At 71.0% G+C, this 56291-nt stretch carries 51 protein-coding genes and 2 pseudogenes (1 of these 53 only partly in view); 32 read left to right on the plus strand and 21 right to left on the minus strand.

The features are described 5' to 3' along the window. Positions 1 to 88: 88 nt before the first annotated feature. From ACZK5D_RS01065 to dhaK, 7 genes and pseudogenes are all read right to left on the minus strand, one after another. Positions 89 to 793 (minus strand): PadR family transcriptional regulator, encoded by a 705-nt coding sequence (locus ACZK5D_RS01065; RefSeq protein WP_458994707.1) that lies wholly within the window; start codon positions 791 to 793, stop codon positions 89 to 91. A 105-nt stretch (positions 794 to 898) separates the two neighbouring features. Then, positions 899 to 2761 carry a translational GTPase TypA gene (typA, locus tag ACZK5D_RS01070; RefSeq protein ID WP_458994706.1) on the minus strand — a complete coding sequence of 621 codons (1863 nt, stop codon included), beginning with the start codon at positions 2759 to 2761 and terminating at the stop codon, positions 899 to 901. Positions 2762 to 2846: 85 nt separating this feature from the next. Then, positions 2847 to 3290: a DUF3151 domain-containing protein gene (locus ACZK5D_RS01075; protein WP_458994705.1), complete on the minus strand. Its 444-nt coding sequence runs from the start codon at positions 3288 to 3290 to the stop codon at positions 2847 to 2849. A 64-nt stretch (positions 3291 to 3354) separates the two neighbouring features. Next, positions 3355 to 3609 carry an HPr family phosphocarrier protein gene (locus ACZK5D_RS01080; protein WP_458996572.1) on the minus strand — a complete coding sequence of 85 codons (255 nt, stop codon included), beginning with the start codon at positions 3607 to 3609 and terminating at the stop codon, positions 3355 to 3357. Between the two features lie 75 nt (positions 3610 to 3684). Then, positions 3685 to 4077 (minus strand): annotated as a pseudogene (gene dhaM, locus ACZK5D_RS01085) (dihydroxyacetone kinase phosphoryl donor subunit DhaM); the annotation flags it as partial. Continuing rightward, entirely contained in the window at positions 4077 to 4712 is a 636-nt protein-coding gene (gene dhaL, locus ACZK5D_RS01090) for a dihydroxyacetone kinase subunit DhaL (protein ID WP_458994704.1), read from the minus strand. The pseudogene dhaM and the gene dhaL, both read right to left, overlap by 1 nt. Beyond that, positions 4709 to 5704, minus strand: a complete 996-nt coding sequence (gene dhaK / locus ACZK5D_RS01095) for a dihydroxyacetone kinase subunit DhaK (protein ID WP_458994703.1) — start codon at positions 5702 to 5704, stop codon at positions 4709 to 4711. The genes dhaL and dhaK overlap by 4 nt, the downstream gene beginning before the upstream one ends. Before the next feature lie 173 nt (positions 5705 to 5877). Here dhaK and trxA point away from each other — a divergent pair, with 173 nt between their 5' ends. The 5 genes from trxA to ACZK5D_RS01120 all read left to right on the plus strand — a co-directional run bounded on the left by trxA (position 5878) and on the right by ACZK5D_RS01120 (position 10791). Beyond that, on the plus strand, positions 5878 to 6294 hold the full coding sequence (gene trxA, locus ACZK5D_RS01100; RefSeq protein WP_458994702.1) for a thioredoxin: 417 nt from the start codon (positions 5878 to 5880) through the stop codon (positions 6292 to 6294). Positions 6295 to 6395: 101 nt separating this feature from the next. Further along, on the plus strand, positions 6396 to 7679 hold the full coding sequence (locus ACZK5D_RS01105) for an adenylosuccinate synthase (RefSeq protein ID WP_458994701.1): 1284 nt from the start codon (positions 6396 to 6398) through the stop codon (positions 7677 to 7679). Beyond that, positions 7679 to 7909, plus strand: a complete 231-nt coding sequence (locus tag ACZK5D_RS01110; protein WP_458994700.1) for a hypothetical protein — start codon at positions 7679 to 7681, stop codon at positions 7907 to 7909. Before ACZK5D_RS01105 ends, ACZK5D_RS01110 begins: the two co-directional genes overlap by 1 nt. A gap of 9 nt (positions 7910 to 7918) precedes the next feature. Beyond that, on the plus strand, positions 7919 to 9145 hold the full coding sequence (gene purD, locus ACZK5D_RS01115; protein ID WP_458994699.1) for a phosphoribosylamine--glycine ligase: 1227 nt from the start codon (positions 7919 to 7921) through the stop codon (positions 9143 to 9145). Between the two features lie 53 nt (positions 9146 to 9198). Further along, positions 9199 to 10791 carry a hypothetical protein gene (locus tag ACZK5D_RS01120; RefSeq protein ID WP_463663958.1) on the plus strand — a complete coding sequence of 531 codons (1593 nt, stop codon included), beginning with the start codon at positions 9199 to 9201 and terminating at the stop codon, positions 10789 to 10791. A 1-nt stretch (position 10792) separates the two neighbouring features. Here the strand turns inward: ACZK5D_RS01120 and ACZK5D_RS01125 are convergent, their stop codons facing one another. Then, entirely contained in the window at positions 10793 to 12778 is a 1986-nt protein-coding gene (locus tag ACZK5D_RS01125; protein WP_458994697.1) for an acyl-CoA dehydrogenase family protein, read from the minus strand. Beyond that, on the minus strand, positions 12775 to 13437 hold the full coding sequence (locus ACZK5D_RS01130; RefSeq protein WP_463663959.1) for a TetR/AcrR family transcriptional regulator: 663 nt from the start codon (positions 13435 to 13437) through the stop codon (positions 12775 to 12777). The genes ACZK5D_RS01125 and ACZK5D_RS01130 overlap by 4 nt, the downstream gene beginning before the upstream one ends. 75 nt (positions 13438 to 13512) lie before the next feature. On the opposite strand from ACZK5D_RS01130, the gene ACZK5D_RS01135 reads away from it, so the two are divergent. The 13 genes from ACZK5D_RS01135 to cysN all read left to right on the plus strand — a co-directional run bounded on the left by ACZK5D_RS01135 (position 13513) and on the right by cysN (position 26888). Beyond that, positions 13513 to 14754, plus strand: coding sequence for an acetyl-CoA C-acetyltransferase (locus tag ACZK5D_RS01135; protein ID WP_463663960.1), 1242 nt, complete (start codon positions 13513 to 13515; stop codon positions 14752 to 14754). A gap of 7 nt (positions 14755 to 14761) precedes the next feature. Next, positions 14762 to 16144, plus strand: a complete 1383-nt coding sequence (locus tag ACZK5D_RS01140) for a 3-oxoacyl-ACP reductase (RefSeq protein ID WP_463663961.1) — start codon at positions 14762 to 14764, stop codon at positions 16142 to 16144. Next, positions 16144 to 16998, plus strand: coding sequence for a MaoC family dehydratase (locus tag ACZK5D_RS01145; RefSeq protein ID WP_458994693.1), 855 nt, complete (start codon positions 16144 to 16146; stop codon positions 16996 to 16998). Before ACZK5D_RS01140 ends, ACZK5D_RS01145 begins: the two co-directional genes overlap by 1 nt. Then, a complete protein-coding gene (locus tag ACZK5D_RS01150) occupies positions 16995 to 17369 on the plus strand; it encodes a YchJ family protein (protein WP_463663962.1) in 375 nt (124 codons plus the stop codon). The genes ACZK5D_RS01145 and ACZK5D_RS01150 overlap by 4 nt, the downstream gene beginning before the upstream one ends. A gap of 1146 nt (positions 17370 to 18515) precedes the next feature. Then, on the plus strand, positions 18516 to 19946 hold the full coding sequence (gene purB, locus ACZK5D_RS01155) for an adenylosuccinate lyase (RefSeq protein ID WP_463663963.1): 1431 nt from the start codon (positions 18516 to 18518) through the stop codon (positions 19944 to 19946). Between the two features lie 89 nt (positions 19947 to 20035). Then, on the plus strand, positions 20036 to 20635 hold the full coding sequence (locus ACZK5D_RS01160) for a hypothetical protein (RefSeq protein ID WP_463663964.1): 600 nt from the start codon (positions 20036 to 20038) through the stop codon (positions 20633 to 20635). Between the two features lie 275 nt (positions 20636 to 20910). Continuing rightward, positions 20911 to 21549, plus strand: coding sequence for a hypothetical protein (locus ACZK5D_RS01165; protein WP_463663965.1), 639 nt, complete (start codon positions 20911 to 20913; stop codon positions 21547 to 21549). A 104-nt stretch (positions 21550 to 21653) separates the two neighbouring features. Continuing rightward, positions 21654 to 22028 (plus strand): hypothetical protein, encoded by a 375-nt coding sequence (locus ACZK5D_RS01170; RefSeq protein ID WP_463663966.1) that lies wholly within the window; start codon positions 21654 to 21656, stop codon positions 22026 to 22028. Between the two features lie 101 nt (positions 22029 to 22129). Next, entirely contained in the window at positions 22130 to 23797 is a 1668-nt protein-coding gene (locus ACZK5D_RS01175) for a nitrite/sulfite reductase (protein WP_463663967.1), read from the plus strand. Then, on the plus strand, positions 23794 to 23976 hold the full coding sequence (locus ACZK5D_RS01180; protein WP_458994686.1) for a hypothetical protein: 183 nt from the start codon (positions 23794 to 23796) through the stop codon (positions 23974 to 23976). Before ACZK5D_RS01175 ends, ACZK5D_RS01180 begins: the two co-directional genes overlap by 4 nt. After that, a complete protein-coding gene (locus tag ACZK5D_RS01185) occupies positions 23969 to 24688 on the plus strand; it encodes a phosphoadenylyl-sulfate reductase (protein WP_463663968.1) in 720 nt (239 codons plus the stop codon). The genes ACZK5D_RS01180 and ACZK5D_RS01185 overlap by 8 nt, the downstream gene beginning before the upstream one ends. After that, a complete protein-coding gene (cysD, locus tag ACZK5D_RS01190; RefSeq protein WP_458994684.1) occupies positions 24685 to 25596 on the plus strand; it encodes a sulfate adenylyltransferase subunit CysD in 912 nt (303 codons plus the stop codon). The genes ACZK5D_RS01185 and cysD overlap by 4 nt, the downstream gene beginning before the upstream one ends. Next, positions 25596 to 26888, plus strand: a complete 1293-nt coding sequence (gene cysN / locus ACZK5D_RS01195) for a sulfate adenylyltransferase subunit CysN (protein ID WP_463663969.1) — start codon at positions 25596 to 25598, stop codon at positions 26886 to 26888. The genes cysD and cysN overlap by 1 nt, the downstream gene beginning before the upstream one ends. A 668-nt stretch (positions 26889 to 27556) precedes the next feature. Here cysN and arfA read toward each other — a convergent pair. The 4 genes from arfA to ACZK5D_RS01215 all read right to left on the minus strand — a co-directional run bounded on the left by arfA (position 27557) and on the right by ACZK5D_RS01215 (position 32467). Beyond that, complete coding sequence (gene arfA, locus ACZK5D_RS01200) at positions 27557 to 29068, minus strand: arabinosylfuranosidase ArfA (protein WP_463663970.1); 1512 nt, start codon at positions 29066 to 29068, stop codon at positions 27557 to 27559. Between the two features lie 129 nt (positions 29069 to 29197). After that, on the minus strand, positions 29198 to 30550 hold the full coding sequence (locus tag ACZK5D_RS01205) for an ABC transporter substrate-binding protein (protein WP_463663971.1): 1353 nt from the start codon (positions 30548 to 30550) through the stop codon (positions 29198 to 29200). A gap of 88 nt (positions 30551 to 30638) precedes the next feature. Continuing rightward, positions 30639 to 31583 carry a carbohydrate ABC transporter permease gene (locus tag ACZK5D_RS01210; protein ID WP_463663972.1) on the minus strand — a complete coding sequence of 315 codons (945 nt, stop codon included), beginning with the start codon at positions 31581 to 31583 and terminating at the stop codon, positions 30639 to 30641. Beyond that, a complete protein-coding gene (locus ACZK5D_RS01215) occupies positions 31580 to 32467 on the minus strand; it encodes a carbohydrate ABC transporter permease (RefSeq protein ID WP_458996571.1) in 888 nt (295 codons plus the stop codon). The genes ACZK5D_RS01210 and ACZK5D_RS01215 overlap by 4 nt, the downstream gene beginning before the upstream one ends. Before the next feature lie 378 nt (positions 32468 to 32845). Here ACZK5D_RS01215 and ACZK5D_RS01220 point away from each other — a divergent pair. From ACZK5D_RS01220 to ACZK5D_RS01230, 3 genes and pseudogenes are all read left to right on the plus strand, one after another. Then, positions 32846 to 33709 (plus strand): annotated as a pseudogene (locus ACZK5D_RS01220) (phosphoribosylaminoimidazolesuccinocarboxamide synthase); the annotation flags it as partial. Positions 33710 to 33805: 96 nt separating this feature from the next. Continuing rightward, positions 33806 to 34654: an aminotransferase class IV gene (locus tag ACZK5D_RS01225; RefSeq protein WP_458994679.1), complete on the plus strand. Its 849-nt coding sequence runs from the start codon at positions 33806 to 33808 to the stop codon at positions 34652 to 34654. Further along, positions 34654 to 35271 (plus strand): DNA-3-methyladenine glycosylase, encoded by a 618-nt coding sequence (locus ACZK5D_RS01230; RefSeq protein WP_463664183.1) that lies wholly within the window; start codon positions 34654 to 34656, stop codon positions 35269 to 35271. The genes ACZK5D_RS01225 and ACZK5D_RS01230 overlap by 1 nt, the downstream gene beginning before the upstream one ends. A gap of 18 nt (positions 35272 to 35289) precedes the next feature. On the opposite strand, the gene ACZK5D_RS01235 is transcribed toward ACZK5D_RS01230, so the two are convergent. After that, positions 35290 to 36462, minus strand: coding sequence for a pyridoxal phosphate-dependent aminotransferase (locus tag ACZK5D_RS01235; protein WP_463663973.1), 1173 nt, complete (start codon positions 36460 to 36462; stop codon positions 35290 to 35292). Between the two features lie 86 nt (positions 36463 to 36548). On the opposite strand from ACZK5D_RS01235, the gene purS reads away from it, so the two are divergent. From purS to purL, 4 genes are all read left to right on the plus strand, one after another. Beyond that, a complete protein-coding gene (gene purS, locus ACZK5D_RS01240) occupies positions 36549 to 36788 on the plus strand; it encodes a phosphoribosylformylglycinamidine synthase subunit PurS (RefSeq protein ID WP_458994676.1) in 240 nt (79 codons plus the stop codon). Further along, positions 36788 to 37462, plus strand: coding sequence for a phosphoribosylformylglycinamidine synthase subunit PurQ (gene purQ, locus ACZK5D_RS01245; RefSeq protein WP_458994675.1), 675 nt, complete (start codon positions 36788 to 36790; stop codon positions 37460 to 37462). Before purS ends, purQ begins: the two co-directional genes overlap by 1 nt. 77 nt (positions 37463 to 37539) lie before the next feature. Further along, positions 37540 to 40059 carry an aminopeptidase N gene (gene pepN, locus ACZK5D_RS01250; protein ID WP_463663974.1) on the plus strand — a complete coding sequence of 840 codons (2520 nt, stop codon included), beginning with the start codon at positions 37540 to 37542 and terminating at the stop codon, positions 40057 to 40059. Positions 40060 to 40068: 9 nt separating this feature from the next. Next, positions 40069 to 42324, plus strand: a complete 2256-nt coding sequence (gene purL / locus ACZK5D_RS01255; protein ID WP_463663975.1) for a phosphoribosylformylglycinamidine synthase subunit PurL — start codon at positions 40069 to 40071, stop codon at positions 42322 to 42324. On the opposite strand, the gene ACZK5D_RS01260 is transcribed toward purL, so the two are convergent. Then, entirely contained in the window at positions 42260 to 42742 is a 483-nt protein-coding gene (locus ACZK5D_RS01260; protein ID WP_463663976.1) for a hypothetical protein, read from the minus strand. The two genes, purL and ACZK5D_RS01260, sit on opposite strands and share 65 nt — an antisense overlap. A gap of 179 nt (positions 42743 to 42921) precedes the next feature. Here ACZK5D_RS01260 and ACZK5D_RS01265 point away from each other — a divergent pair, with 179 nt between their 5' ends. From ACZK5D_RS01265 to ACZK5D_RS01275, 3 genes are all read left to right on the plus strand, one after another. Further along, on the plus strand, positions 42922 to 43773 hold the full coding sequence (locus tag ACZK5D_RS01265) for a DUF559 domain-containing protein (protein WP_458994670.1): 852 nt from the start codon (positions 42922 to 42924) through the stop codon (positions 43771 to 43773). Between the two features lie 86 nt (positions 43774 to 43859). Continuing rightward, on the plus strand, positions 43860 to 45182 hold the full coding sequence (locus ACZK5D_RS01270; RefSeq protein ID WP_458994669.1) for a dipeptidase: 1323 nt from the start codon (positions 43860 to 43862) through the stop codon (positions 45180 to 45182). After that, on the plus strand, positions 45179 to 46243 hold the full coding sequence (locus tag ACZK5D_RS01275) for a glycoside hydrolase family 76 protein (RefSeq protein WP_463663977.1): 1065 nt from the start codon (positions 45179 to 45181) through the stop codon (positions 46241 to 46243). Before ACZK5D_RS01270 ends, ACZK5D_RS01275 begins: the two co-directional genes overlap by 4 nt. On the opposite strand, the gene ACZK5D_RS01280 is transcribed toward ACZK5D_RS01275, so the two are convergent. Beyond that, positions 46240 to 46674: an NUDIX domain-containing protein gene (locus ACZK5D_RS01280; RefSeq protein ID WP_463663978.1), complete on the minus strand. Its 435-nt coding sequence runs from the start codon at positions 46672 to 46674 to the stop codon at positions 46240 to 46242. The two genes, ACZK5D_RS01275 and ACZK5D_RS01280, sit on opposite strands and share 4 nt — an antisense overlap. 56 nt (positions 46675 to 46730) lie before the next feature. Between ACZK5D_RS01280 and ACZK5D_RS01285 the strand changes: the two genes are divergently transcribed. After that, complete coding sequence (locus ACZK5D_RS01285; RefSeq protein ID WP_463663979.1) at positions 46731 to 48209, plus strand: aspartate ammonia-lyase; 1479 nt, start codon at positions 46731 to 46733, stop codon at positions 48207 to 48209. 4 nt (positions 48210 to 48213) lie between these two features. On the opposite strand, the gene ACZK5D_RS01290 is transcribed toward ACZK5D_RS01285, so the two are convergent. Further along, positions 48214 to 49086, minus strand: a complete 873-nt coding sequence (locus tag ACZK5D_RS01290; RefSeq protein ID WP_463663980.1) for an enoyl-CoA hydratase-related protein — start codon at positions 49084 to 49086, stop codon at positions 48214 to 48216. After that, positions 49083 to 49997: an NAD(P)H-dependent flavin oxidoreductase gene (locus tag ACZK5D_RS01295; RefSeq protein ID WP_463663981.1), complete on the minus strand. Its 915-nt coding sequence runs from the start codon at positions 49995 to 49997 to the stop codon at positions 49083 to 49085. Before ACZK5D_RS01295 ends, ACZK5D_RS01290 begins: the two co-directional genes overlap by 4 nt. A gap of 66 nt (positions 49998 to 50063) precedes the next feature. Here ACZK5D_RS01295 and ACZK5D_RS01300 point away from each other — a divergent pair, with 66 nt between their 5' ends. Beyond that, positions 50064 to 51041 (plus strand): DUF418 domain-containing protein, encoded by a 978-nt coding sequence (locus ACZK5D_RS01300; RefSeq protein ID WP_463663982.1) that lies wholly within the window; start codon positions 50064 to 50066, stop codon positions 51039 to 51041. Between the two features lie 9 nt (positions 51042 to 51050). Here ACZK5D_RS01300 and ACZK5D_RS01305 read toward each other — a convergent pair whose 3' ends face one another. The 3 genes from ACZK5D_RS01305 to ACZK5D_RS01315 all read right to left on the minus strand — a co-directional run bounded on the left by ACZK5D_RS01305 (position 51051) and on the right by ACZK5D_RS01315 (position 54061). Continuing rightward, positions 51051 to 51305: an HPr family phosphocarrier protein gene (locus ACZK5D_RS01305; RefSeq protein ID WP_463663983.1), complete on the minus strand. Its 255-nt coding sequence runs from the start codon at positions 51303 to 51305 to the stop codon at positions 51051 to 51053. A gap of 148 nt (positions 51306 to 51453) precedes the next feature. Next, positions 51454 to 53073: a glycoside hydrolase family 13 protein gene (locus ACZK5D_RS01310; RefSeq protein WP_463663984.1), complete on the minus strand. Its 1620-nt coding sequence runs from the start codon at positions 53071 to 53073 to the stop codon at positions 51454 to 51456. Beyond that, complete coding sequence (locus tag ACZK5D_RS01315) at positions 53063 to 54061, minus strand: LacI family DNA-binding transcriptional regulator (RefSeq protein WP_463663985.1); 999 nt, start codon at positions 54059 to 54061, stop codon at positions 53063 to 53065. The genes ACZK5D_RS01310 and ACZK5D_RS01315 overlap by 11 nt, the downstream gene beginning before the upstream one ends. A 289-nt stretch (positions 54062 to 54350) precedes the next feature. Here ACZK5D_RS01315 and ACZK5D_RS01320 point away from each other — a divergent pair, with 289 nt between their 5' ends. Both ACZK5D_RS01320 and ACZK5D_RS01325 read left to right on the plus strand, forming a co-directional pair. Further along, entirely contained in the window at positions 54351 to 55601 is a 1251-nt protein-coding gene (locus ACZK5D_RS01320) for a sugar ABC transporter substrate-binding protein (RefSeq protein ID WP_458994659.1), read from the plus strand. 92 nt (positions 55602 to 55693) lie between these two features. Beyond that, positions 55694 to 56291: the start of an ABC transporter permease subunit gene (locus ACZK5D_RS01325; RefSeq protein WP_463663986.1), read on the plus strand. Its footprint extends 977 nt past the window's final position; the window shows 598 of its 1575 coding nt (coding positions 1-598); its start codon is at positions 55694 to 55696; its stop codon lies off the right edge, out of view.

Here is a 56291-nt window from a genome sequence, read left to right on the forward strand (position 1 = left end):
TGGTAGATCTCTCCCTGTTCTCCCACACTCACTTGTTCCTTTCGCTTTGAAACCCCCAGGCCCGTGAGAACCTGCAGCGTGAGGCGGGTCAGCTCTCGGCGAGCAGCTGGTAGAGCTTCCGCCTGAGCTCCTCCACCTCCGCCGTCGCCTTGGCGATCAGCTCCTCGTCGCCGCTCTGGGCGATCGTGCCGACGGCGGACCAGGCCTGACCGTAGGCCGCCGCAAGGGCGGCCGCCGGGTGGCCCGCCGCATCGTCCTCCTGCTCCCAGGGCGCGGGGCGCTGGGTTGACTCGGCTTCGGCGCGGCCGGCGTCGGTGATCTCGTACGCCTTGCCCGCCTCGGAGGCGACGAGGCGGATGAGCCCCTCGTCCTCGAGCTGGCTGAGCGCCGGGTAGATCGCGCCGGGGCTGGGCTTCCAGCGCCCGCCGCTGCGGCTCTCAAGCTCCTGGATGATCTGGTAGCCGTTGCGCGGCTGCTCGGCGATCAGGAGCAGGGCCGCGTTGCGGACGTCGCCGCGGCGCGCGCGGCCCCCTCGGCGCCCGCCGAACGGGCCGGGACCGCCAGGGCCGAAGGGCCCGGGGCCGAAACCGCCGGGGCCGAACGGGCCGAAGCCGCCGGGGCCGTGGCCTCCCCTGGGGTGGCCGGGACCGCCGTGGCGGTGGCCGCGACCTCGTCGCTGCCCGCGGGCGTCGTCGCCGCTCTCGTCGGCCGGACGGGCCTCGTTGAACACGGCTCCGAAGAACTGGTGGAGGGCGGCGCGGCCGCCCCATGGGTGTTGCATCGCGTAATCCATCGCGAACTCCTTCTGGATAGTGGGGCCTGCGTGGCCCGTACGTCATCCAGAGTGCACGATAGTTCGCGACATGTCAAAGATATATCGCGAACTATCGAGAAGAAGTCAGGACTTCTTGACGCCCTTGCGTTCCTTGGCGCGCTCGTTGGCGTTGAGGGTGACCTTGCGGATGCGCACCATCGCGGGCGTGACCTCGAGGCACTCGTCGCCGGCGCAGAACTCGAGCGCCTGCTCCATGGACATGTTCTTGGCGGGGATGAGCCGCTCCAGCTCGTCGCCCGTGGAGGAGCGCACGTTGGTGAGCTTCTTCTCCTTGGTGGGGTTGACGTCCATGTCCTCGGCGCGGGGATTCTCGCCCACGATCATGCCCTCGTACACCTCGGCGCCCGGCGGGACGAACATGGTGCCGCGCTCCTGCAGGTTGAACAGGGCGTAGGACGTGGTCAGGCCCATCCGATCCGCCACCAGTGAGCCGGTGGGGCGGGTGCGGAAGTCTCCGGCCCAGGGCTCGTACCCCTCCGCCACGTGGTGCATGATGCCGGTGCCGCGGGTCTCGGTGAGGAACTCCGTGCGGAAGCCGATCAGGCCGCGCGCGGGGATGATGAACTCCATCCGCACCCAGCCCGTGCCGTGGTTGACCATCATCTCCATGCGGCCGCGACGCAGCCCCATCAGCTGGGTGACCACGCCCACGAAGTCCTCGGGGATGTCGACGGTGAGCCGCTCGATGGGCTCGTGCACCTTGCCGTCGACCAGCTTGGTGACCACCTGCGGCTTGCCGACGGTGAGCTCGAAGCTCTCGCGGCGCATCATCTCCACCAGGATGGCCAGCTGCAGCTCGCCTCGGCCCTGGACCTCCCACGTGTCGGGACGCTCGGTGGGGTTCACCCTGATCGACACGTTGCCGACGAGCTCCTGGTCCAGCCGCCCCTTCACCAGGCGGGCGGTGAGGTTCTTGCCGGACTGGCCGGCGAGCGGGGAGGTGTTGATGCCGATGGTCATGGAGATCGACGGCTCGTCGACGTGGATCAGCGGCAGCGGCTTCGGGTTCTCGGGGTCCGAGAGGGTCTCGCCGATCATGATCTGGGGGATGCCCGCGATGGCGACGATGTCGCCGGGGCCGGCCTTCTCCGCGGGCACGCGGTCAAGGGCCTGCGTCATGAGCATCTCGGTGAGCTTGACGGTGGTGATGGTGCCGTCCGACCTGCACCACGAGACCAGCTGCCCGCGCTTCATCTCGCCGGCGATGATGCGGCAGAGGGCGAGCCGGCCAAGGTAGGGCGAGGCGTCGAGGTTGGTGACGTGCGCCTGCAGCACGGCCCCCTCCTCGTACTCGGGGGCGGGGATGTGCTCCATCAGCGCGTCGAACAGCGGCTCGAGGTTGGGGCTGTCCGGCATGCCGCCGTCCTCGGGCTGCGTCATGGACGCGCGGCCCGCCTTGGCCGAGGCGTAGACGATGGGGAAGTCGAGCACGTGGGCGGCGTCGTCGTCGATCAGGTCCATGAAGAGGTCGTAGGTCTCCTCCACGACGGCGGAGATCCGCGCGTCCGGACGGTCCACCTTGTTGACCACCACGATGATCGGGAGGTTCTTGGCCAGCGCCTTGCGCAGCACGAACCGGGTCTGGGGGAGGGGGCCCTCGGAGGCGTCGATGAGCAGGACCACGCCGTCGACCATCTCGAGCCCACGCTCCACCTCGCCGCCGAAGTCGGCGTGGCCGGGGGTGTCGATGATGTTGATCGTGACGCCGGTGCCGTCGGGGCGGATGTGCCGCACGCCGGTGTTCTTCGCGAGGATGGTGATGCCCTTCTCGCGCTCGAGGTCCATCGAGTCCATCACCCGGTTGTTGACGTCAGAGCCTTCGCGGAAGGCACCGGACTGCCACAGCATGGCGTCGACGAGCGTCGTCTTTCCGTGGTCGACGTGGGCGACGATGGCGACGTTGCGCAGGTCTTCGCGTGTGGGCATGAGGCATCTCCGGGGGATCGACGGTGGGGGCCGCGGAGAAGTCTACGGGTCGCGGGGCGCGACCCACGATTCCATGATCCAGCCGTCAGCCCTCGTCGGGCTGCGCGAGCACCTGGTAGGCGGTCTCGGAGGAGTCGCGGAGGAACTGCGCGCAGCGCTCCTGCTCCTCGGTCTCCCCGATCCGCCCCGCCGCGACACTCAAGGCCCACAGCGCCCGCAGGAATCCGCGGTTGGGCTCGTGTTCCCACGGCACCTGGCCGGAGCCCTTCCACCCGTTGCGGCGGAGCGTGTCCAGCCCGCGGTGGTACCCGGTGCGCGCGTAGGCGTAGGCGGCCACCGCGCTGCCGAGGTCCTCCTCGGCCAGGCAGGTCTCGGCGAGCAGCGCCCACACCAGCGACGACGACGGGTGGGCCGCGACCACGTCGAGGAAGCGGTCCCTGCCGTGCTCGGCGATCGCTGCCAGAGCGGGGTCCTCCGGCAGGTGCACGACGACGGTGGAAGCCATCAGGTTGGGGTGCGTCTCGCTCATGCGCCTCAGCCTAGTGGGCACCGTCGGTTCACCGGGGGTGCGAGGGGTCGACGATGACCCAGGGTCACTCCTCGCCGAAGCCCGCCGAGACGAGGGCCACCAGCGCGTCGACGGCCTCGCGGGCCTGCGGTCCGGTGGCGGAGAGCCTGAGAAGGTCGCCCTTGCGGGCGTTGAGCATGGCCAGCCCGACGCTGCTGGCGGCCTTCACCGGCCCGGCGTCGCCGTTGCGGACGCGCACGTCTGCGTCGAACCGCCGCGCCTCGGCCACGAACAGGGCCCCGGGCCTGGCGTGCAGGCCGGTCTCGTTGATGAGGACCACCTCGCCGGTGGCCTCACCGTCGGCCGGGACCGCGGGGGGAGCCGCGACGGGCTCGGAAGCCGTGGGCGGCGGGCCCAGGGCGGACAGCTTGGGCGCCAGGGCGGACTCGGCCTCCTCCGCGACCTCCTCGAGCGACGCGCCGCCGACCGCGCGCACCACCCCGGCCGTCAGCCCCTCGACGAACGGCGCGGAGAGCACGCGCGCGTTGTCCACTCCGGCGAACTCGACGCCCATCTCGGCGCTCATGACCGCCGATCCCATGTCCACGAAGACGACCACGCCGTCGCCCCGGTCCACCTCCGCGATGGCGGCCGCGACGGCCGTGGCGTCGGTGCCGAGCCCGCCGTCGGGCATGCCAGCGGCGATGGCCACGGGGGAGGGCCCCCCGTGGACCATCTGCATGGCCAGCTCGACCGCGGCCTCGGCCAGCGCGCGGCTGTGCGAGACCACGACGATGCCGACCGCCATCAGGCGCCGATCACGTCCACAAGGGCGTCGAACAGGTAGGTCGACGACGTGGCGCCGGGATCCTGGTGACCGGCGGACCGCTCACCCAGGTAGCTCGCGCGACCCTTCTTGGCCACCAGCGGCGTGGCGGCGTCGCGGCCCGCGGCGGCCGACTGGGCCGCCGCCGCCGCGGCGTCGTGCAGCCCAGCCCCGTCCGCCACGGCGGCGTCGAACGCGTCGATGGCCGGCGACAGCGCGTCGACCATCGTCTTGTCGCCCAGCTCGGTCTTGCCTCGTGCCACGAGCCCCTCGAGCCCCGCCCGGAACGCCTTCCCGAACTCGGCCGGGGTGAGTTCCATGACGGACCCGCTGGCCATCCCCATCTTCATCAACAGGGTGCCGTACAGCGGGCCGGCGGTGCCGCCGACCGTGCTGACCAGCGTCATGCCAGCCTTCTTGAACAGGCCGTCGATGGTGGTGGCCTGGTCCAGGTGCTGCACGACGGCCGCGGTGCCGCGGGCCATGTTGGCGCCGTGATCGGCGTCACCGATGGCCGAGTCGAGGTCCGTCAGGAAGACCTTGTTCTCGTCGATGATCGTGGCGTAGCGCCGCAGCCAGTCGGCGAGGAGGTCGAGGGTGAGGTGTTGTTCGGTCACAGACCCCACCGTAGCCCCGCGGTCTTCACGGGGGAGTCCCACAGGCGAATCATGTCGTCGTCGGCCTTGAGCAGGGTCAGCGAGCAGCCGGCCATGTCCAGGCTGGTGATGTAGTTGCCCACCAGGTTCCTGGTCACCTCGACGCCGGCCTCCTTGAGCAGCGCCACGACCTCGCCGTACATGAGGTACAGCTCGATGAGCGGGGTGCCGCCCATGCCGTTGAGCATGGCGATGACGGGGGCGCCGGTGAAGTCGAGGTCGTGCAGGATGGGGTCCACCAGTTGCTTGGCCACCGACTTGGCGTCCGCGATGGGCTCGCGATGGCGGCCGGGCTCGCCGTGGATGCCGATGCCGATCTCGATCTGGTCCTCGGGGAGGTCGAAGGTGGGTTTGCCGGCGGAGGGGACGGTGCACGAGGTGAGCGCCATGCCCATCGAGCGCCCGTTGTCGGCCACCTTCTGCGCCAGCGCGGTGACGGCGGCCAGGTCCTGGCCCTCCTCGGCGGCGGCGCCGACGATCTTCTCCAGCAGCACCGTGGTGCCCACGCCGCGTCGGCCGGCGGTGTACAGCGAGTCCTGCACCGCGACGTCGTCGGCCACGATGACGGTGGACACGGTGATCCCGGCGTCGGTGGCCATCTCTGCGGCCATCTCGAAGTTCATGATGTCGCCGGTGTAGTTCTTGACGATGTGCAGCACGCCCGCGCCGTTGTCGACGACGGTGGTGGCCTCGATCATCTGGTCCGGGGTGGGGGAGGTGAACACCTGGCCCGCGCACGCGGCGTCGAGCATGCCGACCCCGACGAACCCGCCGTGCATGGGCTCGTGGCCGGAGCCGCCTCCGGAGATGATGGCGACCTTGCCCGCCTCCTTGGGGGTGGCGCGGTAGATCACGCGGTTGTCGTGGTCCACCCGGACGTTGGCGTCTGACGCCTCCACGCCCTTGAGGGCGTCGGCGATCACGTCGTCGGGGGAATTGATGAGCTTCTTCACGGGTCCCAACCTCCTGCGTCGTTGCGGGGATTCTCGATCGATACTTTCCCCACCCTTGATGCTAGGCAAGAGCAATGGTCTTTTGTGCAGGATCTGGCGGGCTCGTGCCACTGATGTGCGAAGTCGGGCGCGGATTCGGGGCCGCGACGGCCGCCGTCGGCGATCATGGATGCATGAGCATCGTCACATGCGTCTCCTGCGCCGCCCGCAACCGGGTGCCCGCCGCGGCCACCGGGCTGCCCAGGTGCGGCACGTGCAAGGCTGACCTGCCCTGGCTGGTGGAGGCGACGGACGCCGACTTCGACGCCGTCGTCTCGACGAAGGTTCCGGTCGTGGTGGACCTCTGGGCCCCGTGGTGCGGCCCGTGCCGCATGGTGGCGCCCGTCCTGGAGAAGCTCGCGGTGTCGCGGGCCGGCCGCCTCAAGGTGGTCAAGGTCAACGTGGACCACAACCCGGTGGTGCAGTCCCGGTTCGAGGCCATGAGCATCCCCACCCTGCTGCTCATGCGCGGGGGGCGAGAGGTGTCGCGGCAGGTGGGCGCGCTGCCCCCTGCGCAACTCGAACGGTGGGTAGACCAGCACGCGGGCTGAGTGGTCCCGCAGACCCGTGGTGCGCGGGGAGGTCCGATAGACTCCACCGGTAAGGCCCCCGCTGAGCGCGAGGGGCTTCATCCATGTGTGGAGGAGGCGACATGCCGAGCGTTGTCGTGGTCGGGGCTCAATGGGGAGACGAGGGCAAGGGGAAGGCGACGGACCAGCTGGGTGACCGCGTCGACGTCTGCGTCCGCTACTCCGGCGGCAACAACGCGGGCCACACGCTCGTCGTCGGCGGCGAGAAGTTCGTGCTCCACCTGCTGCCGTCGGGCATCCTCAACCCCAACACCACCACCGTGATCGGCAACGGCGTCGTCGTCGATCTCGACGTGCTGGCCGAGGAGCTCGAGGTGCTGGCCTCGCGCGGCGTGGACGTGCCGCATCCCCTGATCTCGGCCAACGCCCACATCATCACCGAGTACCACAAGGTGCTGGACAAGGTCACCGAGCGCTTCCTCGGCAAGCGCAGGATCGGCACCACGGGTCGCGGCGTCGGGCCCTGCTACTCGGACAAGGTCAACCGCCTCGGCATCCGGATCCAGGATATCCTCGACGAGTCCATCCTCCGTCAGAAGGTGGACGCGGCCCTGGACCAGAAGAACCAGCTGCTGGTGAAGGTCTACAACCGTCGCCCGATCATCGCCGAGGAGATCGTGCAGGCGCTGCTCAAGCACGCCGACACCATCCGTCCCCACATCGTCGACTCCGGCCGCTACGTCAACGACGCGCTGGACGCAGGGAAGGTGGTCCTGTTCGAGGGCGCCCAGGCGCACCACCTCGACGTGGACCAGGGCACCTACCCCTACGTCACGTCGTCCAACCCCACCGCGGCCGGCGCCACCACCGGCGGCGGAGTCGGGCCCACGCGCATCGACCGCACCATCGGCATCGCCAAGGCCTACACCACCCGCGTCGGGGAGGGCCCGTTCCCCACCGAGCTGTTCGACCACGACGGCGAGGAGCTCCGCCGCATCGGCTCCGAGTTCGGCGCCACCACGGGACGCCCGCGGCGCTGCGGCTGGTTCGACGCGCTGCTCGTGGAGCAGGCCGTCAAGATCAACGGCTTCACCGACATCTTCCTCACCAAGCTGGACATCCTGAGCGGCTGGGAGAAGATCCCGGTGTGCGTGGCCTACGAGGTCGACGGAGTGCGCCACGACGTGATGCCCATGACACAGTCGGACTTCCACCATGCCAAGCCCATCTACGAGGAGCTCGACGGCTGGGCCGAGGACATCAGCGGCTGCCGCGCCTTCGACGAACTGCCCCCCACCTGCCAGGCGTACGTGCACAGGCTCGAGGAGCTGATCGGGTGCCGGATCAGCGGCATCGGCGTCGGCCCCGGTCGCGAGCAGTCGGTGGCCATCAACGACCTCATCTGATGTCGCGGGGCTCGTCCACGGCCCGGCTGCTCTGGGCACTGGTGGCCATGATCGCGGTGTTCATGACCGGCACGGTGGTGGTGGCCCTGGGCCAGGAGGACATCGGCTGGGGATGGTGGTGGGCGGTCCCCGTCGGCGGGCTGTTCCTGCTGGCGATCATCGGCTTCAGGGTGCTCGTGCAGCGTTCACAGGAGGCCGCCGAGCGCGAGGATCAGGCGTCCGGGGACTAGGCTGCGCGGGTGAAGATCCTGCTCCTTGGATCCGGCGGGCGCGAGCACGCGCTGGCCCGGTCCCTCGCCGCCGATCCGTCCGTCACCGAGCTGCACGCCGCCCCCGGTAACCCCGGGATCGGGCGTCTCGCCACCCTGCACGCGCTGGACCCGTCGTCCCCCGAGGCCGTGGTGGAGGCCGCCCTGCGGCTGGGCGCGGACCTGGTGGTGATCGGGCCGGAGGCGCCGCTGGTGGCCGGTGTCGCGGACGCGCTGCGCGAGGCGGGCATCGACGCGTTCGGTCCGGGCCGCGAGGCGGCGGTACTCGAGGGGTCGAAGGCGTTCGCCAAGGAGGTCATGGAGGCCGCCGGCGTGCCCACGGCCGCGGCCCGGGTCTGCGAGACCCCCGAGCAGGCCGCCGCGGCCCTCGACGAGTTCGGCGCCCCCTACGTGGTGAAGAACGACGGGCTCGCCGCCGGCAAGGGCGTCGTGGTCACCGACGACCGCGACGCGGCCCTGGCGCACGCGGCCTCGTGCGGGCGCGTGGTGATCGAGGACTACCTGGACGGGCCCGAGGTGTCGCTGTTCGCGATCTGCGACGGCGAGCGCGCGGTCCCGTTGCTTCCGGCACAGGATTACAAGCGCGTCGGCGACGGCGACGCCGGCCCCAACACCGGCGGCATGGGGGCCTACTCGCCGCTGACCTGGGCGGATCCGGGGCTGACCGGCCAGATCATGGACGAGGTGATCGCGCCCACCCTCGCCGAGATGCGCCGCCGCGGCACCCCCTTCATCGGCCTGCTCTACGCCGGGCTGGCGCTCACGTCGAAGGGGCTGCGGGTGGTGGAGTTCAACGTCCGCTTCGGTGACCCGGAGACGCAGGCCGTCCTCGCCCTGCTCGAGACCCCGCTGGCCGGGGTGCTGCGCGCCGCCGCCCGCGGCGAGCTGGAGTCGGTCGGGGAGCTGGCCTGGCGCGAGGGCGCCGCCGTCGTGGTGGTGACGGCCGCGGCCGGGTACCCCGGGACCCCGGCGGCCGGGGGCACGATCGCGCTGCCGGACGACGAGGCGGACGCCTACGTGCTGCACGCGGGCACGCGGCTCGACGGCGACACGCTGGTCGCGGCCGGCGGCCGGGTCCTGGGCACGGTGGGCCGCGGGTCCGACCTCGAGGAGGCGCGCGCCAGGGCCTACGGCCTCCTCTCGCACGTCGGGTACGCCGACGGGTTCCACCGCTCGGACATCGGCACGTTCCACTGACCTGCTCCGGTCGATGATTTCGGCTGGCGCGGACGAGATGGCAGGCTCGGTGGATGATCACACGACGCATCGCCCTCCTCGGGCTCGCCGCTGGCGCGGTCGTCGCGGCCTCCGGCTGCACCGGCACACCCGGTGAGGGTGGGGCCGGCACATCGTCCGGCACTCCGACCAACCCAGCGGCTGAGGCCTCGCCCACCCGGGTCGGGCACCGCGTCGTGGCCAACCCGGACGTCTCGTCGGCCGTGCTTCCGGCAGACGACGCGGGTGCCCTCGCGCTGAGCCGGCTGGTCCTGGCCGAGGCCACCGCCGTGGTGGTGGTGCAGCCGGCTCCCTCGTCGCCGGCCGCTTCGCCGTCGGCGTCTCCGTCGGGATCGCCGAGCGCCGCGCCGTCGCCGAGCGTGGCCCAGGGCGGCGACCTCGAGACGGCTGCCGCGACCGCCGCGGACTGGGGCCTGCCGCTGTTCCTGGCCGGCCCGGAGCTCGCGGCCGAACTCGACCGCCTGCAGACCCGCACCGTCATCTCCTACGGTGCCGGTGCCGACTTCGGGGACCGGGAGGTCCTCGAGCTGCCCAGCGGGCCCCCGACCATCAGGCCCGACGGCGTGCCCGCGACGGCCGAGCCCGCCGCGACACTCGCGCTCCGGCTGACGGGCTCAAGCGTCGGGGCGTCCACCGCCTCGATCCTCTCGGCCGCCGGCATCGAGCTGGGCGAGGTGCCCTTCGCCGATCCCCGCGCGACGGCGGAGTCCGTGGCGCTGGTCAAGGGCGCCACCGGTGGCGTCCTCGGCGTTGGGCCCTTCGGCGACACGGCACGGTTCGCCGCCCGCGTCGAGGCCGCCCGCACCCTGGCCGAGCTGCCCGGCGGCGGGGTGGCGCCGTTCCCCGGCCGCATGATGGTGGCGCTCTACGGGCACCCCTCGGGCGGCACGCTCGGCCTGCTCGGCGAGCAGGGGCCGGCCGAGTCCGTCACCCGGGTCCAGACCATCGCGGCCCAGTACCAGGCGTTCAGCGACGTGCCGGTCATCGGCGCCTTCGAGATCATCACGACGGTGGCCAGCGCCTCCTCGGGCGCCGACGGCGACTACTCCTACGAGACCCCCGTCGAGCAGCTGCTGCCCTACATCGAGGCGGCCGAGGCCGCCGGGATCTACTGCGTGCTCGACCTCCAGCCCGGGCACACCGACTTCCTCACCCAGGCCAAGCGGTACGAGGAGCTGCTCAAGCGGCCCACCGTCGGCCTGGCGCTGGACCCCGAGTGGCGGCTGAAGCCCGGCCAGCGGCACATGACCATCATCGGTCAGGTGACGGTGGAGGAGGTCAACGCCACAGGCGCGTGGCTGGCAGACCTGGTGGCGGCCAACGGCCTCCCGCCGAAGGTGCTCATCCTGCACCAGTTCCAGCAGCGGATGATCGTGGGGCGCGAGCGCCTCGACACCACCCGCGACGAGATCCAGTACCTCGTCCACGCCGACGGCCACGGCAACGCTCCGCTCAAGCAGGAGACCTGGCGCAACCTCAAGGAGGGGCTGCCAGCAGATGTCTGGCTGGGCTGGAAGAACTTCATCGACGAGGACTCCCCGACGATGACGCCCCAGGAGACCATGCAGGACGTGGAGCCGCGCCCCAACTTCGTGTCGTACCAGTAGGTCAGGGCAGCAGCGGGGGAACCGCCTCGCGGGGGTGCTTCAGCCACTGCGTCGGCACACCGAGGCCCTCGGCGAGCTCTCGCGCGCGGGGGCGCAGCTCGCCGCAGAGGTCGTCGACGGTGGCGCTGATCGCCTTGCTCCGGCGCGGGTCGAACACCTCGTGCTCCAGGTACCAGGCGCGGTTCGACTCGATGGTGGCGAGGGCGTACAGGTCGCACACCTTCACCAGGAGCGCCGTGACGTAGTCGTCGTCGCACTGCTCGATCCCCTCGATGAAGGCCTCCAGCACCACGCGGTCCACGTGCGCCTTCGCCGCCTCCAGCATGTGGGTCTGCAGCGCGTTGAGCGCGGCGTTCTGCTGGTCCTCGGGCAGCTTGGTCGCGGCGCGCATCCGCCTGGCCAGCCCCTCGACGACGTGCTTCTCCCGGAACTCGAACATCTGCACGTGCCAGCCGCGGGCCCGCATCCGCTCCGAGTCCGGCTTGCGGTCGGCCACGGCGATGAGGCGGTCGATGAGCGAGCGCGCCGTGGTGCGCTCGAGGACGGTCTGGCCGATCATGGCGGCGGTCTTCTGCGCGGTGCCGCGCATGTCCATGTCTCCCCAGGTGGACTTGTACTCCAGGAGCAGGGCCTTGGCGACGAGCTGCAGCAGGACGGTGTTGTCGCCCTCGAAGGTGGCGAAGATGTCGGCGTCCTGCCTGGCCATGGTGATGCCGTTGTCCGACATGTAGCCGGCGCCGCCGCACGCCTCGCGGGCCTCCTGCATGGAGTCCAGCGCCCAGCGGGTCAGCACAGCCTTCATGCCGGCCGCGCGGGTCTCGAGCTCTCGCGAGGCCCGGACATCCGAGCCGTCGGCGTCCATCACCTGCTGCAGGCGCTGGGCCAGCTCGTTCTGCGCGAAGCCGTAGGCGTATGCCCTGGCCACGTGCGGGAGGAGCCGGCGCTGGTGAGAGAGGTAGTCCAGCAGCAGGATCTCCTCGCCCAGGCCGGGGCGGCGGAACTGCCGTCGTGTGTCGCCGTAGCGCACGGCGATGGTGAGCGCCTTGCGGGCGGCTGAGGCGGCTCCGCCGCCCACGCAGATGCGGCCGCGCACCAGCGTGCCGAGCATGGTGAAGAAGCGCGCGTTCTTGCTCTCGATGGGCGACTGGTAGCGACCCTCCTCGTCGACGCCCCCGTAGCGGTCCAGCAGCATCAGCCGGGGGACGCGGACGTGGTCGAAGGCGATGGTGCCGTTGTCGATGCCGAGCAGCCCGCCCTTGTGCCCGTGGTCCCCGGTTGTGACTCCGGGGAGGTCGCGCCCGGCCTCGTCGCGGATGGGCACCAGCACCACGTGGACGCCCCGGTGCTCGCCGTCGACGACCAGCTGGCCGAACACCGCAGCCATCCGCCCGTCACGGGCGGCGTTGCCGATGTAGGCCTTCGTCGCCGTCGGGGTGGGGGAGTGGACCTCGAACTCGGAGGTCTCCGGCACCCAGGTGATGGTGGTCTCGATGGACTGCACGTCCGAGCCGTGGCCCAGCTCGGTCATGGCGAAGCAGCCGAGGAGCTCGGTGGTGATGGCGCCCGGCAGGAACGTCTCGTGGTGGTACTGCGTGCCGAGGTTGGTGATGGCGCCGCCGAAGAGGCCGTGCTGCACGCCGGTCTTGATGGTCAGCGAGAGGTCTCCCATGGCCACCATCTCGAAGTTGGCCACCGACTCGGCCGTGGTGCCCACGCCGCCCTGGGCGATGGGGAAGCCGGCGGTGACGAAGTTGCGCCGGGAGAGCTTGGCGACCCTGTCGAGGGTCCAGGCACGGGCCTCCTCGACGGTGAGGGCGGTGTCGCGGACGATGTCGTCAGCGCTCACCTCGTCGCGCCAGCGCTGCTTCAGGGCGTGGAACGGTCCGTCCAGCGCCCGGCGCAGGGCCTCGCCGGTGGGGGAGATGGCGGTGCCGTGAGGGGCGGGACGAGGGGCGGGCTGGGTGCTTCGGGTGGCGGTCAGTGTCATGGTGTCAGCTCCTTTGTCTGCGCGGCGAAGGCCGGGGCGAACAGTTGATCGATGTAGTCGACGACCTCGGCGCGGGGCCGTCTGAGGTTGGTGATGATCCAGCGGTCGGCGACCGCCCAGATGAAGCCCACGGCGCCGTGGCCCCATGTGTTGGCGGGCTCCTCGTCGAGCCCGTGGCGCCTGAGCCAGGACCGGAAGGCGTCCGCGACCTCGTTGCCGATGCGGGTGGTGATGCCGAGCACCGGATCGTCGACGGGGGTCTCCCCGGCGGGCCGGGTGGAGACGAACAGGTACAGGTTGCGGTCCCGCTCCACGACGGCGAGGTAGGCGTCTGCCAGCGTGCGCACCAGGTCCCGCGGCTCGAAGGTGACGGCGTCCTCCAGCGGCAGCTTGCGCAGGATGAACTCGTGCACCGACTCCACGACGGCGCGGTACAGGCCGGCCTTGTCCCCGAAGTGGCGGTAGAGGACCGTCTTCGAGGTCTTGCTGAGGGCGGCGATCTCGTCCATGCCCACGGAGGGCCCGTGCTCGCGGATGGCGCGCACGGCGTCCTCCACCAGCGCCCGCCTGCGGAGGCTGTTGTGCTCGTCCCAGCGGGAGGCGCGGCCGTCCGGCTGGGGGGCAGCGGTCACCGTCGGGGGATCGTCGTCGATCTTCATGCAACTCAGAGTACCTGAAACTCTGCGTACCTGCTACTGTGGGTATCGAATACCCCAGCGAGAGGATCAACGTCGATGACACGCACCGCAGTGGTGGTGGGCGGCAACCGCACCCCCTTCGTCAAGGCCGGCGGCAAGTACGCCGAGGCCTCCGCCCAGGACCTGTTGACCGCCGCCCTCGACGGCCTGGTCGCCCGGTTCGGCCTGGCGGGCCAGGAGGTGGGCGAGGTGGTGGCCGGCGCGGTGCTCAAGCACACGCGTGACTTCAACCTCACCCGCGAGGCGGTGCTGGGCTCCGCGCTCTCGCCGCACACCCCCGCGTGTGACCTGCAGCAGGCCTGCGGCACCGGGCTGGAGGCCGTGATCTACGCCTCGAACAAGATCCGCCTGGGCCAGATGGACGTAGCCATCGCCGGTGGCGTGGACTCCGCCTCCGACGCGCCGCTGGTCACCTCCGAGGGGATGCGCAAGGCCATGCTGGCGCTGTCGCGGGCGCGGACGCTGCCGGACAAGCTGGCCGCCCTGGCCCGCATCCGCCCGGCGGACCTGGCGCCTGTGCCACCCGCCGTCGTCGAGCCCCGCACCGGGCTGAGCATGGGCGAGTCCCAGGCGCTGACCACCGCCAAGTGGGGCGTGACACGCGAAGAGCAGGACGACCTGGCGCTCGCCTCGCACCAGAACCTGGCGGCGGCCTGGGACCAGGGCTTCTTCGACGACCTGGTGACGCCGTACCTGAAGGTGTCGCGGGACGCGATCCTGCGCCCGGACACCACGAAGGAGGCGCTGGGGAAGCTGCGCACGGTCTTCGGCAAGGGGGACGAGGCCACGATGACAGCCGGCAACTCGACTGCACTGACCGACGGCGCCGCCCTGGTGCTCCTCGCGGAGGAGGAGTATGCCCGCGGCCGCGGCTGGCCCGTCTGGGCGAGGGTGGTGGACGCGCAGGTGGCCGCCGCGGACTACACGACGGGCAAGGAGGACCTGCTCCTGGCGCCCACGCGCGCCATACCGAAGCTCCTCGAGCGCAACGGCCTCACACTCGCCGACTTCGACTTCCTGGAGATCCACGAGGCGTTCGCCTCCACGGTGCTGGCCACGATCAAGGCGCTGGAGGCTGGCGGCGTAGGCACGGTGGACCGGGCGAAGCTCAACGTGAAGGGCTCCTCGCTGGCGGCGGGCCACCCCTTCGCCGCCACCGGGGGCCGCATCGTCGCCTCGCTGGCGAAGATGCTGCACGAGCGCGGGCCCGGGTCCCGCGGGCTGGTGTCGATCTGCGCGGCCGGCGGCCAGGGCGTCGTCGCGATCCTGGAGGCATGAGATGGACGTGTTGGAGAAGCTGTACGGCACCCCCGCGGGGAAGTTCGTCGCCAGGAAGGCCGGGCTGGCAGACCCGCCGGTGCTGCGGCGCGGACGCGTGATGCCGTCGGGCCCGGTGGTCCTGGGCGCGCTCGACGGTGGGGGCCTGGCGGCGTCGACGTTGGCCCAGCTGGGCGTCGTGCCCGGTGAGGCGCTGCTCGACGTTCCGGAGGCGCGCACCAAGGACGAGAAGGGCCGCGACCAGGCCCCCCGCTACCCGGTGAAGCCCGGCGCGGTCGTCGTCGACGCCACGGGGGTGCGCGAGATCACCCAGCTGGAGGGCATCCGCCAGGTGCTGCGCCCTGCGATGCGCGGGCTTGAAGGCTCTGGGCGGGTGATCATCCTGGCCACCGACGCCCGCGACGTGACCGGGCTGGAGGCCAAGGCCGTGGCCCAGGGCATCGACGGGATCAACCGCACTGTGGCCAAGGAGCTGCGGGGCGGCGCGACGTCGAACCTGGTGTTCGTGCGCACCGGCACCTCGGGCGCGGACCTCGCCTCCACCCTGTCCTTCCTGCTCGAGGGCCGGTCGGCCTTCGTGAGCGGGCAGACGTGGAGGGTGGGCCCGTCAAAGGATCCGCACGAGCTGACCGCGCGCCCGTTCGACGGGCGGGTCGTCGTGGTGACCGGGGCCGCCAGGGGGATCGGCGCTGCGATCGCGCGCACCTTCGCGCGCGACGGGGCGACGGTGGTGGCCGTGGACATCCCCGCGGCCGGGGACGCGCTGGCCAGGGTGGCCAACGCCATCGGCGGCTCGGCCTTGCAGCTGGACATCACCTCGGCCGACGCGGGGGAGCGGATCGCGGCCCACGTGGCACACGTGCACGGGGAGTCCGCCCGGATCTGGGCCCTAGTGCACAACGCAGGCATCACGCGGGACAAGCTGCTGGCCAACCTCGACGAGAAGCGGTGGTCCTCGGTGCTCGACGTCAACCTCGCCGCCGAGATGCGGATCAACGAGTACCTCCTCAACCACGACGTGCCAGGGGGGCTCGGCCAGGCGGCGCGCATCGTCGGGATCGCGTCCACCTCGGGAGTGGCGGGCAACAAGGGGCAGACCAACTACGCCGCCTCCAAGGCCGGCGTCATGGGCCTGGTGTGGGCGATGCGCGACGAGCTCGCGGACCGCCCGATCACCGTCAACGCGGTGGCGCCCGGGTTCATCGAGACCGAGATGACCGCGGCCATCCCCTTCGTGCAGCGCGAGATCTTCCGTCGCTCCAACTCGCTGACCCAGGGCGGCAACCCCGTCGACGTGGCCGAGACCCTGGCCTACCTGTGCGGTCCGTCGTCGGGCGGGGTGGACGGCCAGGTCATCCGGGTGTGCGGCCAGAACCTGGTGGGCGCCTGATGAGCCGCGACGTGCGCGTCCTGCCGAGGCTGCCCGAGCCGTCGGGCGTGCTGGGCAAGGCGGCGCTGGGGATGCTGAAGAAGCCGGGGGAGGTCTCCTCGCTGCCGGACCGGAGCTATCTGGTGATGTCGCACAGAGTGGAGGTGTCGCGGCTGGCTGCGTACTGCGCCGAGACCGGCTTCGCGCTGCGCGACCGGATGCCCGCCACCTGGCTGCACGTGCTGACCTTCCCGCTGCAGATGGAGGTGATGGCGGCCGACGACTTCCCCTTCCCGCTGGCGGGCCTGGTGCACGTCACCAACGAGATGACGCTGCACCGGCCGGTGACGGTCGACGAGCCGCTCCGGATCCTGGTGCGGGCCGAGAACCTTCAGCCGCACGCCAAGGGCGCCACGTTCGACATGGTGGGCGAGATCCACGCGTCCGACGAGCTGGTGTGGCGGGGGGTGTCGGTGTACCTGGCCTCAGGAGCGAAGGTGGCGGGGGAGGCGCCGGCGCCGGTGCGGCTGCAGGCACCGTCGGTGGCGCCGTCGCAGGAGTGGCGGCTGGGCGCGGACCTGGGGCGCCGCTACGCGGCGGTCTCGGGCGACTCGAACCCCATCCACCTCAACCCGCTGACCGCCCGCCTGTTCGGCTTCCCGCGGCCGATCATCCACGGGATGTGGACGCATGCCCGCGCTGTCGCGGCCTTGGGGGGCGGGCTGCCGGACGCCTACACGGTACGGGTGCAGTTCGCCAAGCCCATCCTGCTGCCGGGGAAGGTGCGTTTCGCGGCCTCACAGGACGACGGGGGCTGGAGGTTCGCCGTCGTCAACCGCGAGGGCAAGCCCCACCTCGTGGGTGAGCTGTCGTGAAGCCCTGCCTCTGCGGCGGCGCGGACTGGGGGACGTGTTGCGGGCCGCTGCTGGCCGGTGAGCGTCAGGCGGCCACGGCCGAGGAGCTGATGCGGTCGCGGTATTCCGCGTTCGTGGTGGGCGACGGCGACTACCTGTGGCGCACCTGGCACCCCGCCACCCGCCCCGAGTCGGTGAAGGCGCACGGTGTGGAGTGGACGGGCCTGACGGTTGTGGACGTGGTCGACGGTGGCTTGGACGACAAGGAGGGCGTGGTGGAGTTCGAGGCCGCGCATCGCGACGGGGCGCTGCGGGAACGCTCCCGCTTCGCGCGTCGCGGCGGGCGGTGGATGTACGTCGACGGCGTCTTCCCCGACTCCGCCGCTGATTGACCTCGCCGCAGCGCGTCCCCCGCTGGTTGAGCCGGGCCGAGCCGCGAAGCGGCCAAGCCCGCGCCGAAACCAACCCGCGTTGGCTCACTTTGGACTGGGGTCCCTGGCACTGCGTCCCGCTGCCAGGTGCCGGGAGCCCTGAGTCGAGGCCCGTGCGGCCCTTGTCCGGCGTCTGCTTCTCGGCCGCGTGCTTGGCTGTGGTCGGGTAATTGAGGCCGCCCGGGCCTCGTCTCACGTCTCCCTGCACTCGTCTACCTGTGGCGTGGTCGGCTCCGGGCGGGTGCCGGCAGGGCGGCCCTGGCTAGGGTCTGCTTCAGGCGGGTTCTTCCGGGTGCCCCTCGGGCTGGGCATGCCTGCGCCCAGCCGCCCTGCCGTCCCCCACCCTCGCGCACACCTCACGCCCCTGCTCGCCTCGAGACCTGCCCCCTTCCGACGCTGGTTGAGCCGCGCCGAGCCGCCTGCGGCTCAGCGCGTGTCGACTTGGGCTGTGCGGGGCCTTTTCCGACAGCTGGTTGAGCCGCGCCGAGCCGTCCCCTTCCGCTGGTTGAGCCGCGCCGAGCCGCCTGCGGCTCAGCGCGTGTCGAAACCCGCGTTGGCTCACTTTGGACTGGGGTCCCTGGCACTGCGTCCCGCTGCCAGGTGCCGGCAGCCCTGACACGAGGCCCGTGCGGCCCTTGTCCGCCGTCACCTTGTTGGCCGCGTGTTGGTCTTGGGTTGGGTAGTTGAGGCCGCCCGGGCCTCGTCTCACGTCTCCCTGCACTCGTCTGCCCATGGCGTGGTCGGCTCCGGGCGTGTGCCGGCAGGGCGGCCCTGGCTTGAGCCTGCTTCAGGCGGGTTCTTCCGGGTGCCCCTCGGGCTGGGCATCCCTGCGCCCAGCCGCCCTGCCGTCCCCCGCCCTGGCGCGCACCTCTCGTTGCCCGCCGTCGCCGTGTCCATGGGCATCCCTGCGCCCAGCCGCCCTGCCGTCCCCCACCCTCGCGCCCACCTCACGTCTCCGCCGTCGCCGTCTCCATGGGCATCACTGCGCACAGCCGCTTTCCCGTCCGACATCCCATCTGTGCCCCTCGTTCCGCTGGGGCTCCGTCCCCATGGGCAACAGGGGCTGGCATTCGCCGATCCCCAGGGGGAGTCCTAGGCTGTGGTGCCATGAGCGTCCCCAACGTGCTGGCCAACCGTTACGCCTCGCAGCAGATGCGCGACATCTGGGCCCCCGAGGCCAAGATCGTCTCCGAGCGGAAGCTGTGGCTGGCGGTGCTGCGCGCCCAGCGCGACCTCGGCGTCGACTTCGGCGGCGCTGACGCCGACGCGGTGATCGCGGCCTACGAGAGCGTCATCGACCAGGTGGACCTCGACTCCATCAACGCCCGCGAGCGGATCACCCGCCACGACGTGAAGGCACGGATCGAGGAGTTCAACGATCTCGCCGGGTTCGAGCACATCCACAAGGGCATGACCTCCCGCGACCTCACCGAGAACATCGAGCAGCTGCAGGTGCTCGACGCCCTGCGCGCCATCCGCGTGCGGGTGGTCGCGACGCTCGCGCAGCTGGCACGCCTGGCCACCCAGTACGCCGACCAGCCGCTCACGGGGCGCTCGCACAACGTGGCCGCGCAGCTCACCACCCTGGGCAAGCGGTTCGCGACGGCGGCCGACGAGCTGCTGGTCGGCCTGGCCCGCCTCGATGACCTCATCGCCCGCTACCCGGCGCGCGGGATCAAGGGCCCCGTCGGCACCGCGCAGGACATGCTGGACCTCCTCGGCGGCGACGCCGGCAAGCTGGCCGAGCTGGAGCAGCGGATCGCCGACGAGCTCGGCTTCGGCGCGGTCCTCACCTCCACCGGGCAGGTCTACCCCCGCTCGCTCGACTACGACGCGGTCACCGCCCTGGCGCAGATCTCCGCGGCACCGTCGAACGTGGCCACCACCATCCGCCTCATGGCCGGCCTCGAGCTGGTGACCGAGGGCTTCAAGGAGGGTCAGGTGGGCTCGTCGGCGATGCCCCACAAGATGAACACCCGCTCCTGCGAGCGCGTCAACGGGCTGGCTGTGGTGGTGCGCGGCTACGTGTCCATGGTGGGCGAGCTCGCCGGCGACCAGTGGAACGAGGGTGACGTGTCCTGTTCCGTCGTGCGCCGCATCGCGCTGCCGGACGCGTTCTTCGCGCTCGACGGCCTGTTCGAGACCTTCCTCACGGTGCTTGCGGACTTCGGCGCGTTCCCCGCCGTCATTGAGGCCGAGCTCGACCGCTACCTTCCGTTCCTCACCACCACGAAGGTTCTGATGGCCGCCGTCCGCAAGGGCGTGGGCCGCGAGGTGGCACACGAGGCCATCAAGGAGCACGCGGTTGCGGTGGCGCTGGATCTCCGGAAGGGGGCGCGCGCCAACGACCTGCTCGACCGGTTGGCCGGCGACGACCGGCTCGGCCTCACCCGCGACGAGCTGGGCGCCCTCGTGGTGAGCCCGCTCGAGCTGGCGGGGACAGCGCAGGCGCAGGTGTCGCGGGTGGCGGCGAAGGTGGCCGAGGTTGTCGCGGCCGATCCCGAGGCCGCCGCTTACCGCCCCGGTGCGGTGCTCTGAGCGGAGTTATCCACAGCTGAGGGTGCTCGCGGCGGAAATGACCCCGTCGCTTGGTTGAATGGGCCCCGACCTCATCGATCGGAGCGCCCATGCGACACCTTCTCGTGCCCCTCGCCGTCGTGGCGCTCGCCGTCGGGTGCACCCCCGACGTCACGCCGACGGCGTCGCCCACGGTGAGCGTGTCGCCCACGCCCTCCCAGAGCCCGTCGCCCACCCCCAGCCCCTCGCCGACGGCGGTGGAGTCGTTCCCGCCCGCCCCCGCGACGGAGTCGCCCGATCAGGCGGCGATTCGTGAAGCCTGGATGGAGTACTGGCGCATTCACCACAAGTTCACTGCCGACCCGACGTTGAGCGATCTGTCTGAGACCCAGCGCATTACCACCGGTGAGCAACAGAATCTGATCCTCGACTCGATCGCGAACTTGAGGGACGAGAAGCTCAGAGTCATCGGAGGGCTCGAGTTCCGCGAGATCGTCGTGGGGCAACCAGCAGTCAATGGCGAGGAACCACGGACTGCAGTCGTGGCTTATTGCCTTGACCGGCGGAACCTGCTCCTCGAGAACTACGGCACGGGCGAGAGGATCCAGGCTCCGGGTGCTCCCTTCTTTCGAGAGGAGACAACTCTGCAAGAAGGGCGTGATGGACGGTGGCGCGTCCTAATGATCCGTAATGAGGAAGCAGCGTGCTGAAGTACGCACAGGCACTCCTCGGCGGATTGCTCCTAGCTGTCACGGCAACCGGCTACGCAGCGGCCGAGGCCTCTTGCGTGTCATCAGATCAGGTAACTGGGCTCTGCGTGACTTGGGTCGACGTCCCAAGTGGCGGTGGCGGCGGTAGCGCAGGAGCGGGAGGCTCAACAGGCTCGAGCGGCGGCGAGCGGACCTGTTCATACGGTGGGCGCGAGATTCCCTGCAACTCCCCCTACGGCACGTGGAGCGGCGCCGCTCAGGGATGGTGCCGAGCGATGGACCCGCAGCCGCCGTTGACCGACCCGGCTTGGGAGGCCAACACGGAAGGGGCCGTCTACTCCTGCGTTCGACCCAACGGGTCTCTGGTGCCGGACCCCGGGATGTCGTTCACGCGCTGGCTGCCCGCTCCTCCCGATCCCATCACCCAAGCCGACGCCGAGGCCGCCGCTCGACGCGTGCTGGCGTCGATCGGGCTCGAGGCCATTGACCTCGGCATGCAGCCTCGCGGCGACACCACCGAGCGCATGGGGTTCGTCGGCTGGCACACCTGGCTGTGGGCGGACTCGCCGTCGGACAAGCAGTGGGGCCCCGTCACCGCGACAGCCACAGACTCCGGGATAGCCGTCAGGCTGACCGCGGGCGCCACGCGCGTCCAGTGGGACATGGGCGACGGCTCCACCGTCGCGTGCGGGAGGGGCACGGCGTGGTCCTCCGCGAGGACGCAGGGCGGGAAGAACATCGCCTCGCCGGACTGCGGCCACGTCTACGAGGAGGACGGCCGCTACACCGTCACCGCGACCTCCACCTGGTCCGTCAACTGGTCCGCGGCCGGCTTCACCGGCACGCTTCCGCTCCAGCTGAGCCGCTCCGCGGACGTGGTGGTGGGCGAGGTCCAGGCGGTGACGCTCCGGTGAACCGCAGGCCCGACCGCACACCACCGACGGCCGCGTGGCGGACCGGATCTCCCAGCCGTACACGGACCCGCTCACGCAGGGACCAGCGCGGCCTGGCTTTGTCGGTGTGGGCGTCGGTCTCGCTCCCGGCCTGCATCATCGCTGTCGGGCTGGGCGTCGACTTCGCCGGGCACACCACGGCCGAACAGGAGGCGCGGGCCGTCGCCGCCCAGGCGGCCCGGGCTGCGACCCACGAGATCCGCGTCACGCCGTCCGGCGCCACTCTCGACGTGGCCGCCGCCAAACGCGAGGCGGTCGGCTTCGCGCAGGCCGCGGGGTTCACCGGCGAGGCCCGCGTGGAGGGCGGCGAACGTGTCCACGTCACTGTCCGCGGCGCCTACGAGACTTTGTTTCTCGGCATCATCGCAGTCAACTCCATCCCCATCGAGGTGCAGGGCAGCGCAAGGGCGGTGACAACGGTCGACGGGGCGGAGGCCTGACGCGCGCTGTTCGCCCATGGCGATCATGGGCGGGGGTCGGGAATGAGCCGCCCCGTCATCCGGTTGGTGGTAGCAGCAAGGCCCCCGACGAAGGACCGACGATGACCGAAGCGGTAACCCGCCCCAAGCGCAACCAGGCCACCGGCGCCTGGGCCGATGGCGACAGGACGCCGCTGAACCCCAATGAGGTGTTCAAGCAGGCCGACGACGGGCTCAACGTCCGCGCCCGGATCGAGGAGGTCTACTCCAAGGAGGGCTTCGCCAGCATCGCGGGGGAGGATCTCCGCGGCCGCATGCGCTGGTGGGGCCTGTACACGCAGCGCAAGCCCGGGATCGACGGTGGCAAGACCGCCACTCTGGCACCTGAGGAGCTCGACGACGAGTTCTTCATGATGCGCGTCCGCTCCGACGGCGGCGCCCTGAGCAACGAGCAGCTGCGCGTCATCGCCGGCATCTCCACCGAGTTCGCCCGCGACACCGCGGACATCTCGGACCGCCAGAACATCCAGCTGCACTGGATCCGGGTGGAGGACGTTCCCGAGATCTGGCGCCGCCTCGAGGCCGTCGGCCTCACCACCGCCGAGGCCTGCGGCGACACCCCGCGCGTCATCCTCGGCTCGCCGGTGGCCGGCATCGCCGCCAACGAGATCGTCGACGGCACCCCGGCCGTGCGCGAGATCCTGGCCAACTACATCGGCAGCCCCGAGTTCTCCAACCTGCCGCGCAAGTTCAAGACCGCCATCTCCGGCAGCCCCAACCTCGACGTCGCGCACGAGGTCAACGACGTGTCCTTCGTCGGCGTCGTCCACCCCGAGCACGGCCCCGGCTTCGATGTGTGGGCAGCGGGCGGCCTCTCCACCAATCCGATGTTCGCCCAACGCCTCGGCGCCTGGGTGCCGCTGGAGGAGGTCCCCGAGGTGTGGAAGGGCGTCGTCTCGATCTTCCGGGACTACGGCTACCGCCGCCTCCGCAACCGCGCCCGCCTCAAGTTCCTCATGGCGGACTGGGGGCCGGAGAAGTTCCGTCAGGTACTGGAGACCGAGTACCTGGGCCGCCGGCTCATCGACGGCCCCCCGCAGGACTCGGCCGACCTCCGCCGCGATCACGTGGGCGTCAACGCCCAGGCCGACGGCAACTTCTGGGTCGGCGTGGCCCCCATCGCCGGCCGGGTCTCCGGCACCCGCCTGACCCGCATCGCCGAGCTGGCCGCCGAGCACGGCTCCGGCCGCATCCGCCTCACCCCCCACCAGAAGCTGCTCGTCCTCGACGTGCCCGGCGACAACGTCGAGGCCCTGGTGGAGGCGCTCGACGCCGAGGACCTGCCCGCGCGGCCGTCGGAGTTCCGCCGCGGCGTGATGGCCTGCACCGGGATCGAGTACTGCAAGCTGGCGCTGGTCGAGACGAAGGCGCGCGCCCGGCTCGTCGTCGAGGAGCTGGAGGCCCGGCTGCCCGATTTCGACGTGCCGTTCACCGTGCACGTCAACGGCTGCCCCAACGCCTGCGCCCGCACGCAGGTGGCGGACGTCGGGCTCAAGGGCATGGTGCAGACCGATGCCGACGGCAACCTCGTGGAGCTGTTCCAGGTGCACCTCGGCGGTGGCCTCGGCGCCTCGCCACAGCTGGCTCGCAAGACCCGCGCGCTGAAGGTCGCGGCGGCGGACCTGCCGGACTACATCGAGCGACTCGCCCGCACCTTCCTCGCGCAGCGGGAGGCCGACGAGCCCTTCGCGCACTGGGCCCACCGGGCCGACGAGGACCTCCTGCGATGAGCGCGGTCATCTTCCACTGCCCGTTCTGCGCGGAGGAGGACCTGCGCCCGGTGGAGGAGCCGGCCGGGGCCTGGCACTGCCTGGCCTGCGCGCGCGTGTTCTCCGTCACCCAGCACCGGGTGGCAACCGAGCACATACCGGCACGGATCGCCGAGGAGGAGGCCGCACACCATGGATGACCTGCACGCCATCGCCGACGAGGCGAACGCCCGATTCACCGCCCTCGAGTCGGACCCCGCCTACGCCGGCCACCTCGGCAAGGTCAAGCTGAGCCGCGAGGTGCTCCAGTGGGCTGAGCAGACCTTCGGCGCGGACGTCACCGTCGCCTCCTCGATGGGAGACGAGGTCCTCGTCGAGCTGATCGCGCAGTCCGCGCCCAGCCTGGACGTGTTCTTCCTCGACACCGGCTACCACTTCGCCGAGACGCTCGAAACCCGGGACCACTACGTCGAGCGCGTCCAGATCCGCACCATCCTGCCGCTGCTCACCGTCAACCAGCAGGACCAGGAGTACGGGGCCCGGCTCCACGACCGCGACCCGGACCTCTGCTGCGCCATGCGCAAGGTCGAGCCGCTCAACCGGGCCATCGCGGGCCACAAGGCGTGGGTCACCGGCATGCGCCGCGTCGACGCCCCCACCCGCACCGACATTACACTCGTCGGGTTCGACGAGAAGCGCCGCATCGTCAAGCTCAACCCCATCGCGGCCTGGGACGACGACGACGTGGAGCGCTTCGCGTTCGAGGAGGACGTCCACCTCAACCCGCTGCGCGAGCGCGGCTACGCGTCGATCGGCTGTGCGCCCTGCACGCGCCCCGTCGCCCCCGGAGAAGACCCCCGAGCCGGCCGTTGGGCCGGCAAGAACAAGACTGAATGCGGACTGCACACATGACACTGCCCCCCGAATACACCCTCGACCATCTGGACCACCTCGAGTCCGAGGCGATCCACATCTTCCGGGAGGTGGAGGGCGAGTTCGAGCGCCCCGTCATCCTCTTCAGCGGCGGCAAGGACTCCGTCGTCATGCTGCACCTGGCGCTCAAGGCGTTCGCGCCCGCGCCGCTGCCGTTCGCGCTGCTGCACGTCGACACCGGCCACAACTTCCCCGAGGTGCTGACCTACCGCGACGACACCGTCGCGCGCATCGGGGCCCGCCTCCACGTGGCCAAGGTGCAGGACTACATCGACGACGGCCGCCTCCGCGAGCGGCCCGACGGCACCCGCAACCCCCTGCAGACCGTCCCGCTGCTCGACGCCATCGAGGCCGGCCGCTTCGACGCCGTCTTCGGGGGTGGCCGCCGCGACGAGGAGAAGGCCCGCGCCAAGGAGCGCGTGTTCTCCCTGCGCGACTCGTTCGGCGCCTGGGACCCCCGCCGCCAGCGCCCCGAGCTCTGGGACCTGTACAACGGGAAGCACTCGCCCGGCGAGCACGTGCGCGTGTTCCCGCTGTCGAACTGGACCGAGCTGGACGTGTGGCGCTACATCGAGCGTGAGAACATCGCCCTGCCCAGCCTCTACTACGCCCACGAGCGGGAGGTGTTCCACCGCGACGGCATGTGGCTGACCGCGGGGGAGTGGGGCGGCCCGAAGGCGTCCGAGACCACGGTCTCGCGCGTGGTGCGCTACCGCACCGTCGGCGACATGAGCTGCACGGGCGCCGTCGAGTCCGACGCCTCGGATGTCGCGGGCGTGATCCTCGAGGTGGCCGCGTCGCGGATCACCGAACGCGGCGCCACGCGTGCCGACGACCGGCTCTCCGAGGCCGCCATGGAAGACCGCAAGAAGCAGGGATATTTCTGATGACGCACGACCTCCTCCGGCTGGCCACCGCCGGCTCCGTCGACGACGGCAAGTCCACGCTCGTCGGGCGCCTGCTCTACGACACCAAGTCGGTGCTCGCCGACCAGCTCGACGCCGTGGAGCGGGTCTCCCGCGAGCGCGGCCTCGAGGGCGCAGACCTGGCGCTTCTCACCGACGGCCTGCGGGCCGAGCGCGAGCAGGGCATCACCATCGACGTGGCGTACCGCTACTTCTCCACCGCCAACCGCTCCTACGTGCTGGCCGACACCCCCGGGCACGTGCAGTACACGCGCAACATGGTCACCGGCGCCTCCACCGCCGAGCTCGCGCTGATCCTGGTGGACGCGCGGCACGGAGTGGTCGAGCAGACCCGCCGCCACGTCGCGGTTACCGGGCTGCTGGGTGTGCGTCACGTCGCCCTGGCCGTCAACAAGATGGACCTGGTGGACTGGAGCCGGGAGCGCTACGACCAGATCGTGGCCGACGCCCGCGAGCTGGCCGCCCGCTTCGACATCGACGACGTCGTGGCGGTGCCGCTCTCGGCGCTGCTCGGCGACAACGTGGTGGACCGCTCCGCCAACACCCCGTGGTACGACGGGCCCACGCTGCTGGAGCACCTGGAGTCGGTCCCCGTGGGCACCGACCCGTCCGAGCAGCCGCTGCGCTTCCCCGTCCAGGTGGTGCTGCGCCCCCAATCGGGCGAGCACCGCGACTACCGCGGCTACGCGGGCCGCATCTCTGCCGGCGTGGTGCGCGTGGGCGACGAGGTGGCAGTGCTGCCGGGGGGTCGTACCACCACCGTCGTCGGCATCGACCAGGGTCAGGCAGACGGCTCGGTGCGGGAGCTCCAGCTGGCGTTCGCGCCGCAGTCGGTGACGCTTCGGCTGGCCGACGACATCGACATCTCGCGCGGTGATCTCATCGCGGACCCGAAGCGTCGCGGCTACGTCACGCGTTCCGTGGGCGGCACCGTCTGCGTCCTGTCGGAGCGCCCGGTGCGCCCGCGGGACCGGGTCCTGCTCCGCGCCGGCACCCGCACGGTGCGCGCCATGGTGGAGGAGATCATCGACCAGCTGGACATCGATTCGGTCGAGTACCGGCGGGCCCCGCAGGAGCTGCGCCTCAACGACATCGGCCGCGTCCGCGTCCGCCTGGCCGACGACCTCCCCATCGACGACTACCTGGAGCTTCGCCGCAGCGGCGCGTTCCTGTTGATCGACGACGCCGACGGCTCAACCCTGGCGGCCGGCATGGCCGACGCCCCTGACCGCTACGCGGGTGCCGACATCTGACCCTGCCGGATGGATGGGGGCCATCGGGACCCTGCCTCAGGTCGCTGCCGAACTCACGTTGGTTTCGACGCGGGCGCGCGTCGCTTCGCTCCTTGCGGCCCGGCTCAACCAGCGGGAAAGGACGGCCCGGGTCGCCCCGTTCCGACAGCTGGTTGAGCCGCGCCGAGCCGCCCCTTTCCGCTGGTTGAGCCGCGCCGAGCCGCCTGCGGCTCAGCGCGTGTCGAAACCGACCCGCACACGGTTTATGGACCCCGGGCCGGGTCAACCAGCGGGGAAGGGGCGGGCCGGCTCAACCAGCTGTCGAGGGCGGAGCCCCTACGCGTCAGCAGCGAGGCAGGACGTGAGGTGCGTGCGAGGGTGGGGGACGGCGGGGCGGCTGCGCGCAGTGATGCCCAGCCCGAGGATCGCCCAACTGGCGTCCCGCTTGAGCAGACCTGAGCCGGGGCCGCCGTGCCGGCACACGCCCGGGATGAACCACGCCACGGGCAGACGAGTGCAGGGAGACGTGGGACGAGGCCCGGGCGGCCTCAACTACCCGACCCCTGACCGGCCGGCGGCCGGGAGGAGAACGGTGGTCAAGGGCCGCACGGGCCTCGTGTCAGGGCTCCCGGCACCGGGGGCGGGTCGAGGGCCGGGTTCCCGGCACCGGGGCGGTGGGGGAGGTCAGATCACGCGGTGGCGATCCGGAACATCGCCCAGCTCACCGCCGGGAGCTCCGCCTTCAGGACGCCGTCGACGATCTCCGCGCCGTCGATCGCCCTCGGCGCGACCGAGGTCGAGTCCTGCATCGACGCCGCCCACGTGTGGTCCGGGTTCGACAGCTGGACCGCCTCGACGAGGCGCGCCTCCCCGAACGCCTTGAGGTTGACCTCCACCGGGGCCGCGCCCTCCATGCCTCGGTTGACCACGAACACCGCGACCTCGCCGGTCTCCGCGTCGTGCGTCGCGACGGCGTCGACGAGCGACACCTCGCCGTACCTGGCCGTCTCGTAGGTGCCGCTGTGGATCGGCACGTTGAGCACCGAACCCTTGGCGTACTTCGAGGTGAGGGCGAAGGGGTGGAACGTGGTCTGCTTCCAGGCCGGGCCGCCGGGCTCGGTCATGATCGGGGCGATCACGTTGACGAGCTGAGCCAGCGAGGCCGAGTGCACCCGGTCGGTGTGGCGCAGCAGCGAGATGAGCAGGTTGCCCACCACCACCGCGTCGGCCACGTTGTAGAGGTCCTCAAGGAGGCGGGGGGCCACCGGCCAGTCGTCGCCCTCGGACACCTTGGACTCGACGCGCTGCTGGTACCAGACGTTCCACTCGTCGAAGGAGATGTTGATCCGCTTGGTGCGCTTCGTCGCGGTCCGCACCGCGTCGGCGGTGGCGACCACGCCGTCGATGAAGTCGTCCATGTTGACCGCCGAGGCCAGGAACGAACCGAGGTCGCCGCCGTCCTCGTAGTAGTAGACGTGCGCGGAGATGAGGTCCACCACGTCGTAGGTCTCGGTCAGCACCACGCGCTCCCACTCGCCGAACGTGGGCATCTCGGTGTTGGACGAGCCGCACGCCACCAGCTCGAGGCCGGGATCGATCATCCGCATCGCGCGGGCCGTCTCGGCGGCGAGGCGGCCGTACTCCTGCGGGGTCTTGTGGCCGATCTGCCAGGGGCCGTCCATCTCGTTGCCCAGGCACCACATCTTGACCCGGTACGGGTCCTCGACGCCGTGGCCGCGACGCTGGTCGGCGAAGTGGGAGCCGGAGGGCACGTTGCAGTACTCGAGGATGTCCAGCGACTCCTGGATGCCGCGGGTGCCGAGGTTGATGGCCATCATCGGCTCGACGTCGGCCTTGGCACACCAGGCCATGAACTCGTTGGTGCCGAAGGTGTTGGGCTCGGTGGAGTGCCAGGCCAGGTCGAGGCGGGCGGGGCGGTTCTCCACGGGGCCCACGCCGTCCTCCCAGCGGTAGCCGGAGACGAAGTTGCCTCCGGGGTAGCGGACGGTGGAGACGCCGAGCTCGCGGACCAGGTCCAGCACGTCGGTGCGGAAGCCGTCCTCGTCGGCGGTGGGGTGGCCGGGCTCGTAGATGCCGGTGTAGACGCAGCGCCCGAGGTGCTCGACGAACGAGCCGAAGGTCCGGGGGCGCACGGGGCCGACGACGAAGTCCGGGTCGACGGTGATGCGGGTGTTGCTCATGGTGTGGGGTCTTCCTCAGGCGGGTGTGTGGGGCTCCCGGCCGGTGGGCCGGGCAAGGGAAACGGGGCGATCGGGTAGCCCGCGGGCTGCGCCCGATCGCCCCGTTTCAGAGGGATGGGAGAGCGACGACTACTCGCCGAGCTCGTTCTGCAGGTCAGACTGCGCCTGGTTCAGCGCGTCCTCGATCGGCACTCCGTTTTCGAAGATGTCGTTGAGGGTCTGGGTGTTGAGCAGGTTGTTCACCGAGGGCATGGAGCCGTTGGTGAAGGACTCCAGGTGGCCGATGCTGTCCTGGATCTCCAGGAGCGGCTCGAACGGGTTGTTCTGGAAGTACTTGACGAACTTGTTCTCCGGGTTGTGGGTGATTGTCTCGTCGGCCCACACCGCCGTGTTCAGCGGGTCGAAGCCCAGGAGCTCCCACGTGGCGACGTTACCCTCGGTGCCCAGCTTGGCCCAGGCGATGAACTCGGCGGCCAGCTCGGCGTTCTCGCCGTCCTTGATCACCGCGGTGCCCGTGCCGCCGCCACCGACGGAGACGTTGACCGGATCGTCGACGGTGGGCGGGGGAGCGATGGCGATCTTGCCGGCGAAGTCGGGCATGTAGGCCAGGTAGCGCGAGGTGAACCAGAACGGCATCACGGCGGCGGCGAAGTCGCCGTTGTTGTAGGCGCCGAAGGCCTCCTCGGTGTCAGGCTGGCCACCCGGGGGGACGGCGGCCGCGTTGGCGTCCTGCAGGCCCTTGAGGATGGTGAGCGCCTCGATCATCTCGGGGCTGTTGACGTTGACCTTGCCGTCGTCGGTGAAGTACTCGCCGCCGAGCTGGGCCAGCAGCAGGCCCTCCTGCCATGCGGCCGAGGTGTCGACGGTGCCGAGGTACTTGCCGGTGGCCTCGAAGTACTTGGCCCCGGCCTCCTGGTAGTCGTCCCACGTCTTGATCGTCGTGTAGTCGATACCGGCGGCGTCGAGCAGTTCGGTGTTGTAGAACGCGACGGTGGCGCCGACGTGGAAGTCGAGGCCGTACAGCGCGTCGTCCTTGGAGAAGAGGTCGAGGCGGGCCTCGACGATGTCGTCGCGGTACGGCGCGGCGGCCTCGGTGAGGTCCATCAGCGCCGGGGTGCCCTGGGTGAACTGCGGGAACTTGCCGGCCTCGATGTCCGAGATGTCCGGGGCGCCCTGGCCTGAGGTGAGCGCGATCTGCAGCTTGTTGTGCATGTCGTCGTACGGCATGACGTTGACGGCGATCTGGACCTTCTTGTCCGGGTTCTGCTCGTTCCAGATCTCGGCCATCTCGGTGTAGAACTGCGCGTGCAGCTCGACGAACGTCCAGAGCTCGAGCTCGGTGGCGCCCTCGACGGCCTCCTGGGTGATCATGGATCCCTCGGCGGTGGTTTCCGCGTCGGGCGTGGCGGTGTTGCACGCGGTCAGGGCCAGGGTGGCCATGCCCGCCGCAAGAGCCGCTGTCGCGAACTTCTTGAGTTTCATCTGGGGTGTTCCTTTCTTGTCCTCCGGCACCTGTGCCGGGGAGCAGCTGACGAACGTGGATGACTAGGGGGTGGACGGGGGAGTGGGCTCAGCCCTTGACGGCGCCGGCGGTCATGCCTTCGATGAAGAACCGCTGGAACAGGATGAAGAGGATGAAGATCGGGATCATCGAGAAGAACGACCCGACGATGAGGAGCTCGTAGTTGTTGCCGTAGGGCGTCAACAGGGTGTTGAGGCCGATCGGCAGCGTGTACTTGTCAGGGCTGCGCAGGGCCAGCAGCGGCCACAGGAAGTTGTTCCAGCTGCCCATGCCGTTGAGGATGGCCATGGCGGCGAAGGCCGGCTTGGTCAGCGGCAGGATGAGGCGGAAGAAGATGCCGATCTCGGAGACGCCGTCGATGCGGCCCGCCTCGACGATCTCCTTGGGGATCCCCCGCAGGTACTGCCGGAAGAACATGATGGTCACCGCGTGCGCGAGGAACGGCAGGATCACGGCCGTGTAGGTGTCCTGGAGCTGCATGTCGTTGATCTGGATGTACAGCGGCAGCATGAGCATCTCGAACGGCACCGACATGAGCAGGATCACGGAGACGAACAGGGTGCTCTTGAAGCGGAACTCGTACATCGCGAACCCGTAGGCCACGAACGAGCTGATCGCAAGCGTCAGGGCCACCTGCAGCAGCGTCACCAGGGTGCTGTTGAAGAACCAGCGGAAGTAGCTGCCGGAGTCCGTGAACAGCGCCACCCAGTTGTCGAGGCTCGCCGTCGACAGGTTGATGCCGAGGTTGAGGCCGTAGCGCACGATCATGTTGCCGTCCTGGAAGGTGGCGACGAAGATCGCCCAGAACGGGATGAGGACCAGGGCGGCCAGCGCTGCGAAGAGCGCGATCGTCAGGGCGGTCCTGCCGATGGAGCGACGGCGATGGGCCTTGCCCTCGTCGCTCATCTGGCGGCCGTTCTTGCCGACCTTCGTGACCTCGTCCGCCGTGAGGCGGGCGTCGATCGGCTTCACCTGTGACGACGACGCGGTCATCGCTCCTCCTTCTTGAAGGTCCCGGTGGCGATGAGCTGCGGGATGTTGATGGCGAGCACGATGATGAGCAGCACCACGCCGACCGCCGAGGCGTAGCCGAGGTCGTTCTTCTCGATGCCCTGCCGGTAGAGGTAGCCGACGATGGTGAGGCCGATGTTCTGCGGCGAGTTGTTGCCGCCCCAGAGCATGAAGCTCTCGAGGAACATGGCCAGGCCGCCGTAGACGCTGATCGTGATGACGAACACGATGGTGGGCTTGATCTGGGGCACGGTGACGTGCCAGAACTTCTGCCAGGCGTTGGCGCCGTCGAGATCGGCGGCCTCGTAGTAGTCGTTGGGGATGGCCTGCAGGCCGGCGAGGAAGTAGAGGATGTTGACGCCGGTCCAGCGCCAGCTCGCGACCGTGAGGAGTGCCATGAAGCCGGTCTCGCTGCCCTTGAGCCACTTGACCGGGTCGATGCCGAAGGCTCCGACGATCTGGTTCATCAGCGCGGTGGGGGACTCGCTGAAGATCAGCCGGAACACGATGCCGGCGACGACCACCGACGTGAGCGCCGGGATGAACATGACGGACTTGAAGACGGACTTGATCTTGTCGCTGCCCAGCTTCGAGTTGATGAGCACCGCGAGCAGCAACGGGATGGGGATGAGCAGGATCAGCGTGAAGATCATGTACTTCATGGAGTTGCCGAGGGCGACGTAGAAGAGGCGGTCGCCGATCAGCCGCTCGAAGTTGGCCAGGCCGACGTTGGTCACTGACCCCGGGATGATGTCCTGCGTGCTCATGATGAAGGACTTGATCAGGGGGCTGATCCAGAAGATGGCCAGGGTGAGCACGAACGGGAGCACGAAGATGTAGGGCGCCACCTTGGGCGAGTAGAGCATTCTTCTCACCGGGCTACTCCTCGCCCTGGCCGTATGTGCGCTGGATCACAGCGAGCCTCCGCCTCCGCACGCCGTCGCGGCGTGTCACCTGTTATAGCGTTGAAAACGAGCGCAGCGTCCGTGCTGTCCCGCTCCGATCAGCCGTTTTACCCAACCTCGGGTGCCACCGGTTTACATCGATGACATAAAGGTAAACCTGGCTCCCGCCGTTCGTCAAGATGCAGTCTGGATCGTGATCTTTCCGTGACTTTTTCGCTGCCCAGACCCTCCCTGGCGGTGGTGGGGGAGGACCTGGGCGGGCCCTCGGGCTACTCGGCGGGGCGTCCATCGGACCGCTGTGCCGGTGGCGATCGGCGGGATGGCCGTTAGGCTCGACGCGTGAGCCAGTACGCCGACCTCCTCAACCTCCCGCTCCGACACGCCGGGAAGGTGCGCGAGCTGTACACCGTCGACGCCGGCGGCACCGAGCGGATCCTCATGGTGGCCACCGACAACATCTCCGCCTACGACCACGTGCTCAGCACGCCCATCCCGGACAAGGGCGCCATCCTCACCCAGCTCAGCCTGTGGTGGTTCGAGCAGCTGGCGGACCTTGTCGACAACCACGTGGTGAGCACCGACGTGCCGGAGACGGTCGCGGGGCGCGCGACGCTCGTCGAGGCGCTGGACATGGTGGAGGTGGAGTGCGTGGCGCGCGGCTACCTCACCGGGTCGGGGTGGGCCGAGTACCAGGTGTCGCGGACGGTGTGCGGCGTTCCTCTGCCCGAGGGGCTGCGCGACGGCGACAAGCTGCCGGAGCCGATCTTCACGCCCGCCATCAAGGCCCCGCTGGGCGAGCACGACGAGAACGTGGACTTCGCCACCATCGCCCGCCTGCACGGCGAGGAGCTGGCCGCCGAGCTGCGCGACCTCACCTTGACCATCTACGCCCGGGCCCGGGACATCGCGGCGGCCCGCGGCATCATCCTGGCCGACACCAAGTTCGAGTTCGGCCGCCGCGCCGACGGCACCCTGGTGCTGGCCGACGAGGTGCTGACCCCCGACTCGTCGCGGTTCTGGGACGCCGCGGCCTGGGCGCCGGGGGAGTCGCTGCCCAGCTTCGACAAGCAGTACGTGCGCGACTGGCTGGCCAAGGAGTCCGGCTGGGACAAGGCGTCGGACACGCCGCCGCCGGCGCTGCCGGCCGATGTGGTCGCGGCCACGCGCGACCGCTACCTCGAGGCCTTCCGTCGCCTGACCGGCCGCGAGTTCGTCCCGTCCTCCTGACCCCGGCATCGTCTGGCCGCCTCCCGGCGTCCCGCCGCCACGGGCGGGCCCCGACGGCGTAACCTCGGCCTCATGACCATCCGCATGCTCGCGCTCCTCGACGGCACCCTCGTCGACCCCGCGACACCCATCGTCCGCGCCGACGACCAGGGCGTGGTCCGGGGCGACGGCGTCTTCGACGCGCTCCTGGCCAGCTTCGGCCGGGCGCACCACCTGGACGAGCACCTCGAGCGCCTCGCCGCGTCCGCGCGCATCCTGCAGCTCCCCGCCCCCGACGAGGCGGGCTACCGCCGCGCCGTCGCCGCGATCGTCGCGGCCTGGGACTGGGCCGAGGAGCCGGAGGCGGTGCTGCGCACCATCATGACCCGCGGGCCGGAGGGGCTCGACGAGCCCAACGGCTGGGTGATGGCCGCGCCGCTGGACCCCGCCACCAAGCGGGAGCGCACCGAGGGCGTCCGCGTCCTCCTCCTCGACCGGGGCTTCGAGGGCTCGGACGTCGCGCCCCTGCCGTGGCTGCTTCCGGGAGCGAAGTCGCTGTCGTACGGCATCAACATGGCGGCCAAGCGCTACGCCAAGGCGCATGGCGCAGACGACGTGATCTTCGTCACCCCGTCGGGATCCATCCTCGAGGGGCCCACCTCCAGCGTCGTGCTGGACCTGGACGGGGTCCTGGTGACCCCGCCGCTGCACGGCATCCTGCGCTCGATCACCATCGCGGAGCTGCTCGACAAGGCGCCCGCCGCCGGCCTCGACGTCGAGGTGGATGCCCTGACCCGCTACGACCTCGAGCGCTGCCGAGGCGCCTGGCTGCTGTCCAGCGGCCGGATCGTGGCCCCGGTCACGCATGCCGACGGCGCCCCGATGCCGCGCTCGCCCCTGGGGCCCGCGCTGACGGAGATGCTCACGCCCCGCGCCGAGTGATGCTGGTCCCGCCGCACATCTCCTATGCGGACCTGCCGCCGGAGGCCGTCGCGCTGCTCGACGCGGTCGCGGCGGAGGCCCGGGGCCTGCTCGACGGCACCCTCACCGTCGACCGCGACGGCGCCCGCGTGACGCTGCGGATCACGGAGGTGGAGGCCTACGGCGGCGGGTTCGACCCCGCCTCCCACGCCTTCCGCGGCCCGTCCGCCCGCAACGCGGCGATGTTCGGGCCCGGGGAGCACGCCTACGTCTACCGCCACATGGGCCTGCACACCTGCTTCAACGTGGTGGTGGCCGTCGACGGCACCCCCACCGGGGTGCTGATCCGGGCGGGTGAAGTGATCGACGGCGTCGAGACCGCCCGCGCGCGCCGGGCAGCCAAGGGGGTCACCCGCCGCGACACCGACCTGGCCGCCGGCCCCGCCCGCCTCACCGTCGCGCTCGGCATCGCGCTGTCCGACACCGGGGCGCCGCTCGACGGCACCACCGGCCTCACGCTCACCCCGCGGGCGGGGCGGGAGCCGAGGGTCGCGGCGGGTCCGCGCATCGGCGTTGGCAAGGCCGCGGACTTCCCGCTGCGGTTCTGGATCGACGGCGACCCCACCGTGAGCCGGTGACGGCCCAGGTGCGGCGCCTCAGGCCTGAAAGACGACGATCCGCTCCACGGCCTCGGCGATGGCCGAGCTTCCGGCGGCGAAGCTGATCCGCACGGTCCGGTCGCCCAGGCGGGAGTCGAAGTCCCGGCCGGGCGTCACCGCGACCCCCGTGGCCTCGAGCAGCGCCGACGCGTACGCCGCCGACGTCCCCCAGCGGTCCAACTGGTCACCCAGGTCCGCGTAGTAGTAGAAGGCCCCGTCGGCAGGGGCCGCGACCCCCCACCCCAGCCGCCCCGCGTTGGCCAGCAGCACCGCGCGGGCCTCGGCGAAGTCCGCCACCGCCGCGTCGCACTCGGCGTAGGAGGCGTCGTCGAACGCCCTGAGCGCCGCGTGCTGCGCGGGCGCCGGCGGGCAGAGCGCCAGGTTGCCGGCCAGCGCGTCGACCGGCTCCACCAGGGCCTCGGGCAGCACCAGCCACCCGAGCCGCCAGCCCGTCATGCCCCAGTACTTGCTGAACGACGACACCACGATCGCCCCGCCGCCGAGCTCGAGCGCCGACGTGCCGCGATCATTGCCCACCGGGTAGGTGACGCCGTGGTAGATCTCGTCGCTGACCAGCCGGACGTCGTGGGCGTCGCACCAGGCCACGAGCTCGGCCAGCTCGGCCCGGCTGACCATGGTGCCCGTGGGGTTGGCGGGGGAGGCCAGGATCAGCCCGGCCAGCGGCGCCTCGGCGTGGGCCGCGGCCAGCTGCCCGACGGTGGGCTGGAAGCGCACCTCGGGGCCGCAGTCGATGTCCACCACCTCGCAGCCGAGCGAGCTGAGGATGTTGCGGTAGGCGGGGTAGCCGGGGCGGGCCAGCGCCACCCGGTCCCCGGCGTCGAACGCCGCGAGGAAGGCCAGCAGGAAGCCACCCGAGGATCCGGTGGTGACCGCGATCCTCTCGGGCGCCAGGTCCACCCCGTACCACCGTCGGTAGTGCGCCGCCAGAGCCTCGCGGAGCGGGCGGATCCCCAGCGCGGGCGTGTAGCCGAACGGCCTGCCCTCCGCGTGCAGCCGCGCGGCCTCCGCGTTGACCGCCGACGGCGCCCCGCCCGCCGGTTCCCCGGCGCAGAGCGAGATCACGTCGCGGCCGGCGGCCCGCAGCGTGGCCACCCGGTCAAGGACGGTCATCACCTCGAACGGAGGCACGGCGGAGCGCGAGGACGGCATGGGGCCAGGCTATCGGCTGGCCCTCGGGCGTCCGGGGTGGGCGCTGGGCACGGCCCCTCCGGGCACGGTCCGCTAGGATCCGTGCCATGCCACGCGTCGTCGTCAACGTCATGCCGAAGCCCGAAATCCTGGATCCGCAGGGGAAGGCCGTAACCGGCGCCCTCAAGCGGCTGGGCTTCGACGGGCTCACCGTCCGCCAGGGCAAGCGGTTCGAGATCGAGGTCGACGGCGAGGTCACGCCCGAGGTGCTGGAGCGGATCGGCGAGGCGGCCGAGAAGCTGCTGGCCAACACCGTCATCGAGTCCTTCGACGTGGTGGCCGACTGATGGCACGCATCGGCGTCGTCACGTTCCCCGGGTCGCTCGACGATCACGACGCGCTGCGCGCCGTCCGGCTGACCGGCTCCGAGGCCGTGCCGCTGTGGCACGGGTCGGACTCCATCGACGGCGTCGACGCCATCATCCTGCCCGGCGGCTTCTCCTACGGCGATTACCTGCGCTGCGGCGCCATCGCCCGGTTCAGCCCCGTCATGGGCACCGTGATCGACGCCGCCAATGCGGGCATGCCGGTGCTGGGCATCTGCAATGGCTTCCAACTGCTCTGCGAGGCGCACCTGCTCGAGGGCGCCATGATCCGCAACGAGCACCAGCACTTCATCTGCCGCGACGTGCGCCTCCGTGTCGAGACCATCGACACCACCTGGACCTGCGCCTTCGAGAAGGGGCAGGAGATCACCATCGCCCTGAAGAACGGCGAGGGCAACTACCAGGCCTCGCCCGAGACGCTGCGCAAGCTGGAGGACAACGACCAGGTGGTGTTCCGCTACCTGGACAACCCCAACGGCTCGGCCCACGACATCGCCGGCATCACCAACGAGCGCGGCAACGTCGTCGGCCTGATGCCGCACCCTGAGCACAACGTCGAGGAGCTGACCAGCCCCACCCTGGACGGGGTCAAGTTCTTCGAGTCCGTCCTGCAGTTCCTCTCCGCGCGCGTCTGACGACGAGCGGGGGGCCGATGAACCCCTGAACCTGCATCGAAGCCCCAAGCCGGGTGCGGGGTGATTGGATGGGTTCCATGTCGACAGCGAACCTCAGCAGGGCCGAGACCGCCGACCGGGCGCGACACGTGCGCGTCCACTCCTACAGCGTCGATGTCGACGTCCGCGACGCCGCGGACCCCGCGACGCACACCTTCCCCGTCATCTCGTCGATCACGCTCACCAGCCGGTCGAGGGAGAGCTGGCTGGACTTCATCGGCGAGGTGGACGCGATCCTGGTCGACGGGGCGCCCCATCCGCTGGAGTACGACGGCGCCCGCATCACCCTGAGCCGGCTGCCCAGGCGCCGCTGCACCGTCACCGTGCACGGCCGCGGCCGGTACTCCCGCACGGGGGAGGGGCTGCACCGCTTCGTCGACCCCGCCGACGGCCAGACCTACCTCTATACCCAGTACGAGCCGGCAGACGCGCGGCGGGTGTTCCCCAACCTCGAGCAGCCGGACCTGAGGGCGCCGTTCGCGTTCTCGCTCACCGGCCCGGAGGGGTGGTGGCTGGGCTCGAACCAGCCCGAGGCGTCGCGGACGACCGTGGCCGACGGTGTGGTCAGGGTCGAGTTCGCCCCCACGCACACGCTGTCCACCTACATCACGTGCCTGGCCGCGGGGCCGTACCACCGCGTCGCCGACACGTGGCAGGGCATGGAGCTGGGGCTGATGTGCAGGCAGAGCCTGGCCCGCTATCTCGACTCCGACGAGCTGTTCCGCCTGACGAAGGCGGGCCTGGACTGGCTCACCGACAACTTCGGCGACTACCCGTGGGGCGTCAAGTACGACCAGATCTTCGTCCCCGAGTACAACCTCGGCGCCATGGAGAACCCCGGCCTGGTCACGTTCACCGAGCACTACCTCTTCCGCTCGCCCGCGACGCCCGCGCAGCTGCAGGGCCGCGCCAACACCCTGGTGCATGAGATGAGCCACATGTGGTTCGGCGACCTCGTCACCCCCCGGTGGTGGGGCGACCTCTGGCTCAAGGAGAGTTTCGCCGAGTTCATGGGCAGCCACATCTCGGTGGAGGCCTGCGGGTTCGCCGACGGCTGGGTGAACTTCGCCACGTCCCGCAAGGTGGGCGCGTACCTGGCCGACTCCATGCCGACGACCCACCCGGTGGTGGCCGACATCCCGGACCTCGAGGCCGCGAAGACCAACTTCGACCGGATCACCTACTCGAAGGGCTCGGCCGCGCTCACGCAGCTGGTCCACTACGTGGGCCTGGAGGCGTTCCTGGCCGGGTGTCGTCGCTACTTCCAGACCCACGCGTTCGCGTCGGCGACGCTGGGGGACTTCATGGATGCCCTGGACGTGGAGACCGACCGAGACCTCAGCGGCTGGGTGCCGGCCTGGCTGGAATCCGCCGGTCACGACAGGCTGAGCGCGCACTGGGAGGTCCACGGCGGCTACATGACCGGGCTGCGGGTGCGGCGCGACTTCTACGGGGCCGGCGACGCCTCTGCCGACCGGCCGCACGCCACCAGCCTCGCGCTCTACCGCCTGCACGAGGACGGGCTGCGGCTGGAGCAGCAGTTCGATCTCCGCATCGAGGGACCCGAGGTGCGGATCCCGGACGCCGACGGGCTGCCCGTGCCCGACGTCGTCCTGATCAACCACACGGACCGGACCTTCGCCCGCGTCGAGCTCGATGAGGGGAGCCGCGACGTGCTCGTGTCCCACCTCGCGGACCTCGAGCCGCTGGCCAGGGCGGTGGCGTGGACGTCGCTCTGGGGCGACGTGCGCGCCGGGCTCCTGGCCCCCGCCGACTTCGTCACCGCCGTGCTCGGCGCCCGCGAGCCGCAGTCCGGGGTGCTGTCGTCGCTGCTGGCGAGGGCCTTCACCGCGGTCGACCGGTACTCGGTCGACGACGCCGCGGCCGGCCCCTGGCGCGACGGCTGCCGGGCCGCTGCCCTGGCGGCCCACCCCGGCTCGGCCGAGCAGCTGCTCTGGGCGAAGGCGTACCTCAACGCCGCAGCCCTCGCGCCGGAGGACGTGCGGTGGGTGCTCGACGGCGGCATCCCCGGGCTCGAGGTCTCGGTGGATGTGACGTGGCTGGCGTGGCAGTGTCTGGCCACGCAGGGCAGCGCGTCCGACGCGGAGCTGGCCGCCGCGCTCGCGGCCGACGACACCGCCACGGGGCGGATGGCCCACCTTCAGGCGCTGATGTCGCGGCCGGACCCGGCGGTGAAGGAGGAGGCGTGGACGCGCGCGCACACCGTCGACGGCGAGACGAACGAGGCAGTGGACGCCCTCATGGAGGGGTTCGGGGCGCCCGGGCAGGACGCGCTGCGTGAGCGGTTCGCGGCCCGCTACTTCGAGCACCTGACCGAGGTGTGGCGCGACCAGCCCATCGAGATCGCCCTGCGGCTCGTGCACGGCGGGTTCCCTTCCGACGGCGTCGAGGCCGGCCATCGCTGGCTGCGGGAGCACCCGGCCGCGCCCGCCCCGCTGCGTCGGTTGGTCAGGGAGGAGCTCTACGAGGCCGAGGTCGCGGCCCACGTGCGGTCCGCGAACGCCGTCAGGGTGCCCCGGCGGGGCCCGCACCGGTAGATTGAGCCCGTGGCAGACACCGTTGAGCACGCAGCCCAGACCCCTGACGTCGAGCAGCCGTACGCGGCACTCGGTGTGAAGGACGACGAATACGCGCAGATCCGCGAGATCCTGGGCCGTCGCCCCACCTCCGCCGAACTCGCCATGTACTCGGTGATGTGGTCGGAGCACTGCTCCTACAAGTCCTCGAAGGTGCACCTGCGCAAGTTCGGCGAGCTCAGCCAGGAGACCCCCCGGGGCCCGCTGCTGGCCGGCATCGGTGACAACGCCGGCGTCGTGGACATCGGCCAGGGATACGCCGTCACGTTCAAGGCCGAGTCGCACAACCATCCGTCCTTCGTGGAGCCCTACCAGGGCGCGGCCACCGGCGTCGGCGGCATCGTCCGCGACATCCTCGCGATGGGCGCCCGACCCATCGGCGTGATGGACTCGCTGCGGTTCGGCCCCCTCGACGAGGCCGACACCCGCCGCGTCCTGCCCGGCGTGGTCGCCGGCGTGGGCGGCTACGGCAACTGCCTGGGCCTGCCCAACATCGGCGGCGAGGTCCAGTTCCACGAGAGCTACCTCGGCAACCCGCTGGTCAACGCCCTCTGCGTGGGCGTGCTGCGGCACGAGGACCTGCACTTCGCCAAGGCCACCGGCGTCGGCAACCAGGTCATCCTGTTCGGCGCCTCCACCGGCGGCGACGGCATCGGCGGCGCCTCCATCCTCGCGTCCGAGACCTTCGACGAGGACGGCCCGGCCAAGCGGCCCAGCGTCCAGGTGGGCGACCCGTTCATGGAGAAGCTGCTCATCGAGTGCACCCTTGAGCTGTTCCAGGCCGACATCATCAACGGCATCCAGGACTTCGGCGCCGCCGGCATCTCCTGCGCCACCTCGGAGCTGGCCTCCGCCGGCGACGGCGGCATGTTCGTCAACCTGGACCTCGTGCCACTCCGCGACCCCAACCTCGCGCCCGAGGAGATCCTCATGAGCGAGTCCCAGGAGCGGATGATGGCGGTGGTCGAGCCGGCCAACGTCGAGCGCTTCATGGAGATCTGCGCCAAGTGGGACGTCCAGGCCACCATCGTCGGCGAGGTCATCGAGGGCGACAGGCTGATCATCCAGTGGCACGGCGAGACCATCGTCGACGTGGACCCGAAGACGGTCGCGCACGAGGGCCCCGTGTACAACCGGCCGTACCACCGGCCGGAGTGGCTCGACGCCGTCAACGCCGACCGCGCCGAGGACCTGCCCCGGGACAACTCGCCGGAGGCGGTCAAGGCCGCACTGATCCGGGTGCTCGCACACGGCAACATCGCGGACAAGACGTGGGTCACCGAGCAGTACGACCGCTACGTCCGCGGCAACTCGGTTCTCGCGCAGCCGGAGGATTCGGGCATGCTGCGCATCGACGAGGAGACCGGGCTGGGCATCGCGCTCGCGCTGGACGCCAACTCCCGCTTCTCCTACCTCAACCCCTACCTGGGTGCGCAGCTGTCGCTGGCCGAGTCGTACCGCAACGTCGCCGTCACGGGCGCCGAGCCGGTGGCCATCACGGACTGCCTCAACTTCGGCTCCCCCGAGGACCCGGAGGTGATGTGGCAGTTCGCCGAGGCCGTGATGGGCCTGGTCGACGGCTGCCGCGAGCTCGGCGTGCCGGTGACGGGCGGCAACGTGTCGCTGTACAACCAGACCGCCACGGCCCCCATCCTGCCCACGCCCACCGTCGGCGTGCTCGGCGTGATCGACGACGTGGCCACCCGGAGCCGTTCAGGCTTCGCACACCCGGGCGACGCGATCCTGCTGCTGGGCGAGACCCGCGAGGAGCTGTCCGGCTCGATCTGGGCGTCCGTCATGCACGACGGCCACATCGGAGGGCTCCCGCCGGCGGTGGTGCTGGGCGCCGAGAAGGCGCTGGCCGAGGTGATGGGGGAGGCCGCGCGTCGCGGGCTGCTGTCGTCGGCGCACGACGTGAGCGAGGGCGGCCTGGGCGTGGCCCTGGCCGAATCGGCGTTCCGAAACGGCCTGGGCTTCGCGGTGACGCTGCCCGAGGGTGACCTCACCGTGGCGCTGTTCTCGGAATCCGCCGCGCGGGCCGTGGTGTCGCTGCCGGGCTCGAGCGTGGAGGAGTTCGAGGCCCTGTGCGCCGAGCGCGGCGTCCCGACCACCCGCCTCGGCGAGGTGACGGGCGAGCCCGAGATGGAGTTCGTGGGGCAGTTCAGCGTGGATCTGGGCGAGGCGGAATCCGTGTGGACGGCGCCGATCCCAGCCGCGATGGCCTAGCCCCTCCCAGCAGCTGGCTCAGCCGTTCGGCGAAGCGCCAGGCGCGCTGAAGGTCGGCGTCGGTCGCGGTGGTGCGGCGGTCGGTGCCGTATTCGGTGGCGATCCGCACCGTCCTCAGCCACTCGAAGCCGTCGGCGTCGAATCCGGGGACGAGGATGGCTGCGGCCTGCCCCGTGGCGGCGTGGCTGCCGGCGCTGCGGGCCCGGAAGCCGTGGTCGAGGAGGAGCGCGGTGAGTTCCTTGCGGATCGCGTCGTAGGCCAGCGAGAACGCGCCGGCCGGGTCTGTCGCGCTGATGGTCCGTGAGCTGGCCAGGTGCCGCGCGGCCTGCTCGCGCAGCATCGCCACCTGGTCCGCATCGGGCGGCACGGACTCGATGCGGCCCTCCCTGATCAGGTCTGCGAGCTCCTGCCGAACCATGCCATCCACCCTAGCCGCCGTCAGGCGGGCCTCCGTGCGGTAGCTGTTCCTCCAGGCCGGTCCTCGGCGGCCATATGGCACCGAGGGGGCGGCTGGAGGAACGTTATCCGCAGGGCCGGTTGTTCACAGCTGATGCTTGGGCCGGGAGTCCGGGGGAGCTGCTGACGATCAGGGAGTGCATGAGACATGAACTGCAGGAGATCATCAACAGCGAGGCGATCATCCGGAGGAGGCTGCATCCAGCTCTCGGCGACGCCATCGATCGTGCCCACAAGGACGGTGACATCACCAGAGTCCTCCCGGGGGTGTTCGCGGCGCCGGAGCAGGCTGAGATGCTCGAGATCCGCACGGCGGCCATCGCGGCGGTGGATCCGAACCTCACCTTCGTTCGGCACACTGCGGCGCGGCTGACCTGGTGGCCTGAGCTGACGGTGGAGAAGGTCCAGGTCGCGTCGACGAGGCGCCGGCCGGCGCCGGGGTATGACTTCGAGGCCCGGAAGGTTCCTGCAGAGCTGCGGCAGTGGAACGGGGAGGTCTTCATCAGCTCTCCCGAGCACAGTGTCCTGGAGCTCAGCGACACCATGGGCGGGGCCGTCATCGACGAGGCACTTCGACGCGAGGCCGTGACGTTGGACTCGCTCAAGAAAGCGCTGGCAGCCATGCCGGCGCGAGCGGGCAACGCAGCGCGCGCACGGCTGCTGCATGAGTCGCGGGATGCGCCTTGGTCCGAGCTCGAACGTGATGCTCATGTCAGGTTGCGGACTGCCAGGCTCAAGGGATGGAAGACCAACCTGGAGGTGATCATCGAGGGGGAGCAGTTCTTCGTGGATGTGGCGTTCCCCGGGCTGCGGCTGGCCCTCGAGTTCGACGGATGGCAGTACCACAAGGATCACGAGGCGTTCGTCCACGATCGCCGCCGTGACGTTCTCCTCACGCTGGCCGGCTGGACCGTTCTGCGCTTCACCGCGGCGACCATGGACGACATGGTCGAGTGTGTCGGTCAGGCGGTGAGGCTGCTGTCGCGCGGCTGACGTTCCCCCAGGCCGGTCCTCGGCGGCCATATGGCACCGAGGGGGCGGCTGGAGGAACGCATTCCGCGCGTCAGTAGGGTGGGGGCATGAGCCTCAACGATCGCGTCACCGACGTCCTGCCCTCCGTCCTCACCGACCTCAAGCGACTCATCGCGATCCCGTCCATCTCGTCCATGCCCGAGCACGACGACAACGTGCTGGCCGCCGCCGAGACAGTGGCCTCCCTCGTCTCCGACGTCGGCTGCCCGGACGTGCGGCTGCTGCACGCCGGCGGCAAGCCCGCGGTCTTCGGCCACTTCCCGGCCCCCGAGGGCGCGCCCACGGTGCTCCTGTACGCCCACTACGACGTACAGCCCACCGGGGACGACGCAGCCTGGACCTCCGCGCCGTTCGCGCCCATCGAGCGCGACGGCCGCCTCTACTCCCGCGGATCCGCCGACGACAAGGGCGGGATCGCGGTCCACCTCGCCGCGCTCCGGGCCTTCGAGGGGCGGCCGCCCGTGGGGGTCAAGCTGTTCATCGAGGGCGAGGAGGAGATCGGGTCCCCCAGCATGGCCGCACTCCTCGACACGTACTCCGACGACCTCACCGCAGACGTCTTCGTGATCGCCGACTCGGTCAACTGGAAGGTGGGCGAGCCGTCGTTCACCACCACGCTGCGCGGCATGGTGGACGCCGAGGTCACCGTCTCCACGCTCCAGACCGGCCTGCACTCCGGGCAGTTCGGCGGAGTCGTGCCCGACGCGCTCACGGCGCTGTGCCGGCTGCTGGCCACCCTCCACGACGACCGCGGCAACGTGGCCATCGCCGGCCTGACCAGCAACGACGACCCCGCCGTCGACTACGACGAGGCCCGCCTTCGCGAGGAGACCGGCATCCTCGACGGCGTGGCGTGGATCGGCGACGGCCCCGCCTCGGCCCGCATGTGGACCCGTCCGGCCGCCTCCGTCCTGGCCATCGACGCCACCCCGGTCAAGGACGCCTCGAACACCCTCATCCCGACGGCGCGCGCCAAGGTCAGCGTCCGGCTGGCCCCTGGGCAGGACGCCGACGAGGCAGAGGCCGCCCTCCGGGCCCACCTCCTGGCCAACGCGCCCTGGGGCGCGCGGGTGGAGGTGGAGCCCGGCCAGAACGGCGGGGGCAGCGTCATCTCCCTCGACGACGACCGCGCCCGCTCCGCCATCGACGCCTTCACCGAGGCCTTCGGCGTCGCCCCCGTGGAGATCGGGGTCGGCGGCTCCATCCCCATCGTCGCCGAGTTCGCCGAGCGCAACCCGGGCGCCCTGGTCCTGGTCACCGCGGTGACCGACCCGATGTCGCGGATGCACGGCATCGACGAGTCGCTGGACCTGGGCGACCTCGCCAAGGCCGCGCTGGCCGAGACCCTGTTCCTGCAGCGCCTGGCGTGACGGCGGAACGGGCCGACGAGGCGGCGCGCTCCGTCCTCACCCTCTTCGGCGGACGGCTGTTCGGGCTGCCCGGCACGCACCTCGCCGCGACCGCCCGGCCCGGCCCACCGCCGCGACCCTGGCACTACTGGTGGCAGGCGCACCTGCTCGACTGCCTCGTCGACGCCAGGCGCCGCGGCTCGACGGTGGTGGACGCCCGGCTGGTCCGCCGCCATCTCCGCGGCATCCGGGTGCGCAACTGGGGGAGGCTGCGCAACCGGTACTTCGACGACATGGCCTGGCTGGCGCTCGCCGCGCACCGCGCGGGTCGCCCCGCGCGGGGCCTGGACCGGGTGCTGACCTCGGCCATCACCGACGACTGGGGCGGCGGGGCGTTCTGGAGCCTGGACCGGGACTTCAAGAACACGGCGGCCACCGGCCCCATCGCACTCCACCTGGCCCGCGCCGGCCGCCTCGACGAGGCCGCCGGGCTCCTCGACTGGCTCGACGACCACCTCGCGGACCCGGAGACCGGGCTCTACCGCGACGGCCTCCGCCTCGCCGCCCCACGCCCTGCGCGGGAGCGCGTCGCGCTGCGGGTGGGCAGGGCGCCCCGCCTCTCGACCGGCTCCGGCTCCGACCTCGTCCCGCACGTGTTCACCTACAACCAGGGCCCCGTGCTGGGCGTCATGCTGCGGCTGGGCAGGCTCGAGGACGCGGCCCGGCACATCGATGCCGTCGCAGCCCACCTCACGCGCCCGGGCACCACGCTCCTGCGCACCCACGGCGACGGCGACGGCGGGCTCTTCACCGGCATCCTCACCCGCTACCTGGCGCTCGCCGCCCGCGACGTGCGGCTCCCCGGCGCCACCCGGGCGACGGCCACCGACCTGACCACGGCGTTCGCCGACGCGCTGTGGCGTGGGCACGAGACGCGCGGCTGGCGCAACCAGCCGGTGACCGTCTTCCCCCAGGACACCACCCCGGCCGGGACGGTGCCGCCCGGGCACGCCGTCGAGCTGGCCACCCAGCTTCAGGCGTGGATGGCGCTGGAGGCGGCCGCCGCGTCGCAACCCGGCTAGCCGACCGACTCCACCCAGAACCGCCCCTCCACCAGGTGCGCGAGGATCGCGGCGGGGAGCCACGGCAGGATGTCGGGCGGCAGGGCGTCGGGCGCGAACCAGCCCAGCTCCGAGGTGGCCTCTCCGGGGGCCAGCTCGCCCAGCCACTCGGAGCTCTCGAAGAAGAAGTTGAACCCCCGCGCGCGTCCCGTGGGGTAGGGCAGGTCGAACCGCTGCACCCCGACGTGCCGGAGCGCCGACGGGTCCAGCAGCGCCCCCACCTCCTCGCCCGCCTCCCGCGCCGCCGCGACCGCGGAGGCCTCGCCGTCGTCGATGTGGCCCCCTGGCAGGTTCCACAGCCCGTCGGCGCGGCCGGTCCCCTCGCGCCTGGCCAGGAGCACCCGGCCCGAGGCGTCCCGCAGCGCCACCCAGGCGATGAGCTCGAATCCCATGCCCCCATCTAACCGCGCCGGTAGCGTGTGCCTCAGCCGAGAGAACGGACATCGACGTGCGGATCGAGCGCGATTCACTGGGGGAGATGGAGATCCCCGACGACGCCTACTGGGGGATCAACACCGCGCGTGCGGTGCAGAACTTCCGGATCAGCCGCCGCGAGATCAGCGTGTACCCGGACCTCATCGTCGCCTACGCCCAGGTGAAGCAGGCCGCGGCCCGCGCCAACCGCGACATCGGGGTGCTCGACGCCAACCTGGCGGACCTCATCGACCGCGCCGCGCAGGACATCATCGACGGCCGGCTCCACGAGCAGTTCGTCGTGGGCGTCATCCAGGGCGGGGCCGGCACGTCCACCAACATGAACGTCAACGAGGTGATCGCCAACCGGGCGCTCGAGCTGGCGGGGCGCGCCTTCGGCGACTACGGCTTCCTCTCGCCCAACGACCACGTGAACCGCTCCCAGTCCACCAACGACACCTACCCGAGCGCCGTCAAGCTGAGCCTCGTGGCCGCCCTGACCAAGCTCGCCGACGAGATGCGGCTCCTCCGGCACTCCTTCGCGGCGAAGGGCCGTGAGTTCCGCGAGGTGCTCAAGGTGGGGAGGACCCAGTTGCAGGACGCGGTGCCGATGACGCTCGGGCAGGAGTTCCGAGGCTTCTCCACCACGCTGGGCGAGGACATCGACCGGATCGAGGACGTGCGGCCGCTGCTGATGGAGCTCAACCTCGGCGCCACCGCCATCGGCACCGGCATCACCGCCCCTCCCGGCTACGGCGAGGCGGTCATCGGCCACCTGCGCGAGATCACCGGCTTCGAGGAGCTCGTCATCGCCGACGACCTCATCGAGGCCACCAGCGACACCGGCGTGTTCATGTCCACCTCGTCGGTGATGAAGCGCTCCGCGATGAAGCTGTCGAAGATCTGCAACGACCTGCGGCTGCTCAGCTCCGGCCCGCAGGCGGGCTTCGGCGAGATCGTCCTTCCCGCGGTCCAGGCGGGCAGCTCGATCATGCCCGGCAAGGTCAACCCGGTGATCCCGGAGGCGGTCAACCAGGTGGCGTTCGTCATCGCCGGGTCCGACGTCACCGTCGCGATGGCCTCGGAGGCCGGCCAGCTGCAGCTCAACGCGTTCGAGCCCGTCATGGCCCACGTCCTGCTGCAGAACAGCACCTGGCTGCGCCGGGCGGTGCGGACGCTGCGCATCAACTGCGTCGACGGCATCACCGCCAACGCGGAGCGCACCCGGACCCAGGTGGACCAGTCCGTGGGCGTGGTGACAGCCCTCATGCCCATCCTCGGCTACCTGCACGCCAGCCGGCTGGCGAAGGAGGCGCTCAAGGGGGGCCGCTCCATCCGCGAGTTGGTGCTGGCCGAGGGCATCCTCGACGCCGCGACGCTGGACCGGTTGCTGGAGCCCGGGGCCCTGTCCGGCGGGGTGCTGGACACGGGGCCGCTGCCGGCGATGACGCCGGAGCTGATCGCGGCCGTGGAGCGGCAGCTCGATGAGGCCGACCGCCGCGACGAGGCCTGACCGGTCACTCCTCTGGCGGGAAGACGTGCCCGAAGGACTCCGGGGCGCGCTGGCTGAAGCGGGGTTCGCGCTTGCCCAGGAACGCGAGCCCGCCCTCGCGGCCGTCGCCGTGGGCCGAGTGCCGCAGCGCCAACGACTCGGCCAGGTGCGCGTCGAGCACGCTCGCGCCCGCCATGTGCCGGAACACCAGCTGTCGGGTCATCGCGACGGCGTGCGCCGACTTCCGGAGCGTCATCCGGTCCGCGACGGCCCGCGCCGCGGCCAGCAGGTCCCCGGGCTCGTGCATCGAGTCCACCAGCCCGATCTCCAGGGCCCTCCCGGCCGTGACGATGTCGCCGCTGTAGAGCAGGTCCAGTGCCCGCGACTGCCCGACGATGCGGGGCAGGAACCACGTCGAGCAGGCCTCCGGGGTGATGCCCAGGCGGGCGAACACGAACCCCATCCGCGCCTCCGTGGAGGCGAGTCGGGCGTCCATCGGGAGCGTCATCGTCGAGCCGATGCCCACCCCCGCCCCGTTGACGGCCGCGATGACCGGCTTGCGGCACTCGAGGATGGCCAGGGTGAGCTTCCCGCCGGGCTCGCGGGCGCCGTCGCTCACCTCCGGCTCCGTCCAGCGCTCCCGCAGCTCGGCGGGGGAGAGGTCCATGCGCGGGTCGAAGCCGAACACGTTGTCGCCGTCGCTGAGCTCCATCCCGGCGCAGAACGCGCGGCCCGCGCCGGTGACGATGATCGCGCGGACGGTGTCGTCGCGGTCGGCCTCCCGGAGCGCGTCGACGAACTCGCGGCCCATGCCCAGGGTGAAGGCGTTGAGCTTGTCGGGGCGGTTGAGGGTGAGGGTGGCGACGCCGTCGTCGCGGGTCAGCAGCACGGTGCTCATCGGAGGTCTCCTTGCAGGATGGCGATGGTGCGGAGGTACTCGTCCTCGAGCCGGTCGACGAGCTCCGCTACGGTGGGCACGTCCGAGATCGCGGCCACGCCGTGGCCGGCCGACCAGACGTCGCGCCAGGCCTTGACGTCCTCGTGCTCGGCGGGCGGCCCCGCGGGATCGATGCCGGAGGCGGCGAGGCTCGCGGTGAGGAAGTTCGCCGGGATGCCGCTCACGGCTGGGGTGTAGACCACGTCGGCCGCCCCGGACGCCACCACCAGGTCCTTGTAGCCGTCCGCGGCGAGCGACTCCCGGGTGGCGAGGAAGCGGGTGCCCAGGTAGGCGAGGTCCGCGCCCATCGCCCGCGCCGCGGCGACGTCCGCCCCCGTGCTGAGGCCGCCGGCCAGCAGGATCGTCCCGTCGAACCAGGGCCGGACGGAGGCGACGAGCGCGAACGGGTTGACTGCTCCTGCGTGGCCACCGGCCCCCGCGGACACGAGGACGAGCCCGTCCACGCCGGCCGCGGCCGCCTTGCGGGCGTGCCGCAGCGTGGTCACGTCGTGGAACACCAGCCCGCCGTAGGCGTGCACGGCCTCCACCACCTCCGGCACCGCGCCGAGCGAGGTGATCACCACCGGCACCCGGTGCTCGACGACCACCGCCAGGTCCGCCTGCAGGCGGGTGTTGGTGGGATGCACGATGAGGTTGACCCCGAACGGGGCGTCGGCGGGCGTGAGGGCGGCCTCGATGTCGTCCAGCCACCCGGCGAAGTCCTGCGTGGTGCGGCGGTTGAGGGCCGGGAAGGTGCCGAGGACCCCCGCCCGGCAGCACGCGACGACGAGCTCCGGCCCGGACACCAGGAACATCGGCGCCGCGACCACGGGCAGCCGCAGCCGGCCGGACAGCTGCTCGGGCAACGCCATCGGCTCCTCCTCGAATCGCGACGCTCCGCCCAGTCTGGCAGACGCCGGCGCCCCTACGCTGTGCCCATGCAGACCCGCCAGCTGTGGCTCGACCTCGCCCGCGGCCTCGCCGTCGTGTCCATGGTGGTGGCCCACACCGCCCCGGCCGGAGGCATCTTCACCGTCACCGAGTACCTCACCGCGCCCTTGTTCGCGGCGGCGATCGGGGCCGGCATCGAGCTGGCCTGGCGCGGCCGGCGTGACGGGGCCCTCCGGTTCGTCGGCGAGTACGCCGTGCGCGGGGCGCTGCTGTTCCTGGCCGGGGTTCTGCTCCAACCCCTGTACTGGCAGATCGTGGTGGTGCTGCAGTGGCTCGGCGCGCTGACCGTGATCGTCGCGGTGCTCGTGGCGCTGAGGGTGCGTGGGCGGGTGGCGTTAGTGGCAGGGGCAGCGGTGGTGGCGGCCGCGTATCCGCTGATGGTGGCCACGCGGGGACCCTGGGCTGTCCCGGGCGCGCTGGCGCCGGCCGTGCAGTTCGCGTTCTCGGGCGGGCCCTACCGCCTGATGCCGATGGTCGCGGCGGGTCTGCTCGGCGTGGGGCTGACCCACTGGCTCGGCCGCACCGTCAGCCCGCGCGCCACGCTCGCCCTCGCCCTGGGCTCCGTGCTGGGCGCGGGCCTGGCCGTCGTGATCGGTTCGCAAACCGCGGCGGGGGCGTCACCGTACTCGGGCACCTACGGCGAGATGGTCGCCTCGCTCGCGGTGGTGACGGCGGTCATGGCGGGATCCAGGTGGCTGACGGACGCGGTCCCTCCCGGGCAGCTGCGATGGCTCGATCCGCTCGTCGCCACCGGCCGCCTGGCCATGACGGCCTACGTGCTGCAGTTCGTGGTGCTTCGGATCCTCACCGACGTCTTCCTGGGCGGAGGGCGCGACGACCACTGGTGGGTGATGCTCACCACGCTGGCGGTTCTGGTGGGGTTCAGCTGGGTGTGGCACCGCTTCGTCGGGATGGGTCCCTTCGAGCGGCTTCTGCGTCTCCCGCGAAGGCTGTTCCGTCGGTAGGCGGCGGCCTCAGGCGTCGAGGTCCTGCTCGACCATGGCGGAGATCCGCTCCACGGCCTCGTCGTTGTCCGACTCCACCGTGACGACGGCTCCGCGCTCGGCGCCCAGCGTCATGATGAGCAGCGACGAGGCGGCGTCCACCGTCGCGCCGTTCAGGGAGATGGTGATGTCGTCGTCGTACTCACCCGCGGCGGCGGCGATGAGGGCGGCGGGACGGGCATGAAGCCCCACGACGGACCCGACGGTCACGGACTTGCTGGCCATCAGAGGCTCCTTTTCTGCACCGCCGCACCGTTGCGGGCGGACACGGGGACAATCATAGCCAAGCCGGAGGCCCCTCCCAGCCACGGGTCGCCGGGGCTGGGAGGGGGCCGGACAAGGCACGGGGCTGCCCGCACCGCCTGGTGGCGGGTCAGGCCCGGGCCAGCCACACCGTCGTGTCGGTGGGCAGGACATGCCCGTGCAGCGGCACGCTGGACAGCAGCACGTCGTAGCCCTCGGGCAGCTCGACGGGGGCGCCGAGCACGTTCGTCAGGACCCGGACGGGGCCGTTGTCGAACGCCACCACGGACTCTCCTGCCTCGACCCACTCGAGCTCGCCGCGGCCCAGCCCCAGCTCCTTCCGGGCCGCGAGCGCGGAGCGGTAGAGGGTCAGGGTGCTGCCCGGCGCGTCCTCCTGCCGGTCGACCGCCAGCGCCTGGTAGGCCTCGGGTTGAGGCAGCCACGTCTTCCCGGTGGGGGAGAACCCCAGGCCGGGCTCGTCGGCGGCCCACGGCATCGGGATGCGGCAGCCGTCGCGGCCGGGCTTGGTGAAGTCCGAGCGGAACCAGGCGGGGTCCTGGCGCAGGTCGTCCGGAAGCGTCGTGTGGTCCGGGAGCCCCAGCTCCTCGCCCTGGTACAGGTACGCCGAGCCGGGCAGGGCCAGCATCATGAGCGTCGCGGCGCGGGCGCGGCGCAGGCCCGCCACGTTGTCCGGCTGCTCGTCGCCGGCGCCCAGGCCCTCATGGCTGGAGCCCGGGTCTGCGAGGCCGAGGCGGCTGACGTGCCTGAGCACGTCGTGGTTGCTGAGCACCCACGTGGTGGGCGCCCCGACGGCCTCGTCCGCGGCCATCGTCGACGCGATCACGTCGCGGTAGGCGGACGCGTCCCAGTGGCTGTCCAGGAACTGGAAGTTGAACGCGGTGTGCATCTCGTCGGGGCGCAGGTACAGCGCGAGCCGCTCCGGGTCCGCCACCCAGGCCTCGGCCACCAGCGAGCGGTCGCCCTCGTAGGAGTCGAGGACGGCCCGCCACCGGCGGTACACGTCGTGCACGCCGTCCTGGTCCCACATGGGGCCGGACTGGCCGTCGAGCAGCGACTGCTCCTCGTCGAAATCGGGCAGCCCGTCGGCCTTGATCAGCCCGTGCGCCACGTCCACGCGGAAGCCGTCGACGCCACGGTCCAGCCAGAAGCGCAGCACGCCGTCGAACGCCGCGCGGACCCGCTCCTCGGACCAGTCGAGATCCGGCTGCTTGACGTCGAACAGGTGCAAGTACCACTGCTCGGGGGTGCCGTCCGGGAGGGTGAGGCGCGTCCAGCCGGCGCCGCCGAAGACGGACTTCCAGTTGTTGGGCGGCAGTTCGCCGTGCTCGCCGCGGCCGTCGTGGAAGTGGTACATCTCGCGCTCGGGCGAGCCCGGGCCGGCGGCCACGGCCGCCTTGAACCAGCGGTGCTCGTCCGAGGTGTGGTTGGGCACCAGGTCGACGACGACGCGCAGGCCCGCCGCGTGCGCGGTCTCGATCAGCCGGTCCGCGTCGGCCAGGTCACCGAAGAGGGGGTCGATCTCCTCGTAGTCGGCCACGTCGTAGCCCGCGTCGGCCATGGGGGAGCGGTAGAACGGGGACATCCAGATGGCGTCCACCCCGAGGGCGGCCAGGTACGGGATCTTCTCGATGATCCCGGGGAGGTCGCCGTAGCCGTCGCCGGTGGAGTCGGCGAACGAGCGGGGGTAGATCTGGTAGATGACGGCGTCTCGCCACCATTCAGCGGGCATGCAATGGTCCTGTCGATTGTCTGATGATGAGGTCCGGGTGGAACAGCATCTCGGTGGGGTCTGTCGGCAGCCCGCGGATGGCGGTGAGCAGCGAGGCGACGGCGGCCTGGGTCATGGCGGCCACCGGCTGGCGGACGGTGGTGAGGGCGGGGCTGGTGAACGCCATCAGCGGCGAGTCGTCGTAGCCGACCACGGACACGTCGCGCGGGACCTCCATGCCACGCGAACGCGCCTCGCGGACGGCGCCGAGCGCCATCACGTCGGAGCCGCAGACGATGGCGGTGTGGCCGGCGTCGAACAGCCTGGCCGCGGCGGCCTGGCCGCCCTCGACGGAGAAGATGGTCGAGACCATGGAGCCGCGCGGCAGCCCGAGCGCGAGGAAGGCCGCCTGCTTGCGCTGGCTGGGGAGGTAGCGCTGCTGGCCCACCGCCAGCCCGATCCTGGTGTGCCCGAAGGAGCGCAGGTGCCCAACCGACATCGAGACGGCCTCAGCGTCGGAGCACGAGAAGAAGGCCCCCTCCACCCCGGGCGCGTAGCCGTTGATGAACACTGCCGGCACGCCGGCGTCGATGAGGCGTTGGTAGTGCTCGGAGGACGCCTCGGTGTCCGCCGGGGTACCCGAGACGGAGATGATCCCGGCGATCTCGACGCCGAGCAGCGCGTCGAGGTACTGCTCCTCGCTGGTGCCGCCGGGCCCGGCGGTGCAGAGGATCATGTGCCGGCCCGCGGCGGTCAACACCAGGGCAAGCTCGTTGGCGAACAGGGCGAACGAGGGGTTGGCCAGCTCCGGCACCATCACGGCGATCAGTCCCTCGGCCGACGGCTGGTCCGGCTCCGCGGCGAAACCGAGCCGCTCGAGGGTGGCCAGCACCGAGACCCTGGTGGCCTCCGCCACGCCGGGCTTGCCGTTGAGGACCCTGGAGACGGTGGCGGTGGACACGCCTGCGGCGACGGCCAGGTCCGCCAGCTTGGCCCGTGGGGGAATCATGGGCCTCCTCTCCTTCGAGTCCGTGCACGCCAACAGCGTTCGCAGGCAAGTGTGCAGGTTATCGCGGCGCATTGCAACGACTTTGCAGAATCGTTGCAGGCGGGATTGAGTCCCGACATGCCTAGTCCGACGCCTGGTGAGCCGTCTAGCGGGTCGGCAAACGTTTCCCGGCGCAGATTGTTATCGAACCGTTACTGCAACGACTTTGCAAGCGTTGCAAAGCTGGTTACGATTCTCAGCAGATCGGGTCGGCACCGGAGCGTCCCGAGACAACGAAGGAGTTACACACATGCGCAAGAGCCTCATCGCCGCCGCAGCGGCCGGGCTTTCTCTGACGCTGGTCGCCTGTGGCGGCGGCACGTCAACCACCTCCCCCTCCGCCACCGACGCGGCCTCGAGCAGCGCCCCCGCCGAGAGCTCGGCCCCCGCGGCCGCCGGCACCCTCACCGTCTGGGTCGACGAGACCCGCATCGACACCTTCAAGGCCATCGGGGAGTCCTTCCTCGCCGCCACCGGCGTGACGCTGGACGTCGTCCAGAAGCCGTCCGCCGACGTCAAGACCGACTTCATCGCGCAGGCCCCCACCGGCCAGGGCCCGGACCTCATCGTCGGCGCTCACGACTGGACCGGTGACCTCGTCAAGAACGGCGTCATCGCCCCCGTCGAGCTGGGCGACAAGGTCTCCGGCTTCAACGAGGTGGCCACCCGCGGCTTCTCGCAGGCCGGCCAGCTCTACGGCGTCCCCTACGCCATCGAGAACATCGCCCTGGTGCGCAACAACGCCATGGTCCAGGACACCCCCGCCACCTTCGACGAGCTGATCGCCCAGGGCAAGGCCGCCGCCGGCGCCGAGTTCCCGGCCGTGATCCAGCAGGGCCCCAACGGCGACGCCTACCACCTCTACCCGATCCAGACCTCGTTCGGCGCCCCGGTGTTCAAGACCGACGCCAACGGCGACTACACCGCCGAGCTCGGCATGGGCGGCCCCGAGGGCCTCGCGTTCGCCGAGTACCTGAAGACGCTGGCCGCTGAGAAGGTCGTCTCCTCCTCGCTCGACGGCGAGACCGCCAAGCAGGCCTTCCTCGACGGCAAGACGCCCTACATCATCACCGGCCCCTGGTACGTCGCCGACTTCGTCACCGCCGACATGGACATCACCGTGCTGCCCGTGCCGTCGGCCGGCGGCCAGCCCTCGGCCCCGTTCGTCGGCGTGCAGGGCGTGTTCCTGTCGTCGAAGTCCGAGAACACCCTGCTTGCCTCGCAGTTCCTCGACTGGATGGCCAGCAAGGAGGCCCAGGACCAGCTGTACGAACTGGGTGACCGCATGCCGGCCCTGACCGAGTCCGCCGACGCGGTCTCCGACGAGATCCTGGCCGGCTTCGGCGAGGCGGGCAAGGACGGCCAGCCGATGCCGTCGATCCCCGAGATGGGCGCCGTTTGGGAGTTCTGGGGAGGCGCGCAGGTGAGCATCATCACCGGCAATGCCGAGCCGGCGGCCGCCTGGGACGCTATGGTCAAGAACATCGAAGCCAAGTTCTGACGCCTGACTGACCGAAGGTCATTTCCGGGGGTTGGGCGGCTGAGGCCGCTCAACCCCCGGTCCATACTCGCAACGAAGCGAAGGTAACTCTCTTGAGCAACTCACCGACCACGCAGTCGCCGAGGCTCTCCCACGCGCGGGACCTCTCGCGCCCGGGCTTCATCGCGAAGCTCGTCCTCATGATGCTGGTCAACGCGTTTGGCCTCTACGGCATCCTGGCCAGCTACGGCCAGCAGGAGTGGGGCGTCCTCGTCTTCCTCGTCATCACCCTGATCGTCGTCGACTTCGTGTACTTCTCGAAGCGCGCGATCCCGGCCAAGTACCTCGTCCCCGGACTGATCTTCCTCGCGGTCTTCCAGATCTACGTGATGGTCAACACCGCCTACGTGGCGTTCACCAACTACGGCGACGGACACAACGACGCCAAGGGTCCGGCCATCACCCAGATCATGAAGACCTCGGACCGCCGGGTGGAGGGCACGCCCACATACCCGGTGACCGTCTTCGACCGTGACGGGCAGATCGGCTTCGCCATCGTCGACGGCGAGACGGCGCGGACCGGAGACGCCGAGAACCCGCTCACCGACGCCCCCGACGCGGTCATCGACGGTGGCCGCGTGACCGAGGTGCCCGGCGCGACCGTGCTGCAGCTCGCCGAGATCCAGCAACGTCAGCAGGAGGTCCTCGACC

It is taken from the genome of Tessaracoccus yangjingae (assembly GCF_055326235.1).

Excerpts from the sequence above, each read along its gene's own strand:
- ACZK5D_RS01065 (WP_458994707.1), bottom strand. The coding sequence starts at position 793 with ATGGATTACGCGATGCAACACCCATGGGGCGGCCGCGCCGCCCTCCAC.
- typA (WP_458994706.1), bottom strand. The coding sequence starts at position 2,761 with ATGCCCACACGCGAAGACCTGCGCAACGTCGCCATCGTCGCCCACGTC.
- ACZK5D_RS01075 (WP_458994705.1), bottom strand. The coding sequence starts at position 3,290 with ATGAGCGAGACGCACCCCAACCTGATGGCTTCCACCGTCGTCGTGCAC.
- trxA (WP_458994702.1), top strand. The coding sequence starts at position 5,878 with ATGAGCATCGTCACATGCGTCTCCTGCGCCGCCCGCAACCGGGTGCCC.
- ACZK5D_RS01105 (WP_458994701.1), top strand. The coding sequence starts at position 6,396 with ATGCCGAGCGTTGTCGTGGTCGGGGCTCAATGGGGAGACGAGGGCAAG.
- ACZK5D_RS01110 (WP_458994700.1), top strand. The coding sequence starts at position 7,679 with ATGTCGCGGGGCTCGTCCACGGCCCGGCTGCTCTGGGCACTGGTGGCC.
- ACZK5D_RS01120 (WP_463663958.1), top strand. The coding sequence starts at position 9,199 with ATGATCACACGACGCATCGCCCTCCTCGGGCTCGCCGCTGGCGCGGTC.
- ACZK5D_RS01125 (WP_458994697.1), bottom strand. The coding sequence starts at position 12,778 with ATGACACTGACCGCCACCCGAAGCACCCAGCCCGCCCCTCGTCCCGCC.
- ACZK5D_RS01130 (WP_463663959.1), bottom strand. The coding sequence starts at position 13,437 with ATGAAGATCGACGACGATCCCCCGACGGTGACCGCTGCCCCCCAGCCG.
- ACZK5D_RS01135 (WP_463663960.1), top strand. The coding sequence starts at position 13,513 with ATGACACGCACCGCAGTGGTGGTGGGCGGCAACCGCACCCCCTTCGTC.
- ACZK5D_RS01145 (WP_458994693.1), top strand. The coding sequence starts at position 16,144 with ATGAGCCGCGACGTGCGCGTCCTGCCGAGGCTGCCCGAGCCGTCGGGC.
- purB (WP_463663963.1), top strand. The coding sequence starts at position 18,516 with ATGAGCGTCCCCAACGTGCTGGCCAACCGTTACGCCTCGCAGCAGATG.
- ACZK5D_RS01160 (WP_463663964.1), top strand. The coding sequence starts at position 20,036 with ATGCGACACCTTCTCGTGCCCCTCGCCGTCGTGGCGCTCGCCGTCGGG.
- ACZK5D_RS01165 (WP_463663965.1), top strand. The coding sequence starts at position 20,911 with ATGGACCCGCAGCCGCCGTTGACCGACCCGGCTTGGGAGGCCAACACG.
- ACZK5D_RS01175 (WP_463663967.1), top strand. The coding sequence starts at position 22,130 with ATGACCGAAGCGGTAACCCGCCCCAAGCGCAACCAGGCCACCGGCGCC.
- ACZK5D_RS01180 (WP_458994686.1), top strand. The coding sequence starts at position 23,794 with ATGAGCGCGGTCATCTTCCACTGCCCGTTCTGCGCGGAGGAGGACCTG.
- ACZK5D_RS01185 (WP_463663968.1), top strand. The coding sequence starts at position 23,969 with ATGGATGACCTGCACGCCATCGCCGACGAGGCGAACGCCCGATTCACC.
- cysD (WP_458994684.1), top strand. The coding sequence starts at position 24,685 with ATGACACTGCCCCCCGAATACACCCTCGACCATCTGGACCACCTCGAG.
- cysN (WP_463663969.1), top strand. The coding sequence starts at position 25,596 with ATGACGCACGACCTCCTCCGGCTGGCCACCGCCGGCTCCGTCGACGAC.
- arfA (WP_463663970.1), bottom strand. The coding sequence starts at position 29,068 with ATGAGCAACACCCGCATCACCGTCGACCCGGACTTCGTCGTCGGCCCC.
- ACZK5D_RS01205 (WP_463663971.1), bottom strand. The coding sequence starts at position 30,550 with ATGAAACTCAAGAAGTTCGCGACAGCGGCTCTTGCGGCGGGCATGGCC.
- ACZK5D_RS01210 (WP_463663972.1), bottom strand. The coding sequence starts at position 31,583 with ATGACCGCGTCGTCGTCACAGGTGAAGCCGATCGACGCCCGCCTCACG.
- ACZK5D_RS01215 (WP_458996571.1), bottom strand. The coding sequence starts at position 32,467 with ATGCTCTACTCGCCCAAGGTGGCGCCCTACATCTTCGTGCTCCCGTTC.
- ACZK5D_RS01225 (WP_458994679.1), top strand. The coding sequence starts at position 33,806 with ATGACCATCCGCATGCTCGCGCTCCTCGACGGCACCCTCGTCGACCCC.
- ACZK5D_RS01230 (WP_463664183.1), top strand. The coding sequence starts at position 34,654 with ATGCTGGTCCCGCCGCACATCTCCTATGCGGACCTGCCGCCGGAGGCC.
- ACZK5D_RS01235 (WP_463663973.1), bottom strand. The coding sequence starts at position 36,462 with ATGCCGTCCTCGCGCTCCGCCGTGCCTCCGTTCGAGGTGATGACCGTC.
- purS (WP_458994676.1), top strand. The coding sequence starts at position 36,549 with ATGCCACGCGTCGTCGTCAACGTCATGCCGAAGCCCGAAATCCTGGAT.
- purQ (WP_458994675.1), top strand. The coding sequence starts at position 36,788 with ATGGCACGCATCGGCGTCGTCACGTTCCCCGGGTCGCTCGACGATCAC.
- pepN (WP_463663974.1), top strand. The coding sequence starts at position 37,540 with ATGTCGACAGCGAACCTCAGCAGGGCCGAGACCGCCGACCGGGCGCGA.
- ACZK5D_RS01260 (WP_463663976.1), bottom strand. The coding sequence starts at position 42,742 with ATGGTTCGGCAGGAGCTCGCAGACCTGATCAGGGAGGGCCGCATCGAG.
- ACZK5D_RS01265 (WP_458994670.1), top strand. The coding sequence starts at position 42,922 with ATGAGACATGAACTGCAGGAGATCATCAACAGCGAGGCGATCATCCGG.
- ACZK5D_RS01270 (WP_458994669.1), top strand. The coding sequence starts at position 43,860 with ATGAGCCTCAACGATCGCGTCACCGACGTCCTGCCCTCCGTCCTCACC.
- ACZK5D_RS01280 (WP_463663978.1), bottom strand. The coding sequence starts at position 46,674 with ATGGGATTCGAGCTCATCGCCTGGGTGGCGCTGCGGGACGCCTCGGGC.
- ACZK5D_RS01290 (WP_463663980.1), bottom strand. The coding sequence starts at position 49,086 with ATGAGCACCGTGCTGCTGACCCGCGACGACGGCGTCGCCACCCTCACC.
- ACZK5D_RS01295 (WP_463663981.1), bottom strand. The coding sequence starts at position 49,997 with ATGGCGTTGCCCGAGCAGCTGTCCGGCCGGCTGCGGCTGCCCGTGGTC.
- ACZK5D_RS01300 (WP_463663982.1), top strand. The coding sequence starts at position 50,064 with ATGCAGACCCGCCAGCTGTGGCTCGACCTCGCCCGCGGCCTCGCCGTC.
- ACZK5D_RS01305 (WP_463663983.1), bottom strand. The coding sequence starts at position 51,305 with ATGGCCAGCAAGTCCGTGACCGTCGGGTCCGTCGTGGGGCTTCATGCC.
- ACZK5D_RS01310 (WP_463663984.1), bottom strand. The coding sequence starts at position 53,073 with ATGCCCGCTGAATGGTGGCGAGACGCCGTCATCTACCAGATCTACCCC.
- ACZK5D_RS01315 (WP_463663985.1), bottom strand. The coding sequence starts at position 54,061 with ATGATTCCCCCACGGGCCAAGCTGGCGGACCTGGCCGTCGCCGCAGGC.
- ACZK5D_RS01320 (WP_458994659.1), top strand. The coding sequence starts at position 54,351 with ATGCGCAAGAGCCTCATCGCCGCCGCAGCGGCCGGGCTTTCTCTGACG.